Source organism: Streptomyces thermodiastaticus (assembly GCF_014656135.1).
In the GTDB taxonomy this organism is placed as follows: Bacteria; Actinomycetota; Actinomycetes; order Streptomycetales; family Streptomycetaceae; genus Streptomyces; species Streptomyces thermodiastaticus.
In genome coordinates, this window is sequence record NZ_BNBV01000040.1 from 1 (window position 1) to 42453 (window position 42453).

A 42453-nucleotide genomic window follows, 5' to 3' on the forward strand; every position below is an offset into this window, starting at 1 on the left:
GGGCACCTTCCGCAACTGGGACTACCCCGTCCGGCGGCAGATCTTCTGCGGATTCCGCACCGCCCGCACAGCGGAGGTATGACAGACGACCAGATCCGGCCCCAGGAGGGAAGGCGCGGCGGGCTACGCGGTCTCGTGCGGTCGCGCCCCGGCGGCGTGGGCGCGGACGAGGGGCAGGAACAGCTCGTCGACGATGGTTCCGATACGTGTGGCCGGTACTGCCCTCAGGTCGATGAGCAGGTCGTGCCGCACCAGATCGAACGGTAAGGCGAGTACGTCCGAGGGGATCCGCTCCAGGTTGATCTCGCCTCGGTCGTGGGCGCGCCGGTAGATGGCGTGGATGCGGGTACGGTGATCGTCGCCGAAGATCTGGTCGCGTACCTGGCCGGGGGTCAGTCCGGTGTCGGCCAGCAGCCCGGAGAAGGCCGCGGCCGCGGCGACGGCGAAGAAGGCGGCGCGCCTGTCGCCCATCTCCGTCAGCGTGGCGAGCAGGTCGCCCCGCAGGCTGCCGGTGTCGGGGATGTCGACCGGGTGGCTGTCCCGGTAGTGCTTCAGTGCGGCGAGCACGAGGTCGCCCTTGTTCGCCCAGCGGCGGTAGAGCACGGCCACCCCCGTGCCGGCCCGGGAGGCGACGGACTCCATGGTCAGCCGTCCGAAGCCGACCTGGACCAGTTCGTCCCAGGCGGCACCCAGCAGCGCGGCCTCGAGCTCGCGCCCGCGCCGGCGCTTGCGGGGGGATTCCGCGGAAGGTGAGGTCACCGCTCCATCATAAGGAACGCTTGTCTTTCTTATGAGGTACCCTGGCTTCATAAGAAATGGATTCATCTCTTATTGTCGGTGAAGGCGATGAGGCAGCCCGCTGCGGAACGGCCGACGACGACGGCCGGACGCACGGCCGACGCCCGCTGACCTCGACGACACCCGTCCCCTCGCCCGTCCGCAGCGGGCATGGGCCGCACCGCACCCGAGACGACAGGCCCATCCCCGGACGGGCCCTGCACATGAGAGAACGGCAGGCACATGAGCAACCCGACCACGCCGGACCGGCGTTCCACCTTCTTCGCCGACCCGGTGATGAACTCGATGACCCGGGCCATGCTCGGGCGGGTCTACACCGGTGCGGCGGACACCGGGGAGACGCTGACGACGATCGACCGCATCACCGATGGTGAGCTGCCCTCATGGGCACGCGAGTGGGAGGCCACGGCCGACCGGGTCGCCGCGATCGGCGACGACTGCGTGCGGCGGGGCCACCGGGTGAGCGGCCGGAACGCACTGCTGCGAGCCGCGACCTACTACGCGTCGTGCGCCCTCGTGGCCGACGGCTGTGAGGAACCGGACGTCGTCCTAAAGCGGACGTTCGCCGCCTACCGGCGGTGCTGGGAGCAGTACCTCGGCCTGCTGGACAACCCGCCGGAGCCGCTCGACATCCCCTACGAGGGCACGACGATGCCCGGGTGGTTCTTCGCCGCGCCCGGTGCGGGACAGAAGCCGACGCTGATCATGCTCAACGGTGCCGACGGGGCGGCGAGCTACCTGTACCCCGGATACGGCAGCGAAGCATCGGCGCGCGGCTACAACGTCGTGGTGTTCGACGGGCCCGGCCAGCAGCGCATGCTCTTCGAACGGGGTGTCCCGTTCCGGCCCGACTGGGAGCACGTCGTCACGCCCGTCGTCGACGCGACGCTGCGCCGGCCGGGCGTCGACCCGGAGCGGCTCGCGCTCTACGCCGTCAGCCAGGGCGGATACTGGGCTCCGCGCGCCCTGGCGTTCGAGCACCGCTTCGCCGCCGCGGTCATCGACGACGGCGTGGTCGACGTGTCCGTGGCATGGCAGGCCATGCTGTCCTCCGAGCTGCGGGACCTGCTCGCCCGCGGCGAGCGTGACGCGTTCGAGGCCGCGATCGGGCGCCTCCCGGCGAACGCCAGGCGGACCTTCGTCTGGCGGGCCAAGCCGTACGGCTGCCCGACCGTTTTCGACACCTTCCACGAGGTCGAGCGTTACCGGCTCACTCCGGAGCTCGCCGCGCGGATCTCGACGCCTGTCCTCATCGCCGATCCCGACCAGGAAGGGTATTTCGCCGGCCAGCCGCAGCGGCTGTACGACATGGTGCGCTGCGAGAAGGTGCTCGTCCGGTTCACCGAGGCGGAAGGGGCCGCCGGGCACTGCGAACCGATGGCCCGGTCCCTCGCCGCGCAGCGGTTCTTCGACTTCCTCGACGACCATGTCGGGCTCACCGGTGCCTGAAACGGGCACGCCCTGCGGTTCCTGAACGGGCACGTCCCGAACGGGCACCCGCGCCGCGGGGCGGCGGCGTCACCGGAGAGCCGTACGGCATCCTCCGGCAGCGGCTGCCGCCACGCCCACGGTGCCCGAGCGGCAGCCGAAGCGTTCCAAGCCGCCCGGCGGTGCTCGCGTCGCGGGAACGGGCGGAAGCCTCCACGCTGGAAAGGAGGGGGAGCCGTCGGCGCGAGTGTGAGGAGAGTCGGCATGGCCAAGAAGCGCGACGAGGGCGGGAAACTGAAGAAGGGTGATCATGTCACCTGGAGCAGTCACGGCAGTCAGGCCGAGGGCGAGGTGGAGGAGAAGATCACAGAGCGGACCGAGGCCGCGGGCCGTACGGTGGACGCCTCGCCCAAGGACCCGCAGTACCAGGTGCGCAGCGAGAAGTCCGGCCGGTCGGCGGTGCACAAACCGTCCGCTCTGAAGAAGAAGTGATCAGCCGTGGACGACGGTGAGCGCACAGAGGTCAGCCGGGCGTTCCACGAGCTGGTGAACATGAAACCGGCCGCGCTGGAGAAGTGGCTCGACACCGACGAGTCACGCAGTGCCGGACAGCACAAGGACGGCGGGGAGTCGACGGGGCACGCCTCCGGCCGCCGGATCGTGGAGATCCTGCGGGCGAAGAAGAGCGACCTGTCGGACGACGACTACCAGCACATGCGCAAGGTCGTGGGGTACATCCGCCGGCATCTGGCCCAGCGGCCGTCGGGCGACGTACGGGACACCCGGTGGCGGTACTCGCTGATGAACTGGGGGCACGACCCGCTGGAGTGACGGCCCGCCCGAGTGGGTCAGGGCAGGATGGAGTCCACGTATCCGCCGTCGACCCGCAGGGCCCCTCCCGTGGTCGCGGAGGCCTGGTCCGAGCTGAGGTAGACGACCATGTTGGCGATCTCCTCGGGTTCGATCAGCCGCTGCAGCAGCGACTGCGGCCGGTGCCGGCGCATGAACTCGCGCTGGGCCTCCTCCCAGGGCAGCTCCCGGTCGACGAGCTGATACACGAAGTCCTCCACCCCGGCGGTGTGGGTGGGGCCGGCGATGACGGAGTTCACCGTCACCCCGGTGCCGGCCGCCTGCTTGGCGAAGCCGCGGCCCACGGCGAGCAGCGCCGTCTTCGACATGCCGTAGTGGATCATCTCCGCGGGGACGACCACGGCCGAGTCGCTGGCGATGTACTGCACGCGCCCCCAGCCGCGTCGCATCATTCCCGGCAGATACAGCCGGGTCAGGCGCACGGCGGCGAGCACGTTCACGTCGAAGTAGCGCCGCCACTCCTCGTCGGTGATCTCCAGCGGGTCGGCGGCGCCGAAGATGCCGAGGTTGTTGACGAGGACGTCCACCTCGGGCAGCACCTCGGCCAGCCGGGTCGTGCCGTCCTCGTCGGAGACGTCCGCGGCGACCGGGACCACGTCGGCCCCCGGCACCTCCTCGGCCAGCCGTGCCGCCGCGTCGGCCACCCGGTGCTCGGTGCGGCCGTTGAGCGCCACACGGGCCCCGGCCCGGGCCAGTCCGGCGGCGATGGCCGCGCCGATGCCCTGGGTGGAGCCGGTGACCAGAGCGGTACGTCCTGCCAGATCGATGCGCATCCCACGGCTCCCTTCCAGGTGTCCTCGCCCGCATGCCGGGCCCGCCCACGGGGCCCGTGGCGGACGCAATGCCGCGGCGCACGAGTACCACGCCCCGGGCGCGGCTCATCCGTCCAGCCGGCGGGCCAGCCGGCGCAGGACGGGACTGCGGCCGCGGACAGGCACCGTGTACACCGTGTGGCCCCGCAGACCCCACTGGCTCAGCAGGGCGTTCGCGGCGAGCAGTCCGGTCGTGGCGGCACGTTCCATCAGCGCCACGGGCAGATGGCAGCGGACCAGGTCGCCGGCGACCGTCAGGCGCGGATGCGGGGTGCGCACGGTCGGCCGGTCGCGGTAGCCGCCCACGGGGAACAGAGGACAGTCCGCGTGCCACTCGTGACGTGCGTCGACGACCCCGGCGGTGCGGGTCTCGGGATAGACGCGGTGCAGCTGGTCGATCAGGTGCTGCTGTACGGCGCTGCGCGAGGTGCCGTCCGGCAGCGCGTAGGCGTGCAGTTCCACGACGGATCCGCCGGTGCGCGCGGCCCACTGCCGGGCCTCGTCCTCCCAGCGGTCCAGGACGCTGATGTTGTCCAGGGCGCCGAAACCGCCGGTGGCGAGGAAACCCGGCCGGTCCGGGGCGACGGGCCGGTCCAGCCACAGCCTGCTGACCAGGAACGGCGGAGCGGTGCGCAGCCGGGCGATCCGCTCCCGCCAGGCGGCATCGCCGAGCTTGCCGGAACAGGTGACGAGACGGCGCAGCGCGGCGGTGTCCAGTGCGAGGACGACGCCGTCGTGCACCGTCTCGTCCTGGCCGGTCGCGACCCGGAAACGGCCGTCGTCCGTGGGCACGACGTGCTCGACCGGGGTGCCGGTGCGGACACGGACCCCGTGCCGCCGCAGATGGGCCGTGAGCGGGTCCCACAGAGCGGCCGGGAAGGGGGCGCGGGGCACGTCGAACAGCAGGCCCTCGGACGAGCCGAGGAAATAGATGTGGAACATCAGCGCCAGTTCCGCCGCCGACAGCTCCCGCGGGTCGGCGAAGAAGCTGCGCGAGAACACCTCGAAGGCGAGATGGCGCGCCGCGTGCGGGAACCGCACGGCATCCAGGTAGTCGTGGGCGCTGAGACGGTCGAGCCGGTCGTAGACGTCGGGCACCCGGACGTCGCACAGGGGCAGCGCCGCCATGAGGTCGAGACGGAACAGGTCCCGCACACCGAAGGTCGGGCTGAGCAGGGCGAAGGCCAGCGCGTTGAAGGGCGGGGTCCGGGGCAGGTGCCGGAAACTGTCGCGGGTTCCTCCCGCGTGCAGCAGCGGATAGTCCGGCAGACCGGTCAGCCGCCCGAGCGCCGGGTCGGTACGGCGCAGCAGCGCGCGCAGGTTGTAGTACTGGCGGAAGAAGGCGTGGAACCCGCGGCTCATCGTCACCTCGGTGCCGTCCTTCAGCCGGGTGGTCCAGCCTCCGGCACGTCCGCCGACGTAGGGCTGACGCTCGTACACGGTGACGGCCACACCGCGTTCGGCCAGTGCGGTGGCGGCGGCCAGGCCGGCGATCCCCGCGCCGACGACAGCCGCGGCGGGCCGGAATCCGTCGGCGAAGCGGCGTCCCGGGGCGGCGGGCAGGACGCGGGCCCGCCGGTCCCTGCCCGGCGGGACGCGCACGGTACGGGCCGTGCTGCCGTTCATCATCTGCTCTCCTTGCGCCGGGCGAGAAACGTGTGCGTGATCCCCGTCTGCCAGCCAGGCAGGGGCAGGGCCCGTACCCGGTCGAAGCCGGCCGCGCGGAGCCGGCCGGCGAAACGGCCGGCGGTGTCGAAGTCCACGACGGAGCGCCACAGGTGACGGAGGAGAGCGGTGTCGGCGAGGAGGACCGCGGCCAGCGGCTGGACGACGCCGCGGCACACCAGCGTCCACACCGCTCGGTCGGTGCGGCGGCCGCTGAGCGTGTACTCGTGCACCGCGAGCCGCCCGCCGGGCCTCAGCACGTCGTGCACGGTGGCCAGGACCGCGTCCGGGTCACGGACGTTGCGCAGCAGATACGCCGCGAACACCGCGTCGAACGGCCCGCGCACCCCCGCGTCGGACAGGTGCTCGACCGGCGCGTGCACGAAGGTCACGTCGCGCGCCCACGGCTTGGCGGCGGCCCGGCGCAGCATCCCGGTGGAGGCGTCCACGGCCGTGATGTGCGCGGCGGGCAGCACCGAGCGGAGGGCGGCGGTCGAGGCGCCGGTGCCGCAGCCCAGATCCAGCAGGCGCAGTCCCGCACCGCCTGCGGGCAGACCGAGGCGGCGCACCGAGCGGCGCAGATGCGCGTGATAGCCGGGATTGAGGGCCACCAGCGTGTCGTAGTGCCGGGAGGCACGGTCGAAGGCGGCGGCGAGCGATGCGTCGCGCAGCAGGGTCACACGGTCTCCAGAGATGTGTCGCGGCGGCCGGGGGTCATACGGGGAGGCTCTCCTCGAAGGGGCGGCGGGGCAGTACCGGCAGTTCAAGGGCGGAGCGCAGCATCGGCGTGACCGGGGTGTGCAGGCCGATGGACAGGTCCTCGTACAGACGGGTGTCCCCGTCGAGGAACCGCAGCAGCCGTACCGTGGGGACACGCGCGAAGAGCCGGCTGAACAGGGCGGGGCCGTCGACCCGGCCGGTGGACAGGGCCCGCAGCAGCACGGCGTCCATCGCGCGGGACCGCCGGGAGTGGGCCGGAGGCGGCACCGGCCGGCGCCCACGCCGCAGGGCGGCGGCGACGGCGCGTGTCTGCCGCTGCAGGCCGGCGAAGGTGTAGCCGGTCGCGGGCCGGGTGGCACCGCCGGCGGCGCCGATGCGGAACACGGACGCCCCGGTCCGCCGCGCCGGCGCGGCGTCCGTCATCGGGATGACACCCGCCTCGGTGCCGAGGAGCCGCCGCTCACCCAGATGCAGGACGTCGTCGCAGTAGTGGCGCAGCGCCGCCTGATAGCCGTTCGAGGTCAACGGCCGCGGCGAGAACTCGGTGTACTCCACCAGCGCCTCGTGCGCGCTCGTCGGCAGCACGTAGCCGAACGACAGGCCCTCGGCGGGCTGCGGGGTGCGGAAGTCCATCAGCTCCGCGACCCCGGGATCGAACACCGGCCGGGACGTCTGCACGAACCAGCCGCAGAAGTGCTGCAGCAGCGTCGTCCGCGCGGCCGGCAGGCTCCCCAAAGGCCGGGAGTCGAACACCCAGCGGGAGCGCAGCACACCGCGAGCGCCGCCGGCGTCGTGGAACCGGACGACGGCACCGCCGGCGACGTCCTCCACCGCGTCCACGGTGGCCTGCAGACGGCGCACGTTCGGGCTGTCCGCGAGCGTCCGGCCGACCAGGGCCTCGAAGTCGTCGGAACGGATCATCTTGTACCGCAGCGGAGCAAGGACGGCGAGAACCGGCTCGCCCGCGGGCGGACGCACCCGCAGCCGCTGCCAGCACGCCGTGACCGCCGCGTCGAACCGGCCCCGTCCCTTCTCCCAGAAACACCAGGTCCGCCGCGGCGGACGCAGCGGCCCCGGCGGCGGGTTCACCACGACCACGGACGGGGTCCGCAGACCCGGCACAGGCCCGGCCAGGCGGTGCGCCAGCGACAGCCCGGCGGCTCCCGCCCCGATCACGGCGACCTCCGACTCCAGCAGCATCCGTGTTCTCCCGGCTGTCCTGCGGTGCGTGTCGTACGCGTGTCCTGCGGTGCGTTCCGTACGCGTGTCCCGCGGTGCGTTCCGTACGCGGTATTCCCGTCCGCGGGACGCCGGGGGCGCGCCTCACCCGTCTGCCGCAGCAGGTGGGCAGCCGGCCGCCGCCGCGGGGAAGGGACAGTGCGAACCAGCGCTCCCGGCGTCGGCCGGTGCAGCGCCGTGTCCGTCGCCCGCCGTCCGGCGGGACAGCGGCGGAGCGAAGGGCGAACGCGACGGAAGGAAGCGGGATGCGCCCCACACCGGCGAAGGATCACCGCGGCGGAGCCCCGCCGCCCGTCCCCGGCCCGCCCTCCGGCACGGGATCGCCCGCCCGGCCGCACCCGGACCCGGCGGACGAGTTTGCCGCCCCGGACCCGGGGGACGGCCCGGTGACGGCCGGTGACCTGAGCCTGGTCGACGCCGACGTGCCCGCCGCCGTCGGACGCGTCCTCGACGGCGTGCTCCGGCAGCGCGTCGCCCGCGCCCGCGCCGTCGACGACCTGTTCAGCGGCGATGTCGCCGAACGCGTCGCGGACTTCACCCGGGCCGGCGGCAAACGGACCCGGTCGCAGCTGCTGTGGTGGTCGGTGCGCGCCTGCGGCGGCACCGACACGGCGACGGCCGAGGCGGCCCTGCGGATCGGCGCGGCACTGGAACTGCTGCAGACCTGCGCCCTGGTCCACGACGACGTCATGGACAGATCACTCCTGCGGCGCGGACGGCCTACCCTCCACGCCGACCTGCGCGCCCGGTACGCCGCGACCGCGCCCGCCGCACACGTCGACCGGTTCGGCGAAGGCGCAGGCATCCTGGCCGGTGACCTCGCGCTCGCCTGGGCGGACGACCTGGTCGCCGGGACACCGCTGTCACCGGCGGCCGCACAGCGGGTGCGGCGCCTGTGGAGCGACCTGCGCACGGAGATGGTGGCCGGGCAGTACCTCGACCTGCACGGCCAGCTGACGGCCGCGTACTCACCGCAGCGTGCGCTGCGCACCGCGTGCCTGAAGAGCGCCCTGTACTCCGTCGCACGGCCTCTGGCCCTGGGCGCCGTCCTGGCCGGAGCGCAGGAGAGCACACTGCGCGCGCTGAGCGCCGCCGGCCGCAGCGTCGGCCTCGCCTTCCAGCTCCGCGACGACCTCGACGACCTCTTCGGCGACCCCGGACGCACCGGCAAGGACAGCGGAGCCGACTTCCGCCAGGGCGCGCCCACCTACCTGCTGGCCCTGGCACGGTCCAGAGCTCAGGCCGCCGGCGACCACGCGGCACTGTCCGTCCTGGGCCGGGCCGCCGGCGGCACCGGGCCGGACCGGCCGGGGCTCGGCGAGGTACGGCAGGCCGTCACCGGCACCGGCGCGGCCGGTGTCGTCGAGGCCACCATCCGCCGCCTGGTGACCCGGGGACTGCGGTGCCTGGACGACGCCCCCCTCGAAGCACACGCCGGCGCACGGCTGCGGTCGCTGCTGTGCGCGGTGGCCGACACCGGAGGGACACGCCCCGACCCCTGCCCGCCGACGGACCCGGAGGAGCCGCAGCGATGACCCGTACGCTGCCCGGTCGCACCGATCATGTCGTGGTCGTCGGAGCCGGACTGGCCGGACTGTCGGCCGCCCTGCACCTGCTGGGCGCCGGACGCCGGGTCACCGTGGTGGAACGCGACCTCCACCCCGGCGGCCGGGCCGGACGGCTCCGGCTCGGCGGCTACCGGATCGACACCGGCCCCACCGTGCTGACCATGCCCGACCTCGCCGACGAGGCCTTCGCCGCCGTCGGCGACAGCCTGTACCGGCGCGTGGAACTGATCCGGCTCAGGCCCGCCTACCGCGCCCTGTTCGCCGACGGCAGCAGCCTCGACGTGCACAGCGACGCCGACCTGATGACCGCGGAGGTGGAACGGTTCGCCGGAGCCCGCGAGGCGGCCGGCTACCGGCGGCTGCGGACCTGGCTCGAACAGCTCTACAGGGCGCAGATGACCCGTTTCATCGACGCCAACTTCGACTCCCCCCTCGACCTGCTCACCCGCGACCTGGCCCGCCTCGCGGTGCTCGGCGGCTTCGGCCGGCTGGACGCCCGCATCGGCCGCTTCCTGCGCGACGAACGGCTGCGCCGCGTCTTCTCCTTCCAGGCCCTGTACGCCGGCGTACCACCCCAGCGGGCCCTGGCCGCCTACGCCGTCATCGCCTACATGGACACCGTCGCCGGGGTGTACTTCCCGCGCGGCGGCATGCACGCCCTGCCGCGGGCGATGGCCGGCGCCGCCGCCGACGCCGGCGCCGAGCTGCGCTTCGGGCAGCCGGTGACCCGCCTGGAGCGGTCCGGTTCCCGGATCACCGCCGTCGTCACCGCCCAGGACCGCATCCCCTGCGACGCCGTCGTCCTCACCCCGGACCTGCCCGTCGCCTACCGCCTGCTCGGCCACCGGCCCCGCAGACGGCCGAGGCTGCGGCACGCGCCGTCCGCCGTCGTCCTGCACGCGGGCACGCACCGCACCTGGCCGCACCTAGCCCACCACACCCTGTCGTTCGGCGCGGCGTGGCGCTCCACCTTCGACGAACTCACTCGCACCGGGCAGCTGATGAGCGACCCGTCCCTGCTCATCACCCGCCCCACCGCCACCGACCCCGCGCTCGCCCCGCCCGGCCGCCATCTGCACTGCATCCTCGCGCCCTGCCCCAACACCGACATCGGCCCCACCGCCGCCGCCTGGAGCGACCTCGGCCCCCGCTACCGCGACACGCTGCTGCGGGAGCTGGAACGCCGCGGCCTCGACGGCCTCGCGGACGCCGTCGAGGCGGACTGCCTGGTCACACCGGCCTTCTGGCAGATGCAGGGCCACGCCGCCGGCACCCCGTTCTCCGCGGCCCACACCGTCACCCAGACCGGCCCGTTCCGTCCCCGCAACCTGGTGCGCGGCACCGAGAACGCCGTCCTCGCCGGCTGCGGCACCACACCGGGCGTGGGCGTGCCGATGGTGCTGCTGTCCGGAAAACTCGCCGCCCGGCGCGTCACCGGCCCGCACCGCCGGGCCTCCTCCACGGTGCACACACCCGCGGTCACCACGGCGGAGGGCACGCGATGACCGACCGGGAACTGGACGCGGCAGGCGTGACCGACCCGGCGCTGCGCGCCGCGTACCGGGTGTGCCGCACGCTCAACGCACGGCACGGGAAGACCTACTTCCTCGCCACACGGCTGCTGCCCCCGGCACGCAGGCCCGCCGTGCACGCCCTGTACGGCTTCGCCCGCTGGGTCGACGACATCGTCGACGCGCTCGATCCCGCCCTCGGCACCGACCGGCGGCTGCGGGCGGTCACGGACCTGTCCGCGACACTGGAGACCGCCCTGCGCACCGGCCACGCGCAGGAGCCGGTGGTGGCCGCCCTCGCCGACACCGCCCGCCGCTACCGCATCCCCCACGCCCACTTCCACGACTTCATGACCGCGATGCGCAGCGACCTCACGGTCACGGACTACCCCACCTACGCCGACCTGCGCGCCTATATGCACGGCTCCGCCGCCGTGATCGGGCTGCAGATGCTGCCCGTGCTCGGCACGGTCGTACCGCAGCACGAGGCCGCCCCGTACGCCGCCGCGCTCGGCGTCGCCTTCCAGCTCAGCAACTTCCTGCGCGACGTCGGCGAGGACCTCGACCGCGGCCGTGTCTACGTGCCCGCCGACCTGCTCGCCGCCCACGGCGTGGACCGGGCACTGCTGCGCTGGAGCCGCGACACCGGACGCCACGACCCGCGGATCACCGGCGCACTCAAGGAGTTCGAGGCGCTCACCCGCGACGTGTACCGGCAGGCGGCACCGGGCATCGCCCTGCTCCACCCGCTCTCCCGGCCCTGCATCCGCACCGCGTTCGTCCTCTACGGCCGCATCCTGGACGCCGTCGGCCGGGACGGATACGCCGTGCTGCACCGCCGCGCCGTGGTTCCCCGCCGGCACCGGGCGCTGCTCGCCGCCGACGGGCTGACCCGGGTGACCGTCGCCCGGCTGCGCGCCCGCAGGGCCGGGCATCCCACGCTGCCGCCCCCGCCGGCCGGGGCCGTCACCGTGCCACCGGGCCGGCCCGTCGCCGAGGAGGCCGTATGAGCCCGCGCTCCCTGCCGTTCACCGTGCGCCGCGACCCCGTGCCGTGGGCCCGTCAGCGGCCCACCTGGCGCGACGCCCATCCCTCGGTCGTCGCACAGGCCCTGAAACGGGCCCAGGCACGCCCCACCGGCAACTGGTACGTCGTCGGGGCCTCCCGCGACCTGCGCGGCGACCGACCCCTGGCCCGCACCGTCGCCGGCGAGGACGTCGTCGTCTGGCGCGGACCGGACGGCCGGGCCGTGGGCGGCCCCGGCATCTGCCCCCACCTGGGCGCACCACTGCGCGACAGCCCGGTGCACTGCGGCACCCTCGTGTGCCACTGGCACGGACTGGCCCTCGACGGTGCTCCCCGGGCGGGCTGGCAGCCGCTGCCGGTGCACGACGACGGCGTCCTGGTGTGGGTCCGGCTCGACGCGGCAGGCGGCGAACCACCCCTGGAGAAGCCCGTCGTGCCCCGCCGGCCCGATCCGGAGCGGTCCCTGACGGCCGTGTTCACCGGCACGGGCCGATGCGAGCCGCAGGACGTCGTGGCCAACCGTCTCGATCCCTGGCACGGAGCCTGGTACCACCCGTACGCGTTCGTGGACCTCACGGTGGTCGACGTCCCCGGGGCCGGCGGCGACGGGGACGACGGGGACGCCGTCACCGTCGACGTCTCCTTCCGTCTGACGGGGCGTCTGGTCGTCCCCGTCCGGGCGGTGTTCACCGCTCCGGGACCGCGCACCGTCGTCATGCGCATCACGCGCGGCGAGGGAGAAGGATCCGTGGTCGAGACGCACGCCACTCCCCTCGGCGAGGACGAGCGGGGCACGCCCCGGACGGTGGTCGTCGAAGCGGTGCTGGCGACCTCCGGCCGGCGCGGCTTCGCCGCCGCTCGGCGGGCGGCCCCGCTGCTGCGTCCCTTGATGCGGGCCACCGCGGGACGCCTCTGGCGCGACGACCTGGCCTATGCCGAACGCCGCTGGGAACTGCGGTCCACGGGCCGCTTCCCCGGCTGACCGCCGGGCGCCCTCACGCCGGCTCCGCGGCTGCGGCCGCCTGCCACCGGTCCCGCACGGGAGCACCCCGCCCGAGCGGCTGCCGGCCACCGGCCCGGGCACACGTATACGGATCGCGACTGTCGCCCCACTCGTCACAGGCACGGGTGTCCTGCTGTACTACCGGATCAGCGGCCGCACCACCACGTCCCCACGGGAGAGGTGACACCCATGCACCTGCAGGCGACCGAGGCCCACAACGTCTGGGACAACACGATCCCCCCGGCGCTCACCGTCGCGCCCGGTGACTCCGTCACTGTCGCGACCCAGGAGTCGAGCGGCGGACAGCTCGGCCGCACGTCCACGGCGGACGACACCGCCGAGCTGGACTTCGGCCGGCTCAACCCCGTCACCGGCCCGATCCGGGTCGACGGGGCCGAACCGGGCGACGCCCTGGTGATCGACGTCCTGGACACCCAGGTCGACGACTGGGGCTGGACCGCCTGCATCCCCGGATTCGGGCTGCTCGCCGACGACTTCCCCGAGCCCCATCTGCGCATCGTCTCCATCGACGGGGCCCGCGCCGAGCTGCTGCCCGGCCTCGGCGTGCCGGTGGTGCCGATGATCGGCACCATCGGCGTGGCGATCCCCGAGCCCGGTGCGCACTCGGTCGTCCCGCCGCGCCGCTGGGGCGGCAACATGGACATCCGTCAGGTCGGCCCCGGCGCCCGTCTCAGGCTGCCCGTGGGAGTGGAGGGCGCCCTGCTCAGCCTCGGTGACGTGCATGCGGCGATGGGCGACGGCGAGGTCTGCGGCACCGGCGTCGAGACCTCCGCCACGGTGCGGCTGCGCGTGGGCCTGGAGAAGGGCGCGGCACCGCGGACCCCGGTGCTGGAGACCGCCCCGGCCGCCCGCCGTACCGGCGCCGCCCTGGTCACCACCGGCATAGGCCCGGACCTGATGACCGCCGCGAAGGACGCCACCCGTCAGCTGATCGACGAGGTCGTCCGCCGCACCGGCATCGACGCGGCCGACGCCTACCTGCTCGCCAGTATCGCGGGCGACCTGGTGATCTCCGAGATCGTCGACGTGCCGAACTGGGTGGTCAGCATCGACCTGGACCGGTCGCTGCTGGTCGGCCTGTGACGGCCGCACGACGAGCGGGCAAGAGGCCTCGCCGCGGCACGATGAGCTGGGGAGGGGAACGGCGGGCGGCTGCGGCCGCCTCGGCGGCCGGGCGGGGCGCACGCGTCGCCGTACGCCCCTCGGCCGGGTGCTCACCGCGTTGTCACGCCGGGGGTCAGAACTCCAGCACCAGCCGTCCGCGGGTGCCGCCGGCCTCCAGGATGCGGTGCGCCTCGGCCGCCTGGTCGGCCGGGAAGGTGCGGGCGACGCGGAGCGTGACGACTCCTTCCTCCGCCTGACGGCGAAGCTGGTCGAGCTTCGCCTGTTCCCGGGCGTACTCACGGACGAAGACGGGCACGAAGGTGATCCCGCGCTCCGCCTCACCGTCGTGGCCGCGCAGGGTGGCGATCGTGCCGCCGTCCCGGACCGCCGGGACCATCAGGTCGTGGAGCAGGGCGGAGTCGATCACCGCGTCGACCCCGTCGGGCACCGCCTCCCGGACGGCGGCAGAGAACCCCTCGCCCCGCGGAAGCACGATGTCGGCGCCCAGCTCGGCGACGAGCTTCTCGTCGGCCGGCGAGGCGTCAGCCACGACCGTCAGCCCCTCGGCCTTCCCCAGCTGCACCGCGTACCCGCCGACCGCTCCGGCGGCGCCGGTCACCGCGAGCGTCTGCCCCGGCCGCAGCCTCAGCAGGTCGAGGGCGAGGCGGGTGGTGAGACCGTTCATCGGCAGGGTCGCCGCCTGCACGTCGGAGGCCCCGGCGGGCACCCGGGCGACCGACTCGGCGGGGACCACGATCCGTTCCGCGTATGCGCCGTACGAGCCGAAGGGCACCACGATCGCCATCACATGGTCGCCGGCCTTCAGGTCCGTGGTGACACCCTCGCCGATCTCCTCGAGCACCCCGGCGGCATCCATCCCCGGCACGTACGGCGGGGGCGGCACGTCCGCATCGCTGTACCGCAGACCGGACCGCACGACCGTGTCGGTCGGGTTGACCGCGGCCGCGTGCACCCGGATGCGCACCTGTCCCGGCCCGGTCTCCGGCTCGGGCAGCTCCACGGAGTGCAGCTTCTCCGGTCCGCCGAACTCGGTCACGCCAACAGCCCTCATCACACGGTCCTCACAGCCTCGACAGCGGCAGCCCCGGCACCGGTCGGCTCCCGCGCACATGAGCACAGCGTCCCGCGTGGGCTCCGAGCCGAAACGAGCCGGCACGACACCGGTGGACAAGGAAGTGAATCGTGAGACCGCGCGCTTTGTGCCGGCAGGTGTGCGCCCCCGAGGCGGGATGTGCCCAGGGCGCACAGCAGGCGTCCGGTTCAGGCGTTGTAACCGCCGTGGGCGTCCAGCACCGCGCCCGTGACGTACGACGCGGCCGGGCTCGCGAGGAACGCGATCGCCTCGGCCATCTCTTCGGGCCTGCCCAGGCGCTGCAGGGCCAGCGAGCCGAGCAGGACCTCGAGAGTCCCGGGGCCGGGACCGTCCATGCCGCCGTCCATCAGCCCGGCCTCCACGACATTGGCCGTGATGTTCCGGGGCCCGAGGTCCCGCGCGACCCCCAGGGTGTACCTCTCGATCCCCGACTTGGTCGCCGCGTAGTCGGCGACGCCCGGGACGCCGGCCCGGAAGCCCAGTCCGGAACTCACCGTGATGATGCGGCCCCCGTCACGCAGGACACGGGAGGCGGCCCGGGTCACGGCGATCACGCCGAGATAGTTGGTGGCGTGCATCCGGTCCAGCGCGGCGGTGTCCGCGTCCGGGTCGTCCACGGTGCGGCCCTGCTCCACCGCGATCGCCGCGTTGTTGACGAGGATGTCCAGGCCGCCGAAGTGCGCCACCACGTCGTCGATCAGCCCCGGCGCGCTGCCGGTGTCCGCCTGGTCGCTCCGGACGGCGACGGCCCGCGCCCCCTTCGCGTTCACCTCGTCGACGACGGCCTGCGCCCGCTGTACGGAGCTGAGATAGGTGAAGGCGACGTCGGCGCCCTGCTCGGCCAGCAGGCGTACGGTCGCGGCCCCCAGCCCTCGCGATCCCCCGGTGACCAGCGCGACCTTGCCCTTGAGCGGCTTGTTCATCGTTCCCGCCTCGTTCGTTCGTCGGTCCGTCCCGATGGTCGCAACCATATTTGTTACAACGAGGCGATGCAACCATAAGTGTTACGACAGTGCGGACGTACCATGAGGCGTCGCGGCCGGGGAGGAGGGGCTGATGAGCGCCAACAGCAGGTTGACCATCGCCGCCCACGCGCTGGCGTGGATCGGTCTGTATCAGCGCCAGGGGCACGAGGTCGCCACCTCCGAACAGATCGCGGGCAGCGTGAACACCAACCCGGTGGTGATCAGGCGGCTGCTCGGCGACCTGCGCAGGGCCGGGCTGGTGGAGTCCCGGCGCGGTGCGGGAGCGGGCTGGTCGCTGGCGCGCGAGCTGGGATCGATGACCCTGCTCGATGTGTACGAGGCGGTGGAGCCCGGCCCGCTGTTCGCGATGCACCGCGCCCGGCCGGACCAGGAGTGCGTGGTGGGATCCGGTATCCAGCCGGCGTTGCGGGGCATCTACGAGGGCATCGAGGAGACCCTCAGGCGGGAGCTGGCCCGTGTCACGCTCGAGAAGGTGCTCGACGACGTGCTGGCGGCACCTCGCTGACGGGTGCCGCGCGGCGACCGCTGCCGGCCGGCCGGCGGGCCCGCCAGGTGACCTTGCCGTTGCTGGGCGGGTCGCCGGCAGCCGGCGCGGCAGCGTGTGATCGCCCGCAGGCCGAGCCCGGCGCACGGGTGGCGGGCCGGTGTGCGCGGTGGAAGCGCCCCGGGAGCGGAGCCCGGCTCGCACACCCACGGCCGCCCCGCCGTGCCGGTACGCTCAGCCGGTGCCGGTGACGTTAACGGTGAGCCGGCGCAGCAGCGCCTTGGCCGTCCGGTGCTGCTCGGGGGTCAGCCCCATGGCGTCGGCCATGGCGGGCGGTACGCGACGCGCGCGGTCCCGCAGCGCCCGCCCCGCGTCGGTGAGGGCGACGACGACCGACCGTTCGTCGTCGGGGCGGCGCCGCCGGATCACGAGGCCGGCCGTCTCCAGCCGTTTGATCAGCGGGGACAGGGTGCTGGACTCCAGCTGGAGGGCGGTGCCGATGTCGCGCACCGAGGTGGCACCGCGATCCCACAGCACCAGCATCACCAGGTACTGCGGATAGGTGAGGCCCAGCTCGTCCAGCAGGGTCCGGTACCGGGCCGTGACGGCGCGGGAAGCCGCGTAGAGGGCGAAACAGAGCTGGTCGTCGAGGAGCAGGGAGTGTTCCTCGACGGTGCTCTCGGGTTCGGTCGTCATGTTCTTCTCGCCTCTGATCCGCCGTGGCGGGCCTGTGCGGCCCTCCTGTGTGCACTCTAGCCCAGTCAAGTCGCATCCAATGCAGTCGTTCCCGATTCAGTTGCGCGCAACTAAATCGAGCGCTATGTTATCTCCGTGCCCGCCGGAACGGCCCGCACAAACCCGCCGGAGCCACCTGCCCCGGCCTCTATGGAGGAGACCCTGATGAGCGAGAACAGCACGACCTTCGGCCCCCGCCCGGTTCTCGAGCCCGCCGCCCGGGAGTTCGCGGAGGCGACCGCCAACCCGCCGTACCTGTTCGACCTCGGTCCGGCCGAGGGTCGCAAGACGGTCGACGAGGTGCAGTCCGGCGAGATCGACAAGCCGGACGTCGACGAGGAGTGGGTGACCGTTCCCGGCGGCCCCACCGGCAGCGTGCGGGCCCGGATCGTCCGCCCGGCCGGTGCCACCGGCGCCCTCCCGGTGATCCTCTACATCCACGGCGCCGGCTGGGTGTTCGGCAACGCCCACACCCACGACCGGCTGGTGCGCGAACTCGCCGTCGGAGCGGGCGCCGCCGTCGTCTTCCCCGAGTACGCCCTCTCGCCCGAGGCCCGCTACCCGGTCGCCATCGAGCAGAACTACACCGTCGCCCGGTGGATCGTGCAGGAAGGCGCGAGCAGGAACCTGGACGCCACCCGCATCGCGGTCGCCGGTGACTCGGTCGGCGGCAACATGAGCGCCGCCCTGACCCTCATGGCCAAGGAACGCGGCGACGTCCCCCTGGTGCAGCAGGTGCTCTTCTACCCGGTCACCGACGCGAGCTTCGACACCCCGTCCTACCACCAGTTCGCCACCGGCTACTTCCTGCGCCGCGACGCCATGCAGTGGTTCTGGGACCAGTACACCACCAGCGAGAGCGAGCGCGCCGAGATCACCGCCTCCCCGCTGCGCGCCACCACCGAGCAGCTCGCCGGCCTGCCGCCGGCGCTGGTCATCACCGCCGAGGCGGACGTCCTGCGCGACGAGGGCGAGGCCTACGCCAACAAGCTCCGCGAAGCCGGTGTGCCCGTCACCGCGATCCGGTACCAGGGCATCATCCACGACTTCGTGATGCTCAACGCGCTGCGCGGGACCCACGCCGCCGAGGCCGCCATCACCCAGGCGATCACCACCCTGCGCGCCGCCTTCCGCACGGCCTGACCCCCGGTGCGCGACCGGCGGCCGCGTCCCGGCCCGGCTCGGTCACCGAGCGCGCCGGTCCCGGACGGCACAGCGCGCGCTGCGGCCCGCTCGCAGGCCACACCGTAGAACGGTGTGCCGTGCGGCGGGCCGCAGGCGTGCCGGGGGAGCGCGCCGGCCGGTCAGGTGGAGGCGCCGACCGGTTCCTCCGTCTCGGTGAGATGCAGCTCCGGCGGCTCCCGGCGCAGCCCGCCGGTCAGGACGCACAGGTGCACCACACCCACCACCAGCCACGCGCCGCCCAGCAGCAGCGCGAGATGGTTCAGCTTGGTCAGCAGATACACATCGGCGACCGCGCCGAGCGCCGGGACGATCACATGGGCGAGGACGGAGCGCCGTGCGCCGGCCCTGCGGTGCCGCAGCCATGCCGCGATCACGCAGATGTTGACCACGGTGAAGGCGAGGAAGGCACCGAAGTTGATGAACGAGGTGGCGGTGTCCAGGGACAGGCAGGTGCCGAGCAACCCGACGACCGCGATGACCAGCAGGTTGAGCACCGGTGTGCCGAGCCGGGCGTTGAGGCGGCCGCAGACGCGGCGCGGCAGCACACCGTCACGGCCCATCACATACATCAGACGGCTGGTGCTCGCCTGGATCGCGACACACGAGGCGAGGCCGCCGATGAGCCCGATCGCGTTGGTGACGTCCGCGAAGTGCCGGCCGCCGGCGAGAGCCGCCACCTCGAACCCGGCGGTCGACTCGTCGCGGAAGGACGCGCCCGGATGCACCCACTGCAGCAGCAGCGAGATCACGAAGAACACGCCGCCGCCGATGAGCACGGTGAGCACGATGCCGCGCGGCACGTTCCGCCGGGCGTCGCGCACCTCCTCGCTCAGGGTGCTGATCGCGTCGAAGCCGAGGAAGGAATAGGCGGCGACGGCCGCGGCGGCCGTGACCGCGCCGGGGGAGACACCCGGGTGCCACAGGGCGTGCGCGCCGTCGCTCGCGGGCCTGCCGCCGATCGCGACGACGCACACCACGGCGAGCGCGAGCAGACCCAGCGCCGTCAGCCCCAGCAGGACCTTGTTGACGCGGTCCGCGATGACGAGACCGAGGGCGTTGACCACCGTGGTGAGAGCGATCACCACGACCAGCCACCCCCAGGCGGGCACGGCGGGAAACTGCACGTGCAGGTACAGGGCCTGGATCAGCCAGGCCACCATCGGCAGGAAGAGATAGTCCAGCAGCAGCGCCCAGCCGGCGAGAAACCCGGTGCGCGGGCCGAGCAGCCTGCGGGCGTAGGTGTACACCGAGCCGGACACGGGATGGTCACGGGCGAGCTTGCCGTAGCTGAGCGCCGTGAGGGTCATCGCCACCGTGGCCACCAGATAGGCGGTCGGGGCGACACCGGAGGAGGTCGAGGCGATCACGCCGAACGTGGAGACCACGATGGCCGGGGCCATGTAGGACAGGCCGAAGACGACGAGCGACACAAGCCCCAGCCGGGCGGTGAGCCCGCCGGAGGTCCGGGTGGCCGCCGTCATGCCGGCTCCGCCGTTTCCTGTGCGCGGGGCGCCGCCGCTCCGGCTCCCCAGACGGCCGGATCGATACGGCCGTCGTAGAGGGGGAGCGGGACAGGGGCGTCGCCGGGGCGGAACTGCTGCCAGGGACGGTTGAGACCGGCGGTGCCCCAGCGGCGCACCCGGTCGCTCTCGCCCAGGTCGACGACGTCGGTGAGCACGCAGGACTCGGCGCTCACCGCCTGGGTGCGGACCCGGCCCTCCGGGTCGACCAGCAGGCTGCGCCCCAGCCCGGTGGGCGCCGCCGCGTTGACACTCGCGACGAAGACCTGGTTGGCGATGGCGTTCGCCCGGGCCAGCACGATCTCCTGCTCCCGGTCGCTGGTCGCGGTCTGCACCACGTTCACGATCAGCTGCGCGCCCAGGTGGGCGAGGTTGCGGGAGATCTCCGGGAACCAGGCGTCGTAGCAGACGGACAGCCCCACCCGGCCGTACTCGCCCATGTCCACCACCACGAACTCCGTGCCCGGCGTCGTCGTCTCCCACGGACGCCACGGGCAGATCTTGCGGTACGCGGCCACGCGCCGCCCGTCGGGCGCATAGACCGGCGCGGTGTTGTAGATCCGGCCGTCGCCGCCGCGCTCGTACACGCTGCCGGGTATCAGCCAGACACCGAGGTCCCCGGCCAGCTCGGCGAGCCGCCGGTCACGCGGGCCGTCCAGAGGCTCGGCCAGGTCTTCCGGGGCGGGCGTCGGGCCGTCCGCGGTGCCGCCGGGCGCGGCGGTGGTCAGGTGCAGCTCGGGATGGACGAACAGGCGGACCGCGGGCCGCTGCCGGGCGAGCCGCTCCAGTTCGGAGGTGAAGGAGTCGAGGGCGCCTACCGGGTGCGCGGGGGCCTGGACAAGAGCGAGAGACAGGGGTGAGGGCATGGGTGCAACGCCTTCCTGATTTGTTAAACGAAATTTGATTAATGAATCCGGGAGGTGTCAAGGGTCCATCCGCTGTGTGAGAAGATGAGCGCCATGCCACGCCCCCGGAATCAAGCAGCCCGCCGTGCGCAGCTGGTGGAGGCGGCGGCACACACCGTGGTGGAACGCGGACTGACCAACGCGCGACTGCGGGACATAGCGGCGCGTGCCGGCGTCACACCGGCCTCGGTCCTGTACTACTACGCAGATGTCAATGAACTGTTGGCGGCGGTGTTCGAGCAGGGCACGGAGACCTATGTGCTGCGCCGCCGGACGGCCGTCGAGGCGTGCGCCGGTTCCTGGGACCGGCTCGCGGCGTGCATCGCCTCCGGTGTCCCGTACCCGGGCGAGGCCGAGACGGCCAGCCGCCTGCTGTACGAGCTGCTGCCGGTGGCCTTCCGCAACGAGGCGGCCGGTGAACGGCAGCGGACCTTCCTCGTCCAGCAGACCGAACTGTACCGGCGGGTGCTGCAGGAAGGCGAGGACAGCGGCGACTTCCGCCTGACCGCCCCGGCCGGCTTCCTGGCACGCGGCTTCGTGGCCCTGGAGGACGGCTACGGCATCGACGTCCTGTCGGGTGCCGCCACCGCCCAGGACATCGAGGAACGCCTGCTGCACCACGCGCGCCTGGTCACCGGGGGCGCCGGCAGCGTGTGATCCGGCCGGGCTCCCGGCGGCGGGCCCGGCGCTCCCCGCTGCCGCCATGTGTGCGCGCCGCCCGTCACCCGCCCCGCCCCCGGCACCGGCTGATCCTCGTGCACCAGGCGCCGGCCGAAGCGTGCGCCGCGACGCGGCCACGACCGGAGCTGCCCCCGCCGCCCCTGCCCGGCCACGCGGACGACCTCGACGAGAAAGTCCGGTGCACCCACCGCACCGGTACCCCGGCACCTGCCCCGAACTGTCCGCAGCACCGGTTGCCCTGCCGCGGTGCTGCGCCGTGTGGGGTACCGGGTGGGGTCACCCACACGTGCGTATTGCGTTGGTAAACGTCCACCGGATCGGTAAGTGGAGCGTACCGTTCAAGGTGTTGGCGGTTCCGGATGCGTGCAGGAACGCCGCCGTCGACCGCGTGCGACCGCCGTGTCCGGTAACCGGACACGTCCGCCTGCGGATTTCCGCTTCACTGAAGTGAAGGATTTCTCGGCAGGCGCTCCCCTCAACCATGACCGGTGGATCCAGTCGGCCTACCCGGCGGTTCCGCCCCGCGCCAGAACGGCAAGCCCATGACCCGAATCCCCGCGCTGGACCCTGACTGGACCCCTGAAGCCGTCGTCTTCGACTGCGACGGCACCCTGATCGACTCCGAGCAGCACTGGCAGCGAGCCCGTGCGATCGTGCTGCGTGCCTTCGGCCACGCCCCCGACGAGGAGTTCGCGCAACGCGCCAAGGGCCTGCACTACCGGGACTGCGGCGCCCTGATGGCCGAACTCGTCGGCGCCCCCGAGCACGCCGAGGACATGACGCAGCAACTGCTCAGCGCCTTCCGCTCCCTGGTGGCCCGTGAGCCGGTGACCACACCCGGCGCCCGGGAACTGGTGTGGACGCTGCAGCGGGTCGCACCGCTGGCCGTGGCCAGCAACTGCCCCGAGGACGTCGTCCGGTTCTCCCTCGAGTCGGTGGACTTGCTCAAGTACGTCCGGCACATCGTCGTCCCGGACGACTCCATCCGTCCCAAACCGCACCCCGACACCTACGCGGAAGCCGTGCGCCGCCTCGGCGTCCCCGGCAGCAACGCCCTGGCCGTCGAGGACTCGGTCAACGGGATGAAGGCCGCGGTGGCCGCGGGCCTGCGGGTCGTCGGACTGGGACCGCGCCCCGCGACGCAGGACGCCGCCCTCGCCGACCTGTGGGTGGACTCGCTCGACGACCCGGCCCTGATGGACTGGGCGGCAAGCCGCCCCACGTCCCGGCCCGGCCGCCCCGAGACCCGGGCGGGCGACACGGCCGACGCGAAGGTTCCCAGGCCCGGCGGCCCCACCCGCCAGGATCCGGCGGGCGCTTCCTGACGCACCTGCGTCGCACCCGCGTCGCATCCGCGTCGCACCCGTGCGCTGCCCTCGGCGGCACGGCGGTGTTCCCCGCGGCAGGGAACCCGCCGGGCGTCGGCGTCCGGTGCGGGGGAGGAGCACGCGGGGGAGGAGCACGCAGGGAGGGAGAAAGGCGCGATGCCCCGCTGCGAGACGGGCCGGACGGTTGTGCGCGGACGTGGCGCGGCACACCACCGATGTCCTGCCGTGGCAGCCGCCGGTGCGCTCGGCGCAGGGTGTCCGGCAGGAGGCTCGTCCGCCAAGGCGGCATGACGCGTGCGGAAACAGCGGATGACGACTGCGGAAACACGCGAGTCGCCGGTGCCGACGGCCGCACGGACACGCCGAGACCTCGTCCGGTTGCGCGTTGCCGCGCCCCGCGCATCCGGGGGGCGGGGCGCACGTTGCCGGCCTTCTCCGTGTCGCATGTTCCCCGCGCACGCGGCTTGCTCCGCTCGTCACCATGGTGGTGCGAGCGGAGCACACGTGCTCCCCGCGCATGCGGCACGGCTCGGGCCCGCCCCCGCGCGCAAGCACGACGAGCCGGTGCTCCTGGCGCAGGTGTCGGCGGTCCAGGCGCGTGCTCGGCGGGTGTGCGCACCTCCGGCCGCCGGCCGAGGGTGCACGGCCACGCAAGCCGCCCCGGTCCCGGCCGGGACGCCGATGGGCCCACGTTCTGGCCGAAGGACCCGCAGGTTCTGGGCGACTCGGACACGTTTCACGGCGATACGTGCAAACCGTCGCAGGGCGGCATACGTCACCTCCGGACGAGCCGGCCGCGACCGGCCGTGACCGCCATGTCGGGCCTCGGCACACCTCGGCGCACCGAGGCGTTGTCTTGCGCCCGCCTCGCAGCGCCGGAACCGGGCATGGCACAGGCCGGTCGGACCCTTCTCCGGACATCCGAGCGCACGTCGCACAGTTGATTCAGGCACTCCGCGAGGCGCCTGACGTGCGGCGCACCGGACACCCCGGGTATGTGGCATGCGGGCACACCGGGCGGTCGGTCTGTGGCCGTTCGGGCATCAGACAAGGCGTTCGACCGCCGGACGATGACCGGTTTCCCATCGAACTGGGGCTCGGATATTGACATTTGAGAGCGCTCTCGCTGTCATGTCCTCGCCGGATCTCGGCGGCCGGAAGCGATGCTCGACGATGGCGTCCGCAGTCTCCTGTTCCGTGTCCGCCCGCCGGCCAACCCCCCACGTTCACACGCCTTCCACGGAGGAGTCGTGCGCAGATTCCTGACCACGCTCGCGACGGCGGCCGCCGCAGCCCTGGTTGCAGTGGCGGCCCACACGGGCGCGTCGGCCCAGGCCGGTGAGGACACCGCCCGGGCGGCCGAGCGAGCCGTGCCGGCCGCGGCCGTGGCGATCGACCACACGGTCACATTCGTCAACAGCACCGGCCGGACGGTATGGGTCGGCAGCCAAGTCAACGCCGACGGCTCGAAGAACCTGTCCGGACTGCCCGTGCTGCAGCCGGGGCAGTCCGCCACCATCACCATCCCGGAGACGTCCGCGCCCGGCCACTGGCGCGGCAAGTTCTTCGCCCGCATGGGCTGCTCCGGCGCATCCGGCAGCACCTTCCACTGCGATCTGGGCGACTGCGGCAAGTACGCGGACCACTGCGAGACCGGTGAACAGCCCGTCAGCCTCGCGGAGTTCAACTTCGACAGCGCCGACGGCCTGGCGCCCTGGTACGACGTGAGCTACGTCAACGCCTTCTCGGTGCCCATCACCATCACGCCGGTCAACGCCGGCCCCGGCGGCGGTGGCTGCGGAGTCGTGGGATGCCCGGAGAACCTGCTGCCCTATTGTCCGCCCGAGAACCTCAGCCACTGGCCCGACGGCACGCCGAAGCTGTGCACGAACCCCAACCGGGACGCGAAGACCCCGTACAGCGACATGATCGCGACGCACTGCCCGAAGGCGTACGGCTGGTCGCGCGCGGACCAGGAGCCCGGCAACCAGGTGATGCAGCAGTGCAGCACCTGCTCCGGCTTCACCGTCGAGTTCCACGCCGGCGCATGACGGGAGGACGACGATGCGACGCATACGTCTGCTGACCGTCCTGCTGGCAGCTCTGGCCCTGTTCGGTGCGGGCGGCACCGCAGGAGCGGCCTCCGCCCCGCACGCCGCACAGGCGACGTCGCAGAGCGTCACGGACGACGTGAAGAAGAAGGGCGTCAGCGCCTGGAACTTCGACGGTGTCACCGATGCACTGCGCGACTCCCAGGTCGGCTGGTACTACGACTGGGCCACCGATCCGCAGGGCATCTCCACCCCGCCCGGAGTGGAGTTCGTCCCCATGATCTGGGGCTCCGGCGCCGTGAACGACGCCGACCTCGCCCGTGCCCGCGAAAGCGGCACCACCCTGCTCGGCTTCAACGAGCCCGACCTGCCCGGACAGGCCGACATGTCCGTCCAGCAGGCACTGGACCTGTGGCCCCGGCTGCAGGACACGGGAATGCGGCTCGGCGCGCCGGCCGTCGCCTACGGCGGTGACACCCCGGGCGGCTGGCTCGACCAGTTCATGCAGGGCGCCCAGTCCCGCGGCTACCGCGTCGACTTCATCCCCCTGCACTGGTACGGCGCCGACTTCGACCCGGCCCGCGCCACCGAGCAGCTGCGGTCGTACATCCAGGCCGTGTACGACCGGTACCACAAGCCGATCTGGCTGACCGAGTACGCCCTGATCGACTTCTCTTCCGGCACCCCGCGCTACCCCAGCCAGGAGCAGCAGGCCGAGTTCGTCCGGCAGTCCACGGCGATGCTCCAGCAGCAGTCCTACGTGGAGCGCTACGCCTGGTTCACCCTGTCCACCAGCCGTGGCGACGGCACGGGCCTGTACGACGGCGCGACGGCCAACACGGTGGGCGCCGCATACCGCTCCGCCGGCTGAGCACGACAACGCCGGCCGCGCCCCAACCGGGTGCGCACGATCCGAACCCACTCAGACCACAGCAAGGAGACGAGGAGATCCATGCGTCGTATGCGTCCCGCAGTCCGCGTCGGTGCGGCGGCAGCCGCCGTGTGTGCGATGGTGGCCGTCGCGGCTCCGGCCGGGGCCGCCGAGAGCGCGCCCGCGCGCCAGGCCGCCGAAACCTGCTGGGCCACCCACTACGGTCCCCAGCCGCCCGGTGCCCTGACCGCGAGCGGTGAGCTGTTCGACAACAACGCCGACACCGCGGCCACGTCCCTGACCCGCAACCCGCAGCTGCCGTTCGGCACCCTGGTGCGGGTCACCAACGTCGCCAACGGCGCCTCGCTGGTCGTCCGCATCAACGACCGCGGCACCTTCCAGCAGACGCCCGCGGAGCCGAAGTGCCTGGACCTGACCGACGGCGCGTTCAGCCGGCTCGGCGGTGTGCTCAACCCCGACCAGGGACACATCGTCGTGACCCAGGAGGTCCTCGGCTGAGACAGGCCGGTGATGTGACATGACGCCGCCCGGCGGGAGGAGCCCTGCTCCCGGCCCGCCGGGCGGTTCGCCGTCGTCCCGGAGACTCGACGGGGCCAGCAACCACATGCTTCCGCGTGCCCGCAGCCTCGTTCTCCGCGACGGGACGCATTCCGCCGCTCGGGAAGTGAGGAGAGCGGGTTGGTCACGCGGCTTCTTCGGCGGTCATCCGTTCTGCTTCCGCCCGGGCCGCCGCTTCCGGCCTGTCGCCCCGGTGCAGTCGTTCCGTCATGGTGAAGCCGGCACCGAGCAGGAGCACCGTGCACAGCACGGCCAGCCCCGGCGGGCGAAGGGTGTCGGTGAGCAGCCCCAGCACCGGGGCCAGTGCGGCGAGTCCGACGCCCGCAGTCGTGGTGACCACGCTCATGGCGCTCGCCTCACCCCAGCCGCCCAGATCGGCCATGACCTGGGCACGGAACCGCGGCAACAGGCGGGCCTGGCCCGCTTGCACCAGCACACCGGCCGCCAGAGCGGCCGCCGCATACGGCAGGACGAACAGCAAGGCGCCGGCCGCCGCCAGGACCACCGTGATCCGCAGATTCCAGGAGCCGGGCAGCAGACAGCCGACACCGGCCGCGGCCAGGGAGATCACCGCGGTCGCCGCGCCCGTCAGATGCTCGTCGATCCCCGAGGCGACCAGGTAGGCGGGGACCAGATAGAGAAGGACGGAGAAGGCCGTGCCGGTCAGGACCATCGCCAGCAGATCCAGCCGCAGCGACCGTGACTGCCGCAGCGCGGCTCGCAGATGCCGCAGCCAGGTGCGGGGCGTGAGCCGGTCCGCGGCGTCGGCGAAGGAGGCCCTCGCGTCCGGCAGCGTGCACAACAGCATCACGGCGATCGACTGCACGACGGCGGTGGCCAGGAAGGTGGTCGCGAAACCCTTCAGGGACAGCAGGCTGGCCAGTGCGAACACGGCCGCGTTCCAGCCGAGACTGGAGGACTGCAGGATCCGTTCGGCAAGTTCGAACCGTTCCGGCCGGCCGCCCTCGCGCAACAGCGCCCCGGCCAGACCCGCGTCGGCGCCCTGGGTCAGTGCCAGCGCCAGCGCGAACAACGGCTGCACCGACCAGAACACGGCTGGGTGAGCCGTGAAGGCGAGCAGCAGCGCCGCCGCCGCCTCCGCGCTCGCACCGACGATCAGTGCCTGCCGGGGGCCGATCCTGTCGGCGACCACGCCCACAGGGACGTCCACGATCACGACCAGCGCGGAGAAGAACGCCTCGACAGCGAGCAGGGTGCCCAGCGACACCCCGATGTCCCGCGCGTACAGGACGATGAACGGGACGAAGAAGTAGCTGCGCAGCAGCACGCGGGCGGCGAGCAGACGACGGTAGCCGCGCGGCCATCGTCGGTCCGGCAGGGGGCCGGAGGTCGTACCGGTCATCTCACGTCCTGCACAGCTCGGTTGCGTTCGCGCTGCCGTGCTCCGCCCGCACGAGCCGCGCCGGCTCCTCGCCGATCCGCTGGCAAGAGAACAGCACGGCTGCGCGGCGCACAAGACCTCATCGGTCCGCACTCCGGCGCCCGGAGGGCGCACGACGCCGTCGGCCTGCTGCTGCGGCGGAGGCACATACGGGGACGAGTGGTCCGGCAGCCTCCCTGTTCGCACGCACCGGACGACCGGCACAGCACGAAGCCCCCGCCGGCACTCGCTGACCGGCGGGGGCTGCACCGTCCTGCCCGTCCCGCCCCGTCGAGCCCGGCGCTGCGCAGCAGGGCCAGACACCGAAGGAGGAAAGCCGTGACGGTGGTCCTGCTGCGGATGCGCCACTGGGACCAGGGCGCCGCGGCGGGAGAGGAACGCAGGGGCGTCTTCGTGCAGCGCGGTGATGCTGACGTCGAACATGTCGGCCTTCTGGCTGGTGCACCACATGGGTGCACCAGGGCACGGCGAACCGGGTCGTCGCTGGTGCCGTGGCGCAGGTCGCTGTCCAGGGCCGTGCGCCATGCCCGCAGCTGCTCGGCACCGCCGCGCCGCGCAGCACCGCCCAGCCGCCGTAGGCGTGATGAACACCGGTCACCGTCACCGGCCCCCCTGTGCGGCAGACTGTTCCGCCACCGACAACGCCACAGGCAGGCGATGATCACGCCCGGCAGCCCGGTCGACAGCGCCGGGGCTCGCGACCGACTCGGCTGTCCGGAGACGACGCCCGGGACCTGCGCCGGCACGTATCACACCGGCGTCCTGCCGGGCGTGCGGATCACCGCCCGGGCGCGGCGGCTGCACGGTCCGCTGCTGTGAAGCGTCGTTCCCCTCGGCTGCTATGAAGCGTCGTTCTCCCCGGCGTCCTTCTCCCGGGCAGGAAGCGCCGGTCGGTCGCCGGCCCCGGGGAGGCCGTCGTCCAGGACGATGCGGATCGTCTCCCCATGGCCGCCGACGTCGGCGAGTGCGGCCCTGACGCGGTGGTAGCAGGTCACGGCCAGCGTCCAGTCGCCCTGGAGCGGAGCGGCGGTGCTGCGGGTGTTCCACAGCTCGATCAGCAGGGCGATGAGGGAGCGTCCGGACAGGACGGTCCGGATGCGGCCCTCACCGATGTCCTCCACGGAGGGCGGGGTGCGGAAGTGGCAGTGGTGGACGGCCAGGGCAGCGAGCCATTCCCAGGTGTCCCGGTGCGCGATCAGTTCGACGGAGGCGACGCCGGCGGCCTTCAGCAGCAGGACGCCGTGGGCGATCCGCGGGTCCTCCGCATCCCCGGAAGCCGCCGCGGCATCAGGCCCTTGGCCGGCGGACGGGCCCGCGCCCTTGTAGGCGGCCTCGATCGCGTTCTTCAACGCCAGGTCCTCGTCCGCGCTCCCGGTCTCGGTCCGCGGCCGGTCTTCGTCGTGCTCCATGGTTCCCCCCTGCGATGCGGTGCGGGACGAGGCGGACGGATGAGCCTCGGCCGAAGCGGTCGGGCCGTCGCCGGCCTGCGGCTCGGGCTCGGCCGGTGGCACGGCCGCCTGTGGCTGCGCCGGTGTGTCCTCACCGGGCCGGCCGCCTGCCCCCGGTGCCCAGGGGCGGAGACCGTCGACGAGGTCCGCGAGCTGCCGAAGCTCACCACGCGTCTCGTTCAGGTCGCGGTTCATCCGATCCTGGCGGTCGCGGATGTCCCGGTTCTCCTCACGCAGTCCGATGACGCCGGTCCGGATCTGCTCCAGGATCTTCGGGCGGCTCTCCACGAGGTCACTGTGCAGTGCTGCCACGCCGGCTTTCAGATCGTCCAGTGACTTGAGCTGCTCGTGGATCGTCTCCAGCTTCGTCTTCGCCTCGCCGAATGCGTCTTTCCACCCCACGTGACCCCCTGACTACTCCGAGTGTGCGACCGCCGCCCATACCTCCCCACGAAGGACCGACGTGATGCGACGGTTTTCAGCCCTTCCGGCCCTTCCCTGACCAGGGCCACGTTCGAGGCCGGTGAACGCTCTTCGTACGTGACGCAGACGGTGAACGTACGTCAGGTGTGCGGTTCGAGAGGTAGGGTGTCGCCGGGAGGTGTGTGGTGTCGGAGTTGTTCGATGCGGTCGACGCGCTGGTCGCGTCCCGCTCGCCGTTGCCGCCGGCGCCGGAGCGCAAGCGGCTGCGGCAGGCCCATGGGCTGACGCTGGAGGAAGTGGCCTCCGCGCTGAAGGTGCGCCGGGCCACGGTGTCCTCCTGGGAGTCGCTGAAGAAGCCGACCGAGCCGCGCGGCCCGGAGCGGGAGGCGTATGCGCGGCTGCTGAACAAGCTCGCCGAGCTCTACCCCGCTCCCGCGGCGCCGGCCCCGGCCGCGGCAGCGCCCGTCGGCGGCACCGGCGCACCCGGCCCCGCGGAGCCGCGGACCGTACCGGCGGTGCAGGCGTCCGAGACCGCGGCCACGACACCGCCCGCGACCTCACACGTTCCTGCCCCCGCTCCCGTCACCTCTCCGGAGCGTGTCTCTCGTCCGGCGCGCACCGACGGCCTCCCGCCGGCGTCGCGTCGCCCGAGTGCCGAGAAGCCGGCACCGGCCGACACCCCGGCGCACGGCACGGATCCGCGGTTCGCCAACGGCCCGCTCGCCGTGATCGGTGCCGACGCCGACGGCAACGTGCTCGCGTACTGCACCGGCGGCCTGGTCCTGGACGTGCCCGCCAGGACTCTCCCCTCGCTGGTGGAGTGGACGCTGAAGGAGGCGAGGCTGGGGCAGCCGAGACTGTCCGGGCCGGGCAGGGACGCCGACCCGCTGCTCGTGCTCACCGAGGCCGCCCTGCAGCGCTACGGCCTCCCGGCCACGCTCACCGACGAGGAACGGCTCGCCGGGCGCCTCCCCGACGATCACAAGGCCGTCAAGCAGCTGGCCCGCGCAGACTGGAAGCTGACGAAGCGCGGGTTCGGGCCGTGGGCCAGGATCTACCGCCCCGCGGCAGGCTCGGAGCGCCGGTGCGTGCAGTTGTGCATCCCGTCCTGGCACGCGCTCGACGCCCGCCACTGGGGCGACGCCGCACAGCTGCCACCGGCCGGACTCGCCCGCGTGCTGGGCGTGTACGCGTCCCGGGTGATGACGCCGTGCGGCTCGACCGCGGTGACGGGCCTGGAGCTGATGACCGCGCTGCACCCGCCGACCCGCGCCTCCCGGCCGGACGCCGACGGCAGACGGCACTCCGAGCCAAACCCCGGCAGCTTGGGGCCGGACCCGGTCGACCCGGCGCCGTGCGAGGCCCCCGACGGCCACCCCGTCCTGGCTCACCTGCCGCGCTTCCACGTCCGCGGCCCGGCGGAGAAGCTGTTCGAGGAGGCGTACGACTGGGCGCGGCCGATGACCGACGACGAATGCCACCACCGCTATCTGGTCGGCATCGACGTCAACATGGCGTTCGCCGCCGGAGCCAACGGGCTGACCGTCGGCCTGGGCGCCCCCACCCACGTGAAGAACCCCGAGTTCGACCCGAAACTGCCCGGCTCCTGGCTGGTCGACCTCTCCCACGTCGACCTGTCGAAGGTGAAGATCGGCAAGCAGTGGGTGGAACTGGACGGCAGTCTGCTGCCCTCCCCGTTCACACCGAAGGGAGACCGCCCCGACGGCCCCGCCTGGTACGCGACCCCGACCGTCGCCTACGCGGCCGAGCTGGGCTACGAGGTGCGCCCGGTCGAGGCCTACGTCCGCTACGACCACGGCCGCTACCTGGACGCCTGGTACCAGCGGCTGCGCGACGCCTACCTCGCCACGATGGCCGACCTCGGCGTCCGCGCCGACATGGACCCGGCCGACTTCCTCACCGCGATGGACGGCTACAAGGACCGCGACCCGGAACTGGCCCTCGTCGTCTCCGCGATCAAGGCCACGGTCAAGGGCGGCATCGGCAAGCTGCGCGAACGCCCCCGCGGCGAGGGCTGGCGGCCCGGCCGTCCATGGCGCGCCCTGTCCCGGCCCACCTGGCGGCCGGACATCCGCGCGGCCGTCATCTCCCGCACCCGGATCAACCTCCACCGCAAGATCCTCAAACACGCCGCGGCCACCGGACAGTACCCGGTCGCCGTCCTGTCCGACTGCGTCGTCTACGCCTGCGACAGCCCTACCCCGCTGGACCTCCTCCACCCGGGCGGCGCGCCGGTGCCCGGCGGGTTCAAGCTCGGCGTCAACCCCGGACTGGTCAAACACGAAGGCACCCAGACGGTGCTGTGGGGCGAAGAGGTCCGCGAGCACTTCGACGCTCCGGAACTCAACCTCGCCCGCTACATCAAGGACGGCACCGTCACCGACGCCGACGGCGGAGAGTAGGAGCAGCCGACGATGGGCCTGTTCGACGACGGTCTCGACGCTGCCGTGCGCAAGGCGTTCACCCGCCCGGTACCGAAGAGCGCACCCGCGCAGATGCGCTACCTGGTCAGGCAGCTGAAGGGCACCCGGGCGGTCGCCGAGCTGCTGCGGATCTCCCAGCGCACCGTCGAACGCTACGTCAAGGACCAGATCCGCACACCCCGCCCCGACCTCGCCGCCCGCCTGGAGCGCGAGGTGACGAAGCGCTGGCAACCGCGGGTGCGGGCACGCGCCCGGCAGCAGGCGGCCACGACCGGCGGGATCGTCATCGACACCCGCGCCCGCATCGGCTACACCGCCCCCATCGGCACCACCGACGACGCCCGCCTCCGTCACCTGACCGTCGCCCTCCCGCCCCGGTTCGCCGCCCGCCTGTTCGATGCCCAGGAGGCCGGGGCCGGGGAGCGGCAGTTGCAGCAGATCGCCGCCGAGGGCCTGAAGGAGGTCTACTTCCAGGACGACGGCCGCCGCGCCGGCAGCCTGGAGGAGGTCCGGTTCACCGACGTCGAGCACGTCGAGTTCGAGCTGTAGCAGCGGGCTGCTTGTGGACACCTGTCCCGGCATGGACTCGGCGCCGGCCGCCTACGAGCGTGACCGGCGCTCGCGCACCCGGCTCACCGCCTGCCGCTCCCACCGGACCGGCATCGCCGCCCATCGGCGTGCGGCACCGGCCACCGCCGTGCGCGACCTGATGCTCCGCCTCACACCATGCTCGGCCGTCCCGGACGCGCTCGGTCCGAGTCTCGGCCGGCAGCCGCCCGGCGACGACGCCGCAGCCGGCTGAGCACCGACGCGCCGCCGGAAGGACCGGCCGGGCGGCGCAGTGCGCGGATCCCGCCCGCCCGGCCGGGCCTTCCGGCGGCGTGCGTCAGACCGAGGACGACCCCCGGGATCCGGCCCTCGCGCCGGTCGACCGGCGGGTGCGCTACCGGGGAACGGCCCGGCGGACGGCGCGGCGGAGACGAGTGCAGCGGGAGACAGGGAGCTACGCGCTTCCTGCAGCTGGTTCTCGCAGGTGGCCTGGCTGTTTCCGGGCGGCGAGGCCGAGTCTGGCGAAGCCGTCGGCGAGGGCGGTGCCCGGTCGAGCGAGTCGCCGTGCGTCGCGTGTCCTCCCCGGCGTTCCTGGCCTTTGCTCAGGCGTTTGCCGGGTGCCGGAGTCCGGCGAGCGCCGCGTCGAGGATCGGCTGCCGGTACTCCGGCGTGCCCGGGATCTTCGCGACGGCGATGACGAGATCGAGGATCTGGCCGAGGTCGAGGTCCTCGGCGATCTGGTGCGCCTCCTTCGCGGCGGTGAGCAGCGGCTGCCCGGCCGCCAGGAACCGGCCCCGGGTCTGGAAGACGGGGTCGTTCGTGTCGGTGTGCTCGAGCAGCCCGAGGACCACGGGCCGTTTGGCGGTGACGTACCGGAAGAACCGGCGCAGCCAGTTCATCAGCCGTTCCTGAGGGCTCGTGCCCTCGACCGTCGCGGCGGCGGCACACACCTCGTCGACCTCTTCGGCCAGGAGGGCCTCCAGGAGCTCGTGGCGGGTCGCGAAGTTGCGGTACAGGGTCGCCGAGCCGACCCCGGCCCGCCGGGCGATCTCGTTCATCGACGTTGCGGCCCCGTTCTCGGCGAACGCGGCGCGCGCCGCCTCGATGATCCGCCGGCGGTTGCGGGCGGCGTCGGCTCTTCTCGGCGTCGGGTGGTCGGCCATACGTGTGTCCTCGGCTGTCCTTGCACAAGTGGGGAGGGTCCCCATATCGTGATGCGGGGAACCTCCCCGTTTCCGTCGTCGACTCTATCGAGTCTGGCCAAGGATGCGCCATGAGCACTGCTGACACCCCCGGGCCTGCTTCCATGACAGGCCTGCCACGTCCTGTCCACCGCCGACTGGTGCTGGCGATCTGCTGCCTGAGCGTGGGCGTGACCGGCATCAACCTCACCATCGTGAACGTCGCGCTCCCGTCCATCGGCAAGGACCTGCACGCCTCGGTCAGCAGCCTGCAGTGGACCGTCTCCGCCTACTCCCTGGTGACGGCCTGTCTGCTCCTGCTCTCCGGAGCGACGGCCGACCGCTTCGGCCGCAAGCGGATCTTCCAGCTCGGGTTGGCGCTGTTCGCCCTCGGTTCCCTGCTGGCCGGCCTGGCGCCCGGCGTCGGCTGGCTGATCGCGTTCGTCTGCGTGCAGGCGGTGGGCGGCTCGATGCTCAACCCGGTCGCGATGTCGATCATCGCCGGCGTCTTCACCGACCGCGCGGAGCGGGCCCGTGCGATCGGGGTGTGGGGATCGGTCATCGGCATCACGATGGCGGTCGGGCCCGTGCTCGGAGGCCTGCTGGTCGACGGCATCGGCTGGCGGGCGGTGTTCTGGGTCAGCGTCCCGGTCGGCATCGTCGCTCTGGTGCTCACCCAGAGATACGTTCCCGGGTCCAGGGCCGCCCGGGCGCGCGCGTTCGACCTGCCGGGCCAGGTGCTGGTCGTCGCCCTGTTCGCCTCGGTCGTCGCCACGACGATCGAGGGCCCCGGCCAGGGCTGGACGAGCCCGTGGATCATCGCGCTCGTCGTCCTCGCCGTCCTGGCGCTCGCCGGGACACTCGTCGTCGAACCCCGGCGGCCCGAGCCACTGATCGACCTACGCTGGTTCCGCAGCCCGCCGTTCTCCGGCGCGAACCTGATCTCCCTGGTGATGACGGCCGGTCTCGGCGGATTCCTGTTCGTCAACACCCTCTACCTGCAGGACATCAGAGGCTTCAGCCCCCTGCACGCCGGACTGCTGATCATCCCGATGGCCGCGGGCCAGGCCCTCGCCGCGAACCTGTCCGCACGGCTGCTCGCACACGGCGCCGACCGGCTCCCCCTCGTCCTGGGCGGCGCGCTCCTGGCCACGGGCGCCTTCCTCCTCGTCCCCCTGACCACGCACACCGGGACCGGCTGCCTGCTGGCCGCGTACGCCGTCTTCGGCCTCGGCGCCGGCACGATCGCTCCGGTGGTCAACCACACCGCCGTATCCGGACTGCCACCCGACCAGGTCGGCGTCGCCGGCGCGCTCGCGGCCAGCGCCCGCCAGTTCGGCAGCAGCATCGGCGTCGCCGTCACCGGCTCCGTCGTGGCCGTCACCGGCTCCGGCTTCGTCCGCTCGAGCCACACCCCGTTCGGTCTCCTCGGGGCCTGCGGCATCGTCGTGGTCGCGCTCGGCGTTTTGTCCACCAGTACCTGGGCCGAGAACACCGCGGCCCGCAACGGCCGGCGCCTCGCTGCCGCACCGGCCCCCGAACCCTTCACAGGCACCACAGCCCCGGCACACCCCGCACCCGCGCAACGACCCGCAGACCCCTCCGGGGCGAGGCACGAGTGAGGCACCGCCGGCCACCACCGGCACCCCACCGCCCCGTCACCCGCAACCGACACCGGACCCTCCGCATCCGGCCGCCGACCCCCCACCGCCACCCCACACGGACGCCGATCGTCCAGTCACACCGGGAGCCGCTCCCATGACACCAACCGACACCACCCAGCCCCCCGACCAGCCGTTCCCCCTCGCCCGCAGCTGCCCGTTCACCGAACCCGAGCCGTACACGCGGCTGCGCGAGCAGCAACCCGTCAGCAAGGTCCGCCTGCGCGGCGGCGAACAGGCCTGGTGGGTCTCCGGGTACGCCGAAGCCCGGGCGGTCCTCGCCGACCGCCGGTTCTCCTCGGACCGCCGGAAGGACGGTTACCCGAACCCCAACGGCGACCCCCGGTTCCGCGAACGGTTCCGCACCCAGCCACCGCCGATGGTCAGCCTGGACGGCACCGAACACGCGGCGGTCCGGCGGTCGGTGCTCGGCGAGTTCACCCTCAAACGCCTGTCCGCGCTCCGCCCCCGCATCCAGCAGATCGTCGACAGATTCATCGACGAGATGCTGGCCTGCGACTCCCGCCCCGTCGACCTGGTGCAGGCACTGTCCCTGCCGGTGCCGTCGCTGGTGATCTGCGAACTGCTCGGCGTGCCCTACGAGGACCACGACTGCTTCCAGAGCCGCACGGCCGCGATGACCCGCCGGACCGTACCTCCGGCCGAACGGCTCCGAGCCTTCGACGAACTGCAGGCCTGTCTCGCCGCCCTGCTGACCCGTAAGGAATCCGAACCGGGCGACGACCTGCTCAGCCGGCAGATCGCCCAGCAGCGCGAGCAGGGCGCCGTCGACCACGCACGGCTGCTGAGCACGGCCACCGGACTGCTCGTCGCCGGCCACGAGACCACCGCGAACATGATCACCCTCGGCGTCCTGGCCCTGCTGGAGCACCCCGGCCAACGGGCCCTGCTCACCGAGGACCCGGGCAGCACACCCGCGGCGGTCGAAGAACTCCTGCGCTTTTTCTCCATAGGCGACACCGTCATCGCACGGGTCGCGACCGAGGACGTCCGGGTCGGCGGGGTCACCATCAAGGCGAACGAGGGCGTCATCGTCTCCGTCCTGTCCGCCAACCGGGACCCCGCGGCCTTCGACGACCCCGCCGAACTGAATCCGACACGCGCAGCCCGCCACCACATCTCCTTCGGCTACGGCCCCCACCAGTGCCTCGGCCAGAACCTGGCCCGCCTCGAGCTGCGGATCGTGTTCGACACACTGTTCCGCCGCATCCCCGGCCTGCGGCTGGCCGTGCCGGTGGACGAGATCCCCTTCAAGACCGATGCCACCGTCTACGGCGCCCACGAGCTGCCGGTCACCTGGTGAGGAGAACGACATGCGGATCGAAGCCGACACCGAAACGTGCGTCGGATCCGGGCGGTGCGTCCTGACCGAACCGGCCGTGTTCGACCAGGACGACGACGGCATCGTGGTGCTGCTCACCGACCGGCCCGCCGGCCGGGCCGCCGCCCGGGCACGCCAGGCAGCAAGCCTGTGCCCGTCCCGCGCCCTGCGGCTCATGGAACCCTGAGCCGCAACCGGCGCCCGGCCCCGACCGGGCCGGCCGGGGCCGGGCGGGGCCGGACAACGATCCGGACTGCGAGCCGGGCGACGAGCCGGACACGATCCGGACGAGGCGCACTCCCACCCCGGCACCGGACGGCACACCCCCCGAGACGGCGAACGCCGACAGCCTGCCCGCATCACAGAACGGACGGGCCGGCTGACCGGCCGCTCTCCGCTTCACCGAACTCCCGTGAGCCGAACCGCCCGCCTTCACCCGGCCGACGCAACCACGACGGCCCACCCGGTATAGGCAAAGTTGACAAGCACCTCCACGGCCGCACCCACCACCCCGCGAACACGACGCGGCCGCGCAGCCACGGCCCGGACCAGCCCATCGATATGCGCAACCACGAACACCGAGATCAGCACCGCGGCGATCCCCCCGCCCGCCGCTCGGCTCCCCGGCACGAGAAGCAGAACACCGTCAGCCACCAGCGCGACCCCGCCCACGGCGACGAGCAGCCGTGCCCGCCCCAGCCAGACAGGAACCAACCGGCGGACATAGTCCGGGCGCACGAAGTGCGCGCCGCCATTGACGATCAGGAAGGCCGCCAGGGCGACGGCCGCAAGAGCATGCATGCCATGACGGTGCCGCCGACCCGGGCGTGGACGCTTGAACGAACCGATCGCCGGCTCCACTTCACATACGGCCCCGCGGCGACGATGTTCGCCGAGTCCGGCCCTTTCCGGGTACGCCACCACCAGCACCCGGCGTGGAAGATCGTGCTCGCGCCCGCCGGTGGTGCCGAGGTCGGCTACGACGGCCACCGCACCGTCGCCGCGTCCGGCGTGATCGTGCCGCCCCAGCTGGCACACACACCTGTACCGTCTCGTCGGCTTACGTCGCCCTCTTCCTGGACCCGTGGGCGCTGGCGCCCGGCACCGGCCCGGTCTGCCTGGACGAGACCGAGACCCGCCGCGTGCTCGCGGCCCTCGGCCGTCCCGGCCCCGGCGCCGACCTGGACGCGGCCCGTGCCGAGATCACGGCTCTCACCACAGCGGGCGCCCCGCTCGATCCCAGGGTCGCCCACGCGGTGCGGGAGACCACCCGCACCGGGTCCACCGCCACGATCGGCATGGCCGCCGCCCAAGTCGGGTACTCCCCGCCCCGGTTGCGCACCCTCGTCCGCGACCGGGTGGGGATCCCGCTCGCCCGGCTGCGCCTGTGGGCCAGGCTGCGCACAGCCATGGCCGGCCTGCCGGCCGAGTCCGCGGCGGCCGCGGCCGCTTCCGCGGGCTTCGCCGACCAGGCACACTTCACCCGCACAGCGCGAACCCTCACCGGCCGCACCCCGTCGGAGATCCTCCGCCCGCCGACGGCCGGCGCCCCGGCGTAGCCCCGCCGGCCGGCCGACCGAGATCGTGTCCGACGACGCGTGCCTGCAGGCACCCATCGGCCACTCCCTGCGAATCGCGACCACGCGGCAGCTCCCGCAGTGCAGCGGCGCAAAGGACCGCGAAGGCGCCGCAGGAGCGGGAGGTCCGGTGCCCGGCTGCAGCAGCCGTCAGGCCGGGCACCGGCATGCCAGGGTCATCGCGGCCGAGACCGCTCGCCGTCTGCCGCCGGAGACGGACGGCAGACGGCACTGCCGTCAGCGACAGCGTTCACACGGACCACCGAGGCGGCCGGCGTCCCCGGAAGATCCGGCGCGGTAGCCTCTGGCCCATGCCTGAGTCTTCGGTGGCGCACTTCTACGACGAACTGGCCGACGACTACCACCTGATCTACTCGGACTGGGACGCAGGCATGCGCCGGCAGGGCGACGCCCTCGACGCCCTCATCGGCCGGGACCGTGCCGAGGTGCTCGACTGCTCCTGCGGCATCGGCACCCAGGCCATCGGCCTGGCGCTGCACGGGCACCGCGTCACCGGCACCGATCTCAGCCATCGCGCCGCCGCCCGCGCCGGCCGTGAGGCCGCCCGTCGAAGCCTCGGCCTGAGCACGGCAGTCGCCGACATGCGACGCCTGCCGTTTCCCGACGGCCGGTTCGACGTCGTCGTCTGCGCCGACAACTCGCTGCCCCACCTGCTGACGGAGCAGGACGTGCACGCCGCCCTGGCCGAGATGCGCCGTGTGCTGCGCCCCGGCGGCCTGCTGCTGGTCAGCACACGCCCCTACGACGATCTGCTGCGCGACCACCCCGTTTCGACGCCTGTGCACGTCCACCGGAGCGCCGACGGCGGGGAACGCACCGTCACATTCCAGCTCTGGCACTGGCATGACGACGGTGAGCACTACGACCTGGAGCACTTCCAGCTCCGTCCGGCAGGCGGGCAATGGCGCGTCAAGGTCCGCCGGACCGCCTACTGGGCTCTCACAAAGGACCGGTTGGCCGGCCTCGCAGCAAAGGCCGGTTTTCCCGGCGCCCGGTGGCGGATGCCGCAGGAGACAGGCTTCTTCCAGCCGCTGCTCGTGGCCCGCGCCGGCGAGCAGACGCTTGCCTCTCCGGCTCGGCCTCGGCCGTGAGGGCAGCGGTCGTGCCCGGACCGGCAGGTGTCAGCCGTCCCTGGCAGGTTGCTCGGCTCGTGCCCGCCTGCCGGCCAGGCGGTGGGAGTCGGTGCCGGTTGCGATGATGGTGCGCGTTGAAGGCCAGGCGGTCGGCGATGGCCGCACAGAGGCGGGGGCCGGTGAAGGTTCTGGTCCAGCCGCCGATGCGTTGACGGACGTCGGAGTGGGTGCCGTGGCCGGGGCGGTGGCTGATGCCGCATGTTCGGCGACTGCCGCCTGCACGTTGACCGCCGGCGCGACGGTGTGCGCTCTGGCGGGAACACCTGGCACACGGTGACCGGAAGGCAGGCGAAGCATGGAACTCGTGAAGCCAGACATCATCGTCCCCACCCGTAACTGGAATACCCCGTCCGGGGAAGAGGAAGTCTACGGCCAAGCAGCGACGTCGCTCGGTGACGTGACCCTTCGGCGAGTGCCATCCTCGCGTTTGGATGCAGTATCAAAGGCGGAAGGGCACGAGCGCTGGTATCTGCTGATTCCTGGCGGTCATCGGATGGAAACCGATCCTGTCGGAGTTCCTTACTTTGCTTCAGAACACATCCTCAAGCAGGGAACTTCTGGAACATACAACGGGACAGCCTTCGGGATCCAGGCTTCTTCAGCGTTCCGTCGCAGCCGCAGACTCGTATCCATAGACGCTTTGGGGATGGCATGAGACCAAAAGGGTTCCACGTACATCTCCTGAGCATGGCGAGCGAGTCGCAGTGAGCCGAGGCGAGGCTTGGTGGATCATCAAGGTGTGCCCGGAGGTCGTCCTCAGTGCGTGCCTTTTCAAGGGGGCAGAGATGATGCACTTCATGCGTACGCCGCTACTGCGTCAGCTATGAGTCCGAAGCCACTGAGCGGCCACTGACTCAGGCGCCGGCTGCCCAAGGGCGTCAGTCACCACCGCTCGACGCAGTGCCGGGGGGGTAACAGGGCTTGCTCGAATGGGTGTTCTGCAAGTCCCGGCCGAAGACGAGCCCGCGTTCGCCGGCTTCGGCTCGATCGCGCTCGTCCATATGCTGGCGCCGACCGTCCGTAGCACGGCAGAGGATCCCGAGGCGGCCATCGGGCTCACCGAGATGCCGCCCGGCCTGGGCGAGACCTGGCTGCAGGACCGCTCCGGTGCCCGCTGCACCCCGGAAGCTGCGCACCGTGGCCGTCGACCCGTACCGCACACCGCACCAGCAGGAGAGCCGACCCATGCCCGACCCGACCGAGCTGCCCGGACCCGCCGCCACCGTCGGCCGCATTCGGGACCGGCTGGCGCGGCTGCCCGGCATCACCGGCATCGCGCTCGGCGGCTCCCGCGCCCGCGGCGTGGCCCGCCCCGACTCCGACCTCGACATCGGCCTCTACTACGACCCGGCCGCCCGCCCCGGCTTCGGCCTCGTCCTCGCCGCCGCCGCGGACCTGGACGACCGCGGCACACCGGCCGGTCACGGCAGCTACGGCGCGTGGGGGCCGTGGATCAACGGAGGGGTGTGGCTGACCGTGGACGGCATCAAGACCGACATTCTGCTGCGCGACCACGACCGGGTCGAGACGGTGGTGCGGGAGGCCTCCGAGGGCAGGATCACCGTCGACTACCAGCCCGGCCACCCGCACGGCTTCGTCTCCACCATCTACGCCGGCGAGGTCCGCCACAACGTTGTGCTGTACGACCCCAAGGGCCGGCTCGCGGCGCTGCGGGCCCTGGTCGACCCGTATCCGGCGGTGCTGCTGGACGCGGTGCGGGCACGGTTCGGCTGGGAGGCCGGCTTCTCCCTGGACAACGCCGCCTTCCCGGCCCGCCGGGGCGACCTCACCCAGGTCACCGGGCTGCTGTACCGGACCGTGGCCTGCATGAACCAGGTGGTCTTCGCCTACAACGGCCGCTTGGTGCTCAACGAGAAGGGCGCGCTGGCCGAGGCCGCCGCCCTGCCCCGTACCCCGGACCGCTACCGGGAGCGAGTCGAAGCCGCTCTCACCGGGCTGTCCCCCGAACCGCGTGTGCTGCGCGCGGCCGTCGACGGGCTGCGGGAGGTCCACGACGAGCTGTCGTCCTGGACCGGGCCCCGGTGAGCGACCCGCACCACAAGGCGGCGTTCCTGCCCGGCGGACAGGGGCATCCGGCGGGCGGCGGGCCCGGTGGACGGACCGGGCTGGGGCGGCAGGGGTGGCATGCGTCGTCGTTCCCGTCCAGGCCGGTTCCCCTGCCGGGCCGGTTCCGGTGCGGGGCCGGGGCCGGTGCGGGGGTGCGCAGCGGGCGGGACGTCAGGGCGAGCAGCCCGGTCCCCGCAACCGCGACCGCGGTCGCGCACACGGTGACGGCGAGGGGGACGCCGGCCAGCCCGCGAGCGTGCCGAGGACGTTGTTCATGGCCAGGAGCGGCAGGCTGTGCACGAGACCGGGTGTGCGCGCTGTCAGCCGAGGACTGTGGTCAGGATCAGTTGCATGAGGACGAGGTGGGCCGGCAGGGAGAAGGGAACGGCGGTCAGGGGGGTCCATGCGCGGTCTGTGCGGGTGCGGCCCATGAGCAGCGGCACGGCGACCGCAAGGGCGAGGCAGGCCCATGCCTGGGGGGTGTGGTGCGGGAGGCAGGCGTAGTGGACGCCCTCCGTGCCGAAGACGCCTGCGAGGGCGGCCAGGCCGATGACGCGGTGGCGCGGGTGCTGCCTCGCCACCGGGAGCCCGCCACCCCGAAGAGGGGGCCGGCGGCGAACGCCATGCCGAGCCGGACGAGGGGAGCGAGCAGAGAGACCATGCCGCCGCGCTCGACCTCCGCATAGCCGTAGTAGCCGACGACGAGACCGGACTCGGCGAGCAGGCCCGCGACGGCGGCTGCGGGCAGGCCGGCGTGACGGGCCACCCGGGCGCCTGCGGCGAACGCGGCGACGCACCGGACCGCTCCGGAGTTGGCGATCTGATTCCAGGCCCCCGGTAGCCAGCCTCGAGATCGTCGTTGTGCCCGGGCTGCCCGGCGGCCGTCGCCTGGCGTATCGCTTCGGCGGGGACGTGCACTGAGCGTTTTCAACGTGGTCACCGATCGGGTGAGGGTATCTGTGTCCGCAACGCACGAGGCCCCCGTGCCGTTGAGGGAGGTG

The 42453-nt window shown here is 72.8% G+C and carries 39 protein-coding genes and 2 pseudogenes; 25 read left to right on the forward strand and 16 right to left on the reverse strand.

What is annotated here, in order from left to right; all coding sequences use genetic code 11:
• Positions 1–123 precede the first annotated feature (123 nt).
• Positions 124–759, reverse strand: a complete 636-nt coding sequence (locus tag IE286_RS24970; RefSeq protein ID WP_229863679.1) for a TetR/AcrR family transcriptional regulator — start codon at positions 757–759, stop codon at positions 124–126.
• A gap of 261 nt (positions 760–1020) precedes the next feature.
• Here IE286_RS24970 and IE286_RS24975 point away from each other — a divergent pair, with 261 nt between their 5' ends.
• From IE286_RS24975 to IE286_RS24985, 3 genes are all read left to right on the forward strand, one after another.
• Complete coding sequence (locus tag IE286_RS24975; RefSeq protein ID WP_189799026.1) at positions 1021–2247, forward strand: alpha/beta hydrolase family protein; 1227 nt, start codon at positions 1021–1023, stop codon at positions 2245–2247.
• Positions 2248–2490: 243 nt separating this feature from the next.
• On the forward strand, positions 2491–2718 hold the full coding sequence (locus IE286_RS24980) for a hypervirulence associated TUDOR domain-containing protein (protein WP_189799027.1): 228 nt from the start codon (positions 2491–2493) through the stop codon (positions 2716–2718).
• 6 nt (positions 2719–2724) lie between these two features.
• A complete protein-coding gene (locus IE286_RS24985; protein ID WP_189799028.1) occupies positions 2725–3057 on the forward strand; it encodes a DUF3140 domain-containing protein in 333 nt (110 codons plus the stop codon).
• Between the two features lie 17 nt (positions 3058–3074).
• On the opposite strand, the gene IE286_RS24990 is transcribed toward IE286_RS24985, so the two are convergent.
• The 4 genes from IE286_RS24990 to IE286_RS25005 all read right to left on the reverse strand — a co-directional run bounded on the left by IE286_RS24990 (position 3075) and on the right by IE286_RS25005 (position 7493).
• Positions 3075–3869 (reverse strand): SDR family NAD(P)-dependent oxidoreductase, encoded by a 795-nt coding sequence (locus tag IE286_RS24990; protein ID WP_189799029.1) that lies wholly within the window; start codon positions 3867–3869, stop codon positions 3075–3077.
• Positions 3870–3974: 105 nt separating this feature from the next.
• On the reverse strand, positions 3975–5534 hold the full coding sequence (locus IE286_RS24995) for an FAD-dependent oxidoreductase (protein ID WP_189799030.1): 1560 nt from the start codon (positions 5532–5534) through the stop codon (positions 3975–3977).
• A complete protein-coding gene (locus IE286_RS25000; protein WP_189799031.1) occupies positions 5534–6253 on the reverse strand; it encodes a class I SAM-dependent methyltransferase in 720 nt (239 codons plus the stop codon). Before IE286_RS25000 ends, IE286_RS24995 begins: the two co-directional genes overlap by 1 nt.
• 34 nt (positions 6254–6287) lie before the next feature.
• Positions 6288–7493, reverse strand: a complete 1206-nt coding sequence (locus IE286_RS25005) for a lycopene cyclase family protein (protein ID WP_189799032.1) — start codon at positions 7491–7493, stop codon at positions 6288–6290.
• A 284-nt stretch (positions 7494–7777) separates the two neighbouring features.
• Here IE286_RS25005 and IE286_RS25010 point away from each other — a divergent pair, with 284 nt between their 5' ends.
• From IE286_RS25010 to IE286_RS25030, 5 genes are all read left to right on the forward strand, one after another.
• The gene (locus tag IE286_RS25010) at positions 7778–9067 is read left to right on the forward strand and encodes a polyprenyl synthetase family protein (protein WP_189799033.1); all 1290 of its coding nucleotides are present in this window, start codon (positions 7778–7780) and stop codon (positions 9065–9067) included.
• Entirely contained in the window at positions 9064–10605 is a 1542-nt protein-coding gene (crtI, locus tag IE286_RS25015) for a phytoene desaturase family protein (protein ID WP_189799034.1), read from the forward strand. The genes IE286_RS25010 and crtI overlap by 4 nt, the downstream gene beginning before the upstream one ends.
• A complete protein-coding gene (locus tag IE286_RS25020) occupies positions 10602–11621 on the forward strand; it encodes a phytoene/squalene synthase family protein (protein ID WP_189799035.1) in 1020 nt (339 codons plus the stop codon). Before crtI ends, IE286_RS25020 begins: the two co-directional genes overlap by 4 nt.
• A complete protein-coding gene (locus tag IE286_RS25025; RefSeq protein ID WP_189799036.1) occupies positions 11618–12619 on the forward strand; it encodes a DUF5914 domain-containing protein in 1002 nt (333 codons plus the stop codon). The genes IE286_RS25020 and IE286_RS25025 overlap by 4 nt, the downstream gene beginning before the upstream one ends.
• Before the next feature lie 210 nt (positions 12620–12829).
• Complete coding sequence (locus IE286_RS25030) at positions 12830–13744, forward strand: acetamidase/formamidase family protein (RefSeq protein ID WP_189799037.1); 915 nt, start codon at positions 12830–12832, stop codon at positions 13742–13744.
• A gap of 154 nt (positions 13745–13898) precedes the next feature.
• Here IE286_RS25030 and IE286_RS25035 read toward each other — a convergent pair whose 3' ends face one another.
• Both IE286_RS25035 and IE286_RS25040 read right to left on the reverse strand, forming a co-directional pair.
• Entirely contained in the window at positions 13899–14837 is a 939-nt protein-coding gene (locus IE286_RS25035; protein ID WP_189799038.1) for an NADP-dependent oxidoreductase, read from the reverse strand.
• 209 nt (positions 14838–15046) lie between these two features.
• Positions 15047–15802, reverse strand: a complete 756-nt coding sequence (locus IE286_RS25040; protein ID WP_189799039.1) for an SDR family NAD(P)-dependent oxidoreductase — start codon at positions 15800–15802, stop codon at positions 15047–15049.
• A 133-nt stretch (positions 15803–15935) separates the two neighbouring features.
• Here IE286_RS25040 and IE286_RS25045 point away from each other — a divergent pair, with 133 nt between their 5' ends.
• Positions 15936–16370 (forward strand): Rrf2 family transcriptional regulator, encoded by a 435-nt coding sequence (locus IE286_RS25045; protein WP_189799040.1) that lies wholly within the window; start codon positions 15936–15938, stop codon positions 16368–16370.
• 213 nt (positions 16371–16583) lie between these two features.
• On the opposite strand, the gene IE286_RS25050 is transcribed toward IE286_RS25045, so the two are convergent.
• Positions 16584–17045, reverse strand: coding sequence for a MarR family winged helix-turn-helix transcriptional regulator (locus IE286_RS25050; RefSeq protein WP_189799041.1), 462 nt, complete (start codon positions 17043–17045; stop codon positions 16584–16586).
• Positions 17046–17249: 204 nt separating this feature from the next.
• Here IE286_RS25050 and IE286_RS25055 point away from each other — a divergent pair, with 204 nt between their 5' ends.
• Positions 17250–18227, forward strand: a complete 978-nt coding sequence (locus IE286_RS25055) for an alpha/beta hydrolase (protein WP_189799042.1) — start codon at positions 17250–17252, stop codon at positions 18225–18227.
• 161 nt (positions 18228–18388) lie between these two features.
• On the opposite strand, the gene IE286_RS25060 is transcribed toward IE286_RS25055, so the two are convergent.
• On the reverse strand, positions 18389–19750 hold the full coding sequence (locus IE286_RS25060; protein WP_189799043.1) for an APC family permease: 1362 nt from the start codon (positions 19748–19750) through the stop codon (positions 18389–18391).
• On the reverse strand, positions 19747–20655 hold the full coding sequence (locus IE286_RS25065) for a carbon-nitrogen hydrolase family protein (protein ID WP_189799044.1): 909 nt from the start codon (positions 20653–20655) through the stop codon (positions 19747–19749). The genes IE286_RS25060 and IE286_RS25065 overlap by 4 nt, the downstream gene beginning before the upstream one ends.
• A gap of 93 nt (positions 20656–20748) precedes the next feature.
• Between IE286_RS25065 and IE286_RS25070 the strand changes: the two genes are divergently transcribed.
• The 5 genes from IE286_RS25070 to IE286_RS25090 all read left to right on the forward strand — a co-directional run bounded on the left by IE286_RS25070 (position 20749) and on the right by IE286_RS25090 (position 26144).
• Entirely contained in the window at positions 20749–21351 is a 603-nt protein-coding gene (locus IE286_RS25070) for a TetR/AcrR family transcriptional regulator (protein ID WP_189799045.1), read from the forward strand.
• Positions 21352–21917: 566 nt separating this feature from the next.
• Positions 21918–22700, forward strand: a complete 783-nt coding sequence (locus tag IE286_RS25075) for an HAD family hydrolase (RefSeq protein ID WP_189799046.1) — start codon at positions 21918–21920, stop codon at positions 22698–22700.
• A 1253-nt stretch (positions 22701–23953) separates the two neighbouring features.
• Positions 23954–24754, forward strand: coding sequence for a thaumatin family protein (locus IE286_RS25080; protein WP_229863681.1), 801 nt, complete (start codon positions 23954–23956; stop codon positions 24752–24754).
• Between the two features lie 13 nt (positions 24755–24767).
• Complete coding sequence (locus IE286_RS25085) at positions 24768–25625, forward strand: glycoside hydrolase family protein (RefSeq protein ID WP_189799048.1); 858 nt, start codon at positions 24768–24770, stop codon at positions 25623–25625.
• Between the two features lie 90 nt (positions 25626–25715).
• Entirely contained in the window at positions 25716–26144 is a 429-nt protein-coding gene (locus tag IE286_RS25090) for a septal ring lytic transglycosylase RlpA family protein (protein ID WP_229863684.1), read from the forward strand.
• Positions 26145–26328: 184 nt separating this feature from the next.
• Here IE286_RS25090 and IE286_RS25095 read toward each other — a convergent pair whose 3' ends face one another.
• Together IE286_RS25095 and IE286_RS25100 are read right to left on the reverse strand one after the other, a co-directional pair.
• On the reverse strand, positions 26329–27567 hold the full coding sequence (locus IE286_RS25095; protein WP_189799049.1) for an MFS transporter: 1239 nt from the start codon (positions 27565–27567) through the stop codon (positions 26329–26331).
• 878 nt (positions 27568–28445) lie between these two features.
• Positions 28446–29456 carry a hypothetical protein gene (locus IE286_RS25100; protein WP_189799050.1) on the reverse strand — a complete coding sequence of 337 codons (1011 nt, stop codon included), beginning with the start codon at positions 29454–29456 and terminating at the stop codon, positions 28446–28448.
• A gap of 206 nt (positions 29457–29662) precedes the next feature.
• On the opposite strand from IE286_RS25100, the gene tap reads away from it, so the two are divergent.
• Genes tap through IE286_RS25115 form a run of 3 tightly spaced genes read left to right on the forward strand, consistent with a single transcriptional unit; the run spans position 29663 to position 32723 of the window.
• Positions 29663–31900, forward strand: coding sequence for a telomere-associated protein Tap (gene tap, locus IE286_RS25105; RefSeq protein ID WP_189799051.1), 2238 nt, complete (start codon positions 29663–29665; stop codon positions 31898–31900).
• Between the two features lie 12 nt (positions 31901–31912).
• On the forward strand, positions 31913–32470 hold the full coding sequence (tpg, locus tag IE286_RS25110; RefSeq protein WP_189799052.1) for a telomere-protecting terminal protein Tpg: 558 nt from the start codon (positions 31913–31915) through the stop codon (positions 32468–32470).
• A gap of 31 nt (positions 32471–32501) precedes the next feature.
• Complete coding sequence (locus tag IE286_RS25115; RefSeq protein WP_189799053.1) at positions 32502–32723, forward strand: hypothetical protein; 222 nt, start codon at positions 32502–32504, stop codon at positions 32721–32723.
• 349 nt (positions 32724–33072) lie between these two features.
• Here the strand turns inward: IE286_RS25115 and IE286_RS25120 are convergent, their stop codons facing one another.
• Positions 33073–33633 carry a TetR/AcrR family transcriptional regulator gene (locus IE286_RS25120; RefSeq protein ID WP_189799054.1) on the reverse strand — a complete coding sequence of 187 codons (561 nt, stop codon included), beginning with the start codon at positions 33631–33633 and terminating at the stop codon, positions 33073–33075.
• Positions 33634–33743: 110 nt separating this feature from the next.
• On the opposite strand from IE286_RS25120, the gene IE286_RS25125 reads away from it, so the two are divergent.
• The 3 genes from IE286_RS25125 to IE286_RS25135 all read left to right on the forward strand — a co-directional run bounded on the left by IE286_RS25125 (position 33744) and on the right by IE286_RS25135 (position 36841).
• Complete coding sequence (locus IE286_RS25125) at positions 33744–35273, forward strand: MFS transporter (RefSeq protein ID WP_229863686.1); 1530 nt, start codon at positions 33744–33746, stop codon at positions 35271–35273.
• A gap of 136 nt (positions 35274–35409) precedes the next feature.
• Entirely contained in the window at positions 35410–36636 is a 1227-nt protein-coding gene (locus tag IE286_RS25130; RefSeq protein WP_189799055.1) for a cytochrome P450, read from the forward strand.
• 10 nt (positions 36637–36646) lie between these two features.
• On the forward strand, positions 36647–36841 hold the full coding sequence (locus tag IE286_RS25135) for a ferredoxin (protein ID WP_189799056.1): 195 nt from the start codon (positions 36647–36649) through the stop codon (positions 36839–36841).
• Between the two features lie 245 nt (positions 36842–37086).
• Here IE286_RS25135 and IE286_RS25140 read toward each other — a convergent pair whose 3' ends face one another.
• The gene (locus IE286_RS25140) at positions 37087–37644 is read right to left on the reverse strand and encodes a DoxX-related protein (protein ID WP_189799057.1); all 558 of its coding nucleotides are present in this window, start codon (positions 37642–37644) and stop codon (positions 37087–37089) included.
• 152 nt (positions 37645–37796) lie between these two features.
• Here IE286_RS25140 and IE286_RS27500 point away from each other — a divergent pair, with 152 nt between their 5' ends.
• Positions 37797–38213 (forward strand): helix-turn-helix domain-containing protein, encoded by a 417-nt coding sequence (locus tag IE286_RS27500; RefSeq protein ID WP_229863700.1) that lies wholly within the window; start codon positions 37797–37799, stop codon positions 38211–38213.
• Positions 38214–38542: 329 nt separating this feature from the next.
• On the forward strand, positions 38543–39343 hold the full coding sequence (locus tag IE286_RS25150) for a class I SAM-dependent methyltransferase (protein WP_189799058.1): 801 nt from the start codon (positions 38543–38545) through the stop codon (positions 39341–39343).
• A gap of 30 nt (positions 39344–39373) precedes the next feature.
• On the opposite strand, the pseudogene IE286_RS27505 reads toward IE286_RS25150, so the two are convergent.
• Positions 39374–39536: pseudogene (locus IE286_RS27505) on the reverse strand (ATP-binding protein); the annotation flags it as partial.
• Between the two features lie 144 nt (positions 39537–39680).
• On the opposite strand from IE286_RS27505, the gene IE286_RS25155 reads away from it, so the two are divergent.
• Both IE286_RS25155 and IE286_RS25160 read left to right on the forward strand, forming a co-directional pair.
• Entirely contained in the window at positions 39681–40040 is a 360-nt protein-coding gene (locus IE286_RS25155) for a hypothetical protein (RefSeq protein WP_189799059.1), read from the forward strand.
• 452 nt (positions 40041–40492) lie between these two features.
• Complete coding sequence (locus tag IE286_RS25160; RefSeq protein ID WP_189799060.1) at positions 40493–41431, forward strand: nucleotidyltransferase domain-containing protein; 939 nt, start codon at positions 40493–40495, stop codon at positions 41429–41431.
• Between the two features lie 341 nt (positions 41432–41772).
• On the opposite strand, the pseudogene IE286_RS28050 reads toward IE286_RS25160, so the two are convergent.
• A pseudogene (locus IE286_RS28050) lies at positions 41773–42392 on the reverse strand (DUF6518 family protein).
• Positions 42393–42453 lie beyond the last annotated feature (61 nt).

Bases quoted from the DNA above. Each gene is read 5' to 3' on its own strand.
- IE286_RS25030 (WP_189799037.1), top strand. From the start codon at position 12,830: ATGCACCTGCAGGCGACCGAGGCCCACAACGTCTGGGACAACACGATC.
- IE286_RS25025 (WP_189799036.1), top strand. From the start codon at position 11,618: ATGAGCCCGCGCTCCCTGCCGTTCACCGTGCGCCGCGACCCCGTGCCG.
- IE286_RS25060 (WP_189799043.1), bottom strand. From the start codon at position 19,750: ATGACGGCGGCCACCCGGACCTCCGGCGGGCTCACCGCCCGGCTGGGG.
- IE286_RS25045 (WP_189799040.1), top strand. From the start codon at position 15,936: ATGAGCGCCAACAGCAGGTTGACCATCGCCGCCCACGCGCTGGCGTGG.
- IE286_RS25095 (WP_189799049.1), bottom strand. From the start codon at position 27,567: ATGACCGGTACGACCTCCGGCCCCCTGCCGGACCGACGATGGCCGCGC.
- IE286_RS25065 (WP_189799044.1), bottom strand. From the start codon at position 20,655: ATGCCCTCACCCCTGTCTCTCGCTCTTGTCCAGGCCCCCGCGCACCCG.
- IE286_RS25115 (WP_189799053.1), top strand. From the start codon at position 32,502: ATGGACTCGGCGCCGGCCGCCTACGAGCGTGACCGGCGCTCGCGCACC.
- IE286_RS25085 (WP_189799048.1), top strand. From the start codon at position 24,768: ATGCGACGCATACGTCTGCTGACCGTCCTGCTGGCAGCTCTGGCCCTG.
- IE286_RS24995 (WP_189799030.1), bottom strand. From the start codon at position 5,534: ATGAACGGCAGCACGGCCCGTACCGTGCGCGTCCCGCCGGGCAGGGAC.
- IE286_RS25125 (WP_229863686.1), top strand. From the start codon at position 33,744: ATGAGCACTGCTGACACCCCCGGGCCTGCTTCCATGACAGGCCTGCCA.
- IE286_RS25155 (WP_189799059.1), top strand. From the start codon at position 39,681: ATGGAACTCGTGAAGCCAGACATCATCGTCCCCACCCGTAACTGGAAT.
- IE286_RS25075 (WP_189799046.1), top strand. From the start codon at position 21,918: ATGACCCGAATCCCCGCGCTGGACCCTGACTGGACCCCTGAAGCCGTC.
- IE286_RS25150 (WP_189799058.1), top strand. From the start codon at position 38,543: ATGCCTGAGTCTTCGGTGGCGCACTTCTACGACGAACTGGCCGACGAC.
- IE286_RS24975 (WP_189799026.1), top strand. From the start codon at position 1,021: ATGAGCAACCCGACCACGCCGGACCGGCGTTCCACCTTCTTCGCCGAC.
- IE286_RS25135 (WP_189799056.1), top strand. From the start codon at position 36,647: ATGCGGATCGAAGCCGACACCGAAACGTGCGTCGGATCCGGGCGGTGC.
- IE286_RS25035 (WP_189799038.1), bottom strand. From the start codon at position 14,837: ATGAGGGCTGTTGGCGTGACCGAGTTCGGCGGACCGGAGAAGCTGCAC.
- IE286_RS25050 (WP_189799041.1), bottom strand. From the start codon at position 17,045: ATGACGACCGAACCCGAGAGCACCGTCGAGGAACACTCCCTGCTCCTC.
- IE286_RS25055 (WP_189799042.1), top strand. From the start codon at position 17,250: ATGAGCGAGAACAGCACGACCTTCGGCCCCCGCCCGGTTCTCGAGCCC.
- IE286_RS25120 (WP_189799054.1), bottom strand. From the start codon at position 33,633: ATGGCCGACCACCCGACGCCGAGAAGAGCCGACGCCGCCCGCAACCGC.
- IE286_RS25010 (WP_189799033.1), top strand. From the start codon at position 7,778: ATGCGCCCCACACCGGCGAAGGATCACCGCGGCGGAGCCCCGCCGCCC.
- IE286_RS25020 (WP_189799035.1), top strand. From the start codon at position 10,602: ATGACCGACCGGGAACTGGACGCGGCAGGCGTGACCGACCCGGCGCTG.
- IE286_RS25040 (WP_189799039.1), bottom strand. From the start codon at position 15,802: ATGAACAAGCCGCTCAAGGGCAAGGTCGCGCTGGTCACCGGGGGATCG.
- IE286_RS25130 (WP_189799055.1), top strand. From the start codon at position 35,410: ATGACACCAACCGACACCACCCAGCCCCCCGACCAGCCGTTCCCCCTC.
- tpg (WP_189799052.1), top strand. From the start codon at position 31,913: ATGGGCCTGTTCGACGACGGTCTCGACGCTGCCGTGCGCAAGGCGTTC.
- IE286_RS25070 (WP_189799045.1), top strand. From the start codon at position 20,749: ATGCCACGCCCCCGGAATCAAGCAGCCCGCCGTGCGCAGCTGGTGGAG.
- IE286_RS25090 (WP_229863684.1), top strand. From the start codon at position 25,716: ATGCGTCCCGCAGTCCGCGTCGGTGCGGCGGCAGCCGCCGTGTGTGCG.
- IE286_RS25005 (WP_189799032.1), bottom strand. From the start codon at position 7,493: ATGCTGCTGGAGTCGGAGGTCGCCGTGATCGGGGCGGGAGCCGCCGGG.
- IE286_RS24990 (WP_189799029.1), bottom strand. From the start codon at position 3,869: ATGCGCATCGATCTGGCAGGACGTACCGCTCTGGTCACCGGCTCCACC.
- IE286_RS24980 (WP_189799027.1), top strand. From the start codon at position 2,491: ATGGCCAAGAAGCGCGACGAGGGCGGGAAACTGAAGAAGGGTGATCAT.
- crtI (WP_189799034.1), top strand. From the start codon at position 9,064: ATGACCCGTACGCTGCCCGGTCGCACCGATCATGTCGTGGTCGTCGGA.